Here is a 47750-nt window from a genome sequence, read left to right as displayed (position 1 = left end):
GGACTCCATACGTGTCTCACCCGGCCCTTCGTGGCTCGTCGCTAACGCTCCTCGCACCTCAGGGACCAGTTGGGTCTGTGCTTCTTTCGGATCAGGGAGCGGAGGGGTCAGGTCCCGAGGATCTTCGCCTTCTGTGCGGCGAACTCGGCCTCGGTGAGGATGCCCTGCTGGTACAGGGCTCCGAGCTCCTTCAGCGCCGAGATGGTGTCCGTCGGGGTCGATGCGGGCGCCTGCTGCTGAGGCGGCGGGGCGTACTGGGGTTGTGCGTACTGTTGTTGTGCCCGTGGGTCCTGGGCAGCGGCACCCTGCTGAGCCCATCGGCTCGCCTGGCGTCGGGACACCCGGTTGCTCACCGCCGTCGCGGTGCCGGAGATGACGGCGGTGCGGGCGACGCCGCGGAGAAGTCCTGGCATGGTCTGTCCTTTCGAGGTTTCAGGTCGGTGGTCGCAGTGCGCTACGCGGTCGGAGCGGCCGGCGCCGCCTCGTCGGCCGCATCGAGTTGGGCGAGCAGTGCGTTCACCGGTATCCGGCCCGAAGCGACGAGCTGTCCGCCGCCCTTTCGGACGGCGGTGGCGAACGGAGCAGCCCATGCGTTCTCCCAGACGAGGACGGCCGCGCTCGACCCCGGATCGATCACCGTGGCCGCCTCCGCGAGGTCGGAGTCGTCGAGCAGGGAGGTCGCCGCGCCGTCGAAGATCGCGAAATCAGCGCCGAGCGAGTTGATCTCGAGCCGGGCGACCGTACCGTCGGCGTCCTTGGTGATGAAGACGATGTCGATCAGTCGCACGATCCCGCGGTCGATCAGATCGATGAGATGTGGAAGTGCCTCACCGGTCGGCTGCTTGCCCGTCCACTCGACCACGATGTAGTCGATGGGTCCGAGTTCGCGGTCAGCCGTCTGGTCGACACCTGCTTGGTCGTCCAATTCCTTCTCCCTGTCTCGTGCCGTCGATGTGACCGTCTGGCAGCGGGCCCCGGTCACGGCCTCAGATCCACCACCGAACGTCCCGGTTGCGCCTCGTACAGTTCGCCGATCTCACTGGCGTACTTGGTCGCAATCGGCTTGCGGCGCAACTTCATCGTGGGGGTGAGCTCGTCGCCGCCGGGATCCCAGGCGGTCGGCACGATGGTAAATCGTTTGACCTGCTCCACGCGGGACAGTGACCGATTTCCGGCACGGATGGCCACCGCCACCTCGTCCACCACGTCGGGGTGCGAGGACAACTCGGTCAGGTCGGCACCGGACAGGTCGAGTCGCTTGGCCCGCGCGGCCGCCGCATCCGGGTCGAGAACCACGAGCGCGGACACATAGGGCCGGCCGTCGCCGATCGCCGCGACCTGACCGATCAGCGACGACGCCGCCTTCATCGCGTTCTCGATGTTGGTGGGCGACATGTTCTTCCCGGACTCGTTGATCATCAGTTCCTTCTTGCGGTCGACGATGGTCACGTTGCCGTCACCGTCGATCGTCGCGATATCACCGGTCGACAGCCAGCCGTCGGCATCGATCGTCTCGGCCGTCTTGTCGGGCTGTTTGCGGTAGCCGCGCATCACGACCGGTCCGCGGACGAGGAGCTCTCCGTCGTCGGCCAGTCTCACCTCCATGCCGCGGACCGGTTTGCCGACGGTTCCGATCCGGAGGTTGTCGCTGGTCGTCATCGTCGAGACGCCGGTGGTCTCCGACATCCCCCAGACCTCGAGAACCGGGATACCGAGTCCCAGGAAGAATTTCAGCACCTCCGGTGGGATCGCGGCCGCACCCGATCCGGCGAAGGAGACCTGGTCGAGGCCCAGCGCGGTACGGACCTTGTGCAGCACCAGGCGGTCGGCGAGACCGTGTGTGAGACCACCGGAGCCCTTGCCGTCGATCTGGGCCTGCGCCGCCGAGGCTCCGGCGCGGAACGCCCAGTCGGCGAGCGCCTTCTTGACCGGGCTGGACTCCTCGGCGAGCTTCGCCTCGATCCCCGCTCGGATCTTCTGCCACACCCGCGGCACCCCGAAGAAGAACGTCGGGTGCACGTCGGGAAGGGCCGCGGCGATCTCCCGGGGATCGGGCACCGTGGTGATCTGGATGCCGCGCATCATGTTCGCGGCGTGGGAGGAGACCCGGTCGGCGATGTGCGCTGCGGGTAGATACGAGATGGCCCGGTCGTCGAAGCCCGCCTGAACGATCTCGGCGAGCGCCGTCATCTCGGCGACGATGTTGCGATGGGTGATCTCGACGCCCTTCGGCGGGCCGGTGGTGCCCGAGGTGTAGATCAGGGTCGCGAGGTCCTCGGGTTCCACCGCCTGCCATGCCGCGGTGAAGTCGAATCCGGCCGGCGGCGGGGACTGTTCGAGATCGGCCAGCGACAGCGCGCCCGTCGCGACGCCGTCGACGACGATCGTGGTGGACACCCCGGTCGCCGCGGCGGTGATCGCGGGCAGGAACACCTGCTCGGTGACGACGACGGAGTTCTCCGCGTTGCCGAAGAGGTACTCGATCTGTTGGGGCGAACTCGTGTTGTAGATCGAGAACGGAACCGCGCCGAGGTGCAGCGCCGCGGCGTCGACGAGGTGGAACTCGGGGCGGTTCGTCAGCATGATCCCGACGGTGTCGCCGCGCTTGACCCCCAGGGCCGCGAGCCCGCCGGCGATGGCTTCGACGCGCGCGGCGTACTCCGCCCACGTGATCTCCTGCAGCCCACCGACCGTACGGATGGCGACGGCGTCGGGCCGTACGGTGACCGTCTGCTGGAACGCGGCGGGCAGCGTCGACACCGCGACACCGGTCTGATGGGGGAACGTGATGGTCTCTGCAGCGGTCATGACAGTCCTCGACTGGCCGAAGTGATGTGTTGCACGTCACATTAGCCAGTTCGGGCGTGCGTCGCGGCCGGTTCCGGTGAATGGTGAACTGTTGACAAAAACCCCAGATCAGGACCGTTTGTTGAGCGAAGGACGCTCGGTCAGCGACTCGAGATTCCAGGCGCCGCCACCGGTCAGTTCAAGCAGGTCGGTGTGATGCTGGTCGGTGGTGCTGCGGTGACTCACCGACACCAGGATCGTCTCCGGCAGCTCCGTGCGGACGAGCGAGTACAGCGAGTACTCCAGCCCCTCGTCCACAGCCGAGGTCGCCTCGTCCATGAACACGGCCTGCGGCCGGGTCAACAGGATGCGCGCGAAGGCGATGCGCTGCTGCTCGCCCGGGGAGAGCACCTTGACCCAGTCCTCCTCGTCGTGGAGCCGGTCTGCCAGATGCGGGAGGAAGACCTTCTCGAGCGCCGCCTTGATGGCCTCGTCACCGACGTCGTCGGGCAGTGCCGGGTAGGCGACCGCCGTGCGCAGATCCCCCAGCGGGATGTAGGGCATCTGCGACAGGAACAGCGTGTGCTCCCCCGGCGGCCGGGTGAACTCGCCGTCGATGAAGGGCCACAGTCCGGCGAGGCCGCGGAGCAGTGTCGTCTTGCCCGAGCCCGACCGCCCTTTGACGACGAGAGCGGCCCCGGGTGCCAGGGACAGGTTGAGCGCGCTGATGAGTTCGTCGCCGCTCGGGGTCTTCACGTCGACGTCCGACAGAGCGACTGCGCGTTCGCGATCCACGGTCGTGACCTGGGCCATGGTGCGCGACCGTGCATCGGCGTCGGCGAGACCGTCGAGACGGATGATCGACGCGCGCAGAGCGGTGAAATCGTCGTAGGCGTTCCGGAAGAACGAGAGTGCGTCGTGCATCTCGCCGAAGGCGCTGGCGGTCTGCGTCATGTCACCGAGCTTGATCTGACCGTCGAAGAACCGCGGTGCCTGCACGAGAAGTGGGAACACCACCGCGAGCTGCGACGCGCTGAAGTTCCAGCCGACGAACGCCAGCTGCACATGGATGATCTGCCAGAAGTTCTTGACGACCGCACGGAATCTGGTCATGAGGTTGTTGTGTTCGACGCGCTCGCCGCTGTAGAAGGCGACGTTCTCCGCGCTGTCACGGACGCGGACGAGTGCGTAGCGGAAGTTCGCGGTGAGGCGTTCGCGCCAGAAGTTCAGTCGAATCAGCGGGCGTCCGATGGCGAACGCGACCACGCTGGCGACGAGAACGTAGACCAGGACCAGCCACATCATCATGCGCGGGATCTCGACGCCGAACAGCGTGACCGGCCCGGACAGGTCCCAGAGCACGACCGAGAACGACACGATCGACGCACACGCCGGGAGCACACCGTTCGTCGAGACCCCACCGCCGCCCCAGAACAACGACGAGCCGACGGTGGCGATGTTGGTGATGTCGGCCTCGATACGCTGGTCCGGGTTGTCGACGCCGGGGTGGATGTCGACGGCCCGTCGCTGCGGATCCGACTTACCGCGCCCGAATCGTCTGCGCCGCAACAGTCCAGCGCTGAGGTCGACGAATCGGTTGCGGTAGAAGGCACGGCCGGACATCCAGTCGGCCGTCGCCCCTTCGGTCAGCCAGTAGCGGAGCCGGATCTCGAAAGCCGCACCGACATAGATCTCCACCATGGTGCGGACGACGTGAGTGGCGGCGAGGATGCCGAAGATCGTGATCGAATGCCAGAACGCGTCTTTGCCGATCTGGAGCATCTCCGCTCCCTGGGGCCCGCCCGTCGCGATGCCCTCGGCCGCGGTTTGCAGGGACGTGTACAGGTCGTTGCTCCAGTAGCTGAACAGGACGCTCAGCCGCACACCGAGCAACGACAGCAGGGTGAGGACGACGACCAGCGCCCACGCCCAGACCCGGGTTCTCGGGTCGGTGAAGAACCCGCCGATCACCCGCCACAGCGGGCCGCCCCACCGGCTGAACCGCGACAGCAGATATCCGATCACCAGGATGGCCACGGCCGAGATCGCAAACGCGATCGCCAACCACTTCAGACTGGCCCACACCTCGTTGCCCCAGTCGATGCTGTACTCCACGCACACTCCTCGCGTCGGATGGCCCGGCGGCGGGCATCACGGTCGACAAACCCCGGTCGATCGCAGCGAGGACCCCGTCGCCACAACGGGTCCGGGCCTCAACGATGATCCGGCGCAGTTTAACCCGGCGTTCACCCGGTGTCCGGGCAACCGCGTCGACGGAGCGCCGACCGGCCGCCGGGAGCGCGGAATGTCGGTTTTGCCGAGCGGTTCTGGTGACGTCAGCCCAGCGGGCGCAGCACCGCGCCCTGCTGGAGCGCCGCGGTCGAGACCGACTCCGAGAAGCGACGGTCGGCATCGCCGACGCTGACGAGATAGCCCGCGTCGGTGTAGTCCACGCCGTTCACCTCGAAGGTGAGTTGGCACCCGTCGTCGCCGCGGAGGAACACCGACAGCGTGGTGCGGGCGACCTCCCCGCCGGCCGCGTCGAAGAGGACGACCGGTGCGCCGCGGGCCAACGTGCCGCCGTCTGGGAGCGCGGCGTTCTCGGTCAGACAATCCGCAACGACCCCGCCCTTGGCGGTGAACGTGGGCGTGGTCAGCAGGCCGGCGACGACCGCGACACCCACGACGACCGCGAAGACGATCACCGCGACCGCGGTCGCGACGATGACCGGGACACGCGTACGCCGCTGCCATGTCCGGCGCGGCAGCGGTGGGCCGGGGTCCAACCACATCTCGTGTGCGGGGCCGTACCCCGGGGTCATCGACCCGCCCGTGCCGCGATCCATCAGCTCCCCCTGCAGACCCGTGCGGTCACTTCTTGGGCGGGAAGTACTTGATGAGCGCTTCTTGCACGACCGACGTCGCGAGAGTGCCGTCGCGCATCCAGAACCGGCCCGACCCCATCCCGCGTGACCCCGTCGCGACCGGGGACCGCGTGGCGTACAGCAGCCAGTCGTCGAACCGGAACTCGCGGTGGAACCACATCGAGTGATTGACGGTCGCGGCGAACAACCGGTCCATGCCCCAGGAGAGGCCGTGGGTGGTGATGATCGAGTCCAGCACCGTGGTGTCGGAGGCGTAACACATTGCGGCGACGTGCATCACGGGGTCGTCGGGCATCGTGCCGTCGGCCTTCATCCACACCCGGTTGTCGGTCAGCTTCGCCCCCGCCTCCTTCGCCTTCCAGCTCGGATCGTTCGCGAAACGGATGTCGATGGGGTGCAACGCATTCACGAAGGCCGCGATACGGTCCTCGTAGCCCTTGAAATGCTCACCGAGAGTGGGCAATTCCTCCGGATAGGGCACCTGGGGGATCTCCACCGCGTGCTCGAGCCCAGAAGTGTTGTCCTGGAACGCGACCAGCATCGTGAAGATCTCTTCGCCGTCCTGCTTGGCCGTCACCTGACGATTGGCGAACGACCTGCCGTCGCGGAACCGGTCGACGTGGTACTCCAACGGTTTGGTGACATCACCACCACGGATGAAGTGCGCGTGCAGGGCGTGGATGGGCGGATTTCCCCGACTCAGACTCCGGGCCGCCGCGACGACCCCCTGGCCGAGCAGCTGACCGCCGAACGTCCGGGCGGTGACCTGCTCGGGATGGTGCCCGATGAACAGGTCATCGCCCTGACGTTCGACGTCGAGCAATGCGAGTAGCTTGCCGAGATCCCCGGCCTGGTCCACGGTCATGCCTCACACCCTAGAACTCGGACGCGGCCGCGTGGTGCACCGGTCCGAGCAGGAGCGGACGCGGTCAGTGGTCCTGCTCGCCGATCCGGTGCACGTGGATCAGGTTGGTCGAACCCACCGTCCCGGGCGGGGCCCCGGCCACGATCACCACGACGTCACCCTCGCTGAGTCGGCCGATACGCAGCAGCTGATGGTCGACCTGGTCGATCATGTGGTCGGTCGTGTCGACGTGGTCGACGATGAACGTCTCGGTTCCCCAGCTCAGCGCGAGCTGGCTGCGGACAGCCTGGGTCGGCGTGAACGCCAGCAACGGGAGGCGCGAGTGCAGACGGGCCAGTCGACGCACGGTGTCCCCGGACTGGGTGAACGCGACCAGCGCCTTCACCTCGAGGCGCTCGCCGATGTCGCGCGCCGCGTAGGAGATGACACCGCGCTTGGTACGCGGCACGTGGGACAGCGGCGGCACGTCACGGGGGCCGGTCTCGACCGCCCGACAGATCCGGTCCATGGTCCGCACCGTCTCGAGCGGGTACTTGCCCACCGACGTCTCGCCGGACAGCATGACCGCGTCGGCACCGTCGAGGACCGCGTTGGCCACGTCGGAGGCCTCGGCCCGGGTCGGGCGCGAGTTCTCGATCATCGAGTCGAGCATCTGCGTCGCCACGATCACCGGCTTCGCGTTCTCACGGGCCATCTGGATGGCCCGCTTCTGCACCAGCGGCACTTCCTCGAGCGGCAGTTCGACGCCCAGGTCGCCACGGGCGACCATGATCGCGTCGAAGGCCAGCACGATGGCCTCGAGGTTCTCGATCGCCTCGGGCTTCTCGAGCTTCGCGATGACCGGCACCCGGCGGCCGACGCGGTCCATCACCTCGTGGACCAGTTCGATGTCGGAGGGGCTGCGCACGAAGGAGAGCGCCACCATGTCCACGCCCAGTTCGAGGGCGAATTCCAGGTCGGCGATGTCTTTCTCCGACATCGCCGGCACCGAGACACTCATCCCGGGCAGCGACAGCCCTTTGTTGTTGCTGACCGGGCCGCCCTCGGTCACGGTGCAGAGGACGTCGTTGCCCTCGACCGCGGACACGGCGAGGCCGACCTTGCCGTCGTCGACGAGCAGGCGGTCGCCGGGGCTGGCGTCCTCGGCGAGCTGCTTGTAGGTGGTCGAGACGCGGTCGTGGTCGCCCACGACGTCGTCGACGGTGATGCGCACCTGCTCGCCGGTCGCCCAGACGGTCGAGCCGTCACAACCGTCGAAACGGCCGAGCCGGATCTTGGGGCCCTGTAGGTCGGCGAGGACGCCGACGGCTTTCTCCGTGGTGTCCGAGGCCTTGCGGACGCGCGCATAGACGGCCGCATGGTCCTCATGCGTGCCGTGGCTGAAGTTCATCCGGGCCACGTCCATGCCGCTTTCGACGAGCTCTTTCAGTCGCTCGTCGCTCGCGGTGGCGGGGCCCAGGGTGCAGACGATTTTGGTTCGGCGTGTCACAAGAACACCTTAGTCCCGTCCATGGTCCATCTCCATGTCGCCGACGACATGTCACCGGCCCGCCACCGGCTGTTACCGCTGGTGGCGAGCCGCTACCGCCGAGTATGAAATTTACTTAACTTGTTGCGGCCGCGTGTGTTCGACCGAGCCCGTTGGGTGGCGGCGAGGGCCTGCTCAGCGCACCGACAGGGGCAGGGACGCCGGACGGACCGGAGACGGGAGGTCGGACTCGCCGACCAGGAACTCGTCGACCGCACGCGCGGTCGAGCGACCTTCCGCGATCGCCCACACCACGAGCGACGCGCCGCGGTGGGCGTCACCGCAGACGAACACGCCCGGGGCGTCGGTCTGCCAGTCGCTCCCGCAGGAGATGACGCCGCGCCGGTTCGGCTCGATCTCGAGATCGGCGAGCAGCGCCCCACCCCGTACCCCGGCGAACCCGATCGCGAACAGGGCCAGCTCGCAGGGGATCTCGAATTCCTCACTCACCGGCGTGATCTCGCGGCGCCCGTCGGCATCGCGCGTCACCTCCACCTCGGCGAGCACCATCGTCGTGACGTTGCCGTCCTCGTCACCCTCGAATCGCTGAACCGCAACCTGGTGCAGCCGTTCGCCGCCCTCGTCGTGTGCGCTCGAGGTCCGCATGATCAACGGCCATGTCGGCCACGGCGACCGTTCGTCGTCGCGCTGCCCGGGCAGTTCCGGGTTGTAGTCGAGTTGCACGACCGAGGCCGCGCCCTGACGGTGCGCCGTACCCAGGCAGTCGGCTCCCGTGTCACCACCGCCGATGATCACGACGTGCTTGCCCGCGGCGGTGATGGGTGACGGCCCGTCCCCCTCGCACTCCTTGTTGGCGGGCACGAGATGCTCCATGGCGAGGTGGATGCCGTTCAGCTCCCGCCCCGGCACCGGGTTGTCGCGCGCCTCCATCGCACCGATGGCCAGGACCACCGCGTCGTGGTTCGCGCGTAGATCGGCCACGGACAGGTCGGCCCCGACGTCGCAGTTGGTGACGAAGGTCGTTCCCTCCGCCCGCATCTGGGCGATACGGCGGTCGATGTCGGACTTCTGCAGCTTGTACTCCGGGATGCCGTAGCGGAGCAACCCGCCGAGACGGTCGTCGCGCTCGTAGACGGTGACGTCGTGACCGGCCCGGGTGAGCTGTTGTGCCGCAGCCAGTCCCGCGGGTCCGGAGCCGACGACCCCGACCGACTTGCCGGTCGTGGACTCGGGCGGCTCGGGCCCGATGATGCCTTCGGCCCACGACTCGTAGGCGATGGTCTTCTCGATGCGCTTGATCGTCACGCTGCCGCCGGTGGCCGGCTCGGAGATCGACAGCACGCAGGCGGACTCGCACGGCGCCGGGCACACCATCCCGGTGAACTCCGGGAAGTTGTTGGTCGCGTGCAGCCTGCTGCTCGCGGCATCCCACCGGCCGCGCCGGACGAGGTCGTTCCACTCCGGGATGAGATTGCCCAATGGGCAACCCGCGGTTCCGGAGTGACAGAACGGGATACCGCAGTCCATACACCGGCGGGCCTGTCCGCTGACCTCGTCGAGGACCTTGATCGGATTGTCGGCGTGCTCGTAGACGTCGTCCCAGTCCTGGACGCGTTCGGCGACCGGACGGTACTTCGCCTCTTTCTTCGGGACCTCCAGGAACCCGCGCGGGTCAGCCACGTGCCGCCTCCATGATCGCTGAATCGACGTCGCGCCCTTCGGCTTCGGCCATCCGGGCCGCGTCGAGGACACGCTTGTAATCGGTGGGCATCACCTTGGTGAACGCCAGGCAGCGTCGAGGCCAGTCGGCCAGTATCGACGCGCCGATCGCAGAACCGGTCAATTCCGTGTGCGTGGCGATGGTGTGCTTGAGCCAGGCGAGGTCCTCCGGGTCGGGACGCAGGAGTTCGACCATGGCCATGTTGACCTTCGCGGGATCGAGGTCGTGGACGAACGCGATACCACCCGACATGCCGGCCGCGAGATTGCGTCCCGTTGGTCCGAGGACGACCACCCGGCCACCGGTCATGTACTCGCAGGCGTGGTCGCCCACTCCTTCGACGACCGCCGTCGCACCCGAGTTGCGCACCGAAAAACGTTCGCCCACTCGGCCTCTGAGGTACACCTCGCCGGAGGTCGCCCCGTAGAGGATCGTGTTGCCGGCGATCACCTGGTCCTCGGCGACGAACAGCGCGTCGGGATTCGGCGTGACGACGATCTTGCCGCCGCACAGCCCCTTTCCGACGTAGTCGTTGGTGTCACCGGTCAACCGGATCGTCACGCCCGGCGGCAGGAAGGCTCCGAGCGACTGCCCGGCCGAACCCTCGAGCCTGACCGTGATCGTGTCCTCGGCGAGGCCGTCGGCCCCGTACCGCCGGGTCACCTCCGAACCGAGCAGGGTGCCGACCGTCCGGTTCACGTTGCGCACCGGCAACTCCAGGGTCACCGGGTGTGCGTCCTCGAGTGCACCCTCGGCGAGCTGGATCAGCGTCTGGTCCAGCGCGCGCTCGAGGCCGTGTTCCTGGCCCCGCACCCGACGACTCGGTCCCTTGTCCTCGACCTTGCGGAAGATCGGGCTGAGGTCGAGCCCCTTGGACTTCCAGTGCGCGACCGCCGCGTCGGTGTGCAGACGCTGCGACTGCCCGATGGCGTCGTCGAGCGTGCGATAACCCAACTGCGCCAGATACTTCCGGACGTCCTCGGCGATGAAGCGGAAGAAGTTGACCAGGTGGTCGACCTGACCGGTGAAGCGGGACCGCAACAGCGGATTCTGGGTGGCGACGCCGACCGGGCAGGTGTCGAGGTGACAAACGCGCATCATGATGCACCCGGCGACGATCAGCGGCGCGGTCGAGAACCCGTATTCCTCGGCGCCGAGCAAGGCCGCGGTGATGACATCGCGCCCGGTGCGCAGCGCCCCGTCGCACTGCACCGTGATGCGGTCGCGCAGGCCGTTCAGCATCAACGTCTGCTGGGCGTCGGCGAGGCCGATCTCCCACGGCGTGCCGGCATGTTTGAGCGAGGTGAGCGGCGACGCGCCGGTGCCGCCGTCGTGCCCGGAGATGAGGACGACGTCGGCGTGCGCCTTCGACACCCCGGTCGCGACCGTCCCCACGCCCACCGCACTGACCAGCTTCACGTGGATGCGTGCCTGCGAATTCGCGTTCTTCAGGTCGTGGATCAGCTGGGCGAGGTCCTCGATCGAGTAGATGTCGTGGTGCGGCGGCGGCGAGATCAGCGCGACACCCGGCGTCGAATGCCGGGTCTTCGCGATCCACGGATACACCTTGTAGGCCGGGAGCTGGCCGCCCTCACCGGGTTTGGCACCCTGCGCCATCTTGATCTGGATGTCGGTGGCGTTGATGAGGTAGTCGCTGGTCACGCCGAACCGGCCCGACGCGACCTGCTTGACCGCGCTGCGGCGTTCCGGATCGTACAGACGCTCCACGTCCTCGCCGCCCTCCCCCGAGTTCGAGCGGCCGCCGATCCGGTTCATGGCCATCGCGATGGTCTCGTGGGCCTCCGCGGAGATCGAGCCGTAACTCATCGCGCCGGTGTTGAAGCGCTTCATGATCTCCTCGACCGGCTCCACCTCGTCGAGCGGGATCGGTTCGCGCGCATCGAGATCGAAGTCGAACAGTCCGCGCAGGGTGCCACCCTCACGCGAGAGCCGGTCGACCTCGTCGGAGTACTTCTGGAAGATCTCGGCCCGGCCGGTCTTGGTGGCGTGCTGCAGCAGGAAGATGGTCTCAGGCGAGAACAGGTGCAGTTCGCCCTCGCGGCGGTACTGGTACTCGCCGCCGACCTCGAGTCGACGGTAGACCTGTTCGGTGGGGTTCTCCGGGAAGGCCCGGTGGTGGCGGATGCGCACCTCCTCGGCCAGTTCGTCGAGTCCGACGCCCTCGATCCGCGACACCGTACGGGTGAAGTACTCGCGCACCACCTCCGACGACAATCCCACGGCCTCGAAAGCCTGTGCCGCGGTGTAGGAGCTGATGGTCGAGATGCCCATCTTGCTCATCACCTTCAGCACGCCCTTGCCGAGCGCCTCCAGATAGTTGCCGATCGCCTTGGCCCGGGTCACCCCGGTCAGCTCACCTTCGGCGATCAGATCCTCGATGGTCTCGAGCGCCAGGTAGGGATTGACCGCGGCCGCGCCGAATCCGATCAGGGTCGCGATGTGGTGGACCTCGCGGGCATCGCCGGACTCCACGACGAGGGCGACCCGCGTCCGCTCCTTGGTGCGGACCAGGTGGTGGTGCACCGCCGAGGTGGCCAGCAGCGACGGGATGGGCGCGTGCTCGGCGTCGGTGAGCCGGTCGGAGATCACCAGCGTCGTGTGCCCCTCGGCGATCGCCTGACTGGCCCGCAGCCGGAGGTCCTCGAGCGCCGCGGCGAGACCCGCACCGCCCTCGGACACCTCGTAGAGCGCCCGCAGCACCTTCGCCGACAGACCAGGATTGTCACCGTCGTCGTTGATGTGGACGAGCTTGGCCAGCTCGGCATTGTCCAGCACCGGCCAGTGCACCATGATCTGGCGGCACGACGCCGCGGTCGGCCGCAGCAGGTTCTGCTCCGGACCCATCACGCGACTCATCGACGTGACGATCTCCTCGCGGATCGCATCCAGCGGCGGATTCGTGACCTGGGCGAACAGCTCGACGAAGTAGTCGTAGAGCAGCCGCGAACGCTGCGACAGCACGGCGACCGGGGTGTCGGTGCCCATCGATCCGAGGGGTTCGTAGCCCGACGCCGCCATCGGGGTCAGGAGTACGCGCAGATCCTCCTCGGTGTAACCGAAGGAGATCTGCCGGCGGACGACGGTGTCGTGGTTGGGCTGGAAGACCGGCCGGTCCGGGAGCGTGGCGATGTCGAGCAACCCGGCGTGGAGCCACTCGTCGTACGCCTCGGCGTTCATGAGCTCGCCCTTGAGTTCCTCGTCCGGGATGATCCGGCCCTGCTCGGTGTCGACGAGGAACATGCGGCCGGGTTCGAGCCGGCCCTTGCTGATCACGTCGTCGACCGGGACGTCGAGCACACCGGACTCGGAGGCGAGGATGACCCGGCCGTCGCGGGTCTGCCACCACCGGCCCGGACGCAGTCCGTTGCGGTCGAGGACCGCGCCGACGACCGTGCCGTCGGTGAACGTGACGCACGCGGGACCGTCCCAGGCCTCCATGAGCGAGGAGTTGAACTGCAGGAACGCCCGACGACGGGGATCCATGTCGGGCACGTTCTCCCACGCCTCGGGCACCATCATCATCACCGCGTGGTGGACGTCCCGACCGCCGAGGTGCAGGAGTTCGAGGACCTCGTCGAGCGACGCCGAGTCGGAGGCCTCGGGCGTGCAGATCGGGAATGCGCGCTTGAGATCGCCGGGGATGAGGTCGGTCTCGAGGAGCGCCTCGCGGGCACGCATCCGGTTCCGGTTGCCGCGCACGGTGTTGATCTCGCCGTTGTGCGCCACGAACCGGAAGGGGTGCGCGAGCGGCCACGACGGGAAGGTGTTGGTGGAGAACCGGGAGTGGACGATGGCGATCGCGCTGAGGCAGCGGTCATCTCGCAGATCCTCGTAGTACAGCGGGAGCTGCATCGTGGTGAGCATGCCCTTGTAGACCATCGTTCGACTCGACAGCGATGGGAAGTACAGCCCGGTGCCGGCTTCGTCGATCTCCGGTGTCACCCGTTCGGCCTGCTTGCGGAACGGGTAGATGAAGCGGTCGAGCGCGAGCCCGGCGATGCGGTCGGCGCCGGGCGCCGGGTCGACGGTGACGAACAGCTGCATCATGTACGGCATGCATGCGACGGCCGTCCCGCCGACGTCGGCGTGTTCGTGGTCGACGGGGAGGTCCCGCCAGCCGAGCACGGTGATGCCCTCGTCGGCGGCGAGGGCCTCGACCCGCTCGATCGCCGCGCGGCGCAGGTCGGGGTCCATGGGCAGGAAGCACGTTCCCGCGGCGTAGCTGTTCGACCCGTCCGCGGCGGGCTCGGGAAGGTCGAAGTCGACGGCGTCGCGCAGCAACTCATCGGGGAGCTGGATCAGGATTCCCGCGCCGTCACCGCTGTTGGTCTCCGCCCCGGCCGCACCTCGATGTTCGAGGTTCTCCAGCGCGAGCAACCCGTCGGCGACGATCGAATGCGAACGGCGACCGTGGATGTCGGTGACCATGGCCACACCACACGAATCGACCTCGGCCTCCGGGTCGTACAGACCCTGCTTGGCCGGCAGCGCAGAAAACAGCATCACTACCTCCACTCGAACCGAGAACCGGCTCGCTGCTGAGTGTCCAATGGGACAGCACTGGCCCGTGGAGCATTGCGCGGCGTACGAATGACCGTGCCGAGATCGGTACCGGGTTGAGTCAGAACCGTTGAGCGCTTGCGTGCTCTGGAACGGTCGGTACCGGGCGGAGGATCGCGCACCGTGAGATCCGATCCTATCCGAACACCCGGGGAGGCGTCGTCACCCGCGACCTGTGACCCTGCCGACGGATCAGCTCGTGGCAGGACCGAACGTCAGGACTTGTCTCCGTCGGAGGAACCGGCACCGGCACCCGGTGTGGTGTCGGTGGGGGTGTCCGTCGGGATGTCGGTATCCGACTCCTCGGCGGGATCGGCGGTGTCGGTGACCGCGTCGGCGTCGATGTCCGGATCGGCGTCGGCGACCGGATCGGCGTCGGCAACCGGATCGGCGTCGGCAACCGGGGCTGCGTCGGGGACCGAGCCGGTGGTCGAGTCGTCCTTGTCGGCCGCGTCCATGTCGTCGTCGGCCTCGGAGTCTGCGGAGTCCACGGTCTCGTCGGCAGCCGGTTCGTCCCCCGGCGACGTCGCCGTCTCCGGCTGAGCGGGCGTTCCGGCCTCGGTACCGGCCTCGGTCGCTGAGGTCGTCTCCTCGTCGGCCCCGAGGTCGACCGCTTCGTCTGTCGGAGTTTCGGGGTGCGAGGTGGTGTCCGACTCGGCCCCGTCGAGCGCTTCCTCGTCGAGCGCTTCGTCGACCGGCTCCTCGCCACCGGCCTCGACGGTGTCCTCGCCCGGCTCGACCGGACCGTCGGCAACCGGCTCCGGTTCGGCGCCCGGCTCCGCTTCGGTCGTCGAGTCCGTGTCCGGTTCGACGCCCGGCTCCGCATCGCTGCCCGCGGCCACGGGGTGTGCGGCCGCAACCGGGTCATCCGTGCCGGCGGTGTCGTCGGTGGACGGCTCCCCCACCGCGCCCGCCTTCCGACCCTGGTCGTCGGAATCGAACAGGGATGATCCCGCCGCACCCGTCGCCACCCCGGCGGCGGCCGCCGGACTCGGCTCCGGTTCGATGTCCTCGTCGTACCAGTCGTCGACGTACCCGGCGACACCCTGCTCCGCGAGCTCCGCGGCACGGTCGTCGTGATACATCTCCAGTCCCTGTTCGCGTCCCTTGGGCGCGACCACGAAATAGACGACGGCGGCGAGGAACACCAGCGCCGCGGTGAAGAGGTTCGGTCGGATGCCCGCGATGTCGTTGGCGACGGCCGCGCGGTCGTCGCGCAGCAATTCGATGAAGAACCGGCCCAGGCAGTAGCCCGCGACGTAGAGCGCGAACAACCGGCCGTGCCCGATGCGGAAGAACCGGTCGACGACCACCAGGAGCACGACGATGAGCACGTTCCACAGCAGCTCGTAGAGGAAGGTCGGATGGACCACCGCGACCACGACGCCGTTGGACACGCCGTCGATCAGTCCGGGGTCGGAGTACCCGGCGGCGTTCTCGCGTTCGTAGATCTCCAGGCCCCACGGGAGTGTGGTCTCGCGTCCGTAGAGCTCCTGGTTGAAGTAGTTGCCGAGGCGACCGATCGCCTGTGCCAACAGGATCGGCGGCGCGATGGCGTCGCCGAAGGCGGGCAGGCGGATGCCGCGCCGACGAGCGCCGATCCACGCGCCCACCGCACCGAGCGCGACCGCGCCCCAGATACCGAGTCCGCCGTCCCAGATCTTCAGTGCGTCGATCGGTTCCTTCAGCGCATCGGCACCGAAGTACGTCTTCCAATCGGTGATGAGATGGTAGAGCCGGCCACCGATGAGGCCGAACGGGACCGCCCAGATCGCGACGTCGAGAACTTCGCCGTCCTGGCCGCCGCGGGCCATCCATCGGCGGTTGCCCCACCAGACGGCGACGATGATGCCGACGATGATGCACAACGCATACGCGCGTAGCGGGAAGGGTCCGATCTCCCACACGCCCTGAGGCGGACTCGGGAGGTAGGCGAGCATCGTCGAGGTCGGCGCGATCACGCTGTCACCCTAGCCGACCGGATTGGACGTTCGACCTGTCGACCGGGACCCGCCGCGTCGATCACGAGAGCGTCCGGTTCAGACAGACGCCCGACGCGAGCGGACCCCTTCGGCCAGTTCGGAGACGAGCGAGGCCAACCGGTCCTGGCCCGCGTTCGCCGCGGTCACCAGCGCCGAACCCACGATGACTCCATCTGCGTACGAGGCGATCTGGGCCGCCTGCTCGCGGTTGCGAACGCCGAGACCGACGCCGATCGGGATGTCGGAGTACTCGCGAACCCGCGCGCACAGCTCAGGAGCCATGTCCGACACGGCATCTCGCGCACCGGTGACACCCATCGTGGAGGCCGCGTAGACGAAACCCCGGGACGCATCGACAGTGAGGGCGATCCGCTCGGTCGTCGATGACGGAGCGACGAGGTAGATGCGGTCGAGCCCGTGCCGGTCGGCCGCCTCGTGCCACTCCGCACCCTCTTCGGGGATCAGGTTCGGGGTGATGAGTCCGGCACCGCCGGCCGCCGAAAGATCACGCGCGAAATTCTCGACGCCGTACTTGAGGACCGGGTTCCAGTAGCTCATGACCACCGCGTTGCCGCCGGCGGAGGTGATGGCCTCGACGGCGGTGAACACGTCACGGACACGCACACCGTTGGTCAGTGCCTGGTCGGCGGCGTCCTGGATGGTCGGGCCGTCCATCACCGGGTCGGAGTAGGGCACGCCGACCTCGATGATGTCGCAACCGGCGTCGACCATCGTCCGGAACGAGGTCAGCGACTCGTCGACGGTCGGGAAACCGACCGGGAGGTAACCGATCAGCGCACTGCGACCCTCGTCCCGGCAGCGGGCGAACACGGGGCCGAGCTTCGACGGGATCGACTGTGTGCTCATGCCTGCTCTCCGGGCTTCTGGACGTCCGACGATTCCGACAGGGTGGCCTCGTCCTGGGACGGCGGGGCGTCGAACAGCCCGAACCAGCGTGCGGCGGTGTCCACGTCCTTGTCGCCGCGACCGGAGAGACTGACGACGATGATCGAACCCTCCCCCAGTTCCTGCCCGAGTTTCAGGGCGCCGGCGACCGCATGGGCCGACTCGACGGCGGGGATGATGCCCTCGCGGCGACTGAGCAGCGCGAGTGCATCCATGGCTTCGGTGTCGGTGATCGGCCGGTACTCAGCTCGGCCGGTGTCCTTGAGATAGGCGTGCTCGGGTCCGACCCCCGGATAATCCAGGCCCGCCGAGATCGAATGGGATTCGATGGTCTGACCGTCGTCGTCCTGCAGGAGATAGGAGTACGCGCCCTGGAATGCTCCGGGTGTCCCACCGGTGAAAGTCGCTGCGTGGCGGCCGGTCTCGACGCCGTCGCCGGCGGCCTCGAAGCCGACGAGCCGGACGCCCTCGTCGTCGATGAACGGGTGGAAGATGCCGATCGCGTTGGAACCACCGCCGACGCAGGCGGTCACCGCGTCGGGCAGGCGTCCGGCCTTCTCCAGGATCTGCACGCGCGCCTCGAGCCCGACGATGCGCTGCAGATCGCGGACCATGACCGGGAACGGGTGCGGCCCGGCAGCCGTGCCGAAGCAGTAATAGGTGTTGTGCGCGTTGGTGACCCAGTCGCGCATGGCCTCGTTGATCGCGTCCTTCAGTGTCGCCGAACCGTTGTCGACCGCGATCACCTCCGCACCGAGGAGTCGCATGCGGGCGACGTTGAGCGCCTGGCGATCCGTGTCGACCCGGCCCATGTAGATCACGCACTCGAGACCGAGGAGCGCGCACGCGGTCGCGGTGGCGACCCCGTGCTGTCCGGCGCCGGTCTCGGCGATGACGCGGTGCTTGCCCATCCGCTGGGCCAGGAGCGCCTGTCCGAGAACGTTGTTGATCTTGTGCGAGCCCGTGTGGTTGAGGTCCTCGCGCTTGAGGAAGATCCGCGCCCCGCCGGCGTGCTCGGACAGGCGCTTCGCCTCGTACAGCGGAGACGGGCGGCCGGCGTAGTCGCGCTGCAGGCGGTCCAGTTCGGCGAGGAAATCGTCGTCGGCGCGGACCTTCTGGAAGGTCGTGGTCACCTCGTCGATGACGGCCATCAGGGCCTCGGGTACATGGCGCCCGCCGTAGACACCGAAGTGCCCGTGCTCGTCGGGTTCGATCGAGGTACGAGTGGTGAGCCCGACGCTCGCGGTGGGCAGCGGAGTCGCCTCGACGGCGTCGGTGCGGACGGAATCAGGATGAGCGGTCACTTCAACTCACAGACGATCGGGCCGACAGCATCACGCGGACCGATACCGGCCCGGACGCGTTGTCAGCGAACAGGTTTCGGGCACGACGGGTGTGTGCCCGCGGTGACGAGCTCACGGACCGCGGCACGCGGGTCGCCACTCGTGACGAGACCTTCGCCGACGAGAACCGCATCGGCGCCGGCACCGGCGTAGGCCAGCAGATCGGCGGTGCCGCGCACACCCGACTCGGCGATCCGGATGGTCTCCGTGGGCAGACCGGGTGCGATGCGCGAGAAGGTGTCCCGCTCGACCTGCAGGGTCTTGAGGTTGCGTGCGTTCACGCCGACGACCGAGGCGCCGGCTTCGAGGGCGCGGCTGGCCTCCTCCTCGGTGTGCACCTCGACGAGCGCGGTCATGCCCAGGCTCTCGGTGCGGTCGAGGAGTGAGGCGAGCACGTTCTGCTCGAGGGCGGCGACGATCAACAGGATGACGTCGGCGCCATGGGCGCGGGCCTCATGGATCTGGTACGTGCCGACGATGAAGTCCTTGCGCAACACCGGGATGTCGACCGCGGCGCGGACGGCGTCGAGGTCGGCGAGCGAGCCGCGGAACCGGCGTTCCTCGGTGAGCACGCTGATGATGCGCGCGCCGCCGTCTTCGTATGCGCGGGCGAGTTCGGCGGGGTCCCCGATGCTGGCGAGTTCGCCTTTCGACGGACTGGCGCGCTTGACCTCGGCGATGACACCGATTCCGGGCTGACGCAGGGCGGCCAGCGCATCCTTGGGGGCGGGAGCCTTGGCGGAGGCCGCTTTGACCGAGGCGAAGTCGACGACGGCCTCACGTGCCGCGACGTCGGCTTTCACTCCCTCGATGATCGATTCGAGAACGTTGGGCACGCTCACAGCGACTTGCTCCCTTCTCCCTCGACATGTGTTCTCAGGGTAGACGGGCCGTTCGGGCCGGTTGCGTCCGGGTTGGCCGATCCGTGACCTCATCGCGCTGATGCGTCCATCGTCGGAGTCTGCGACCGGGCGTCGCCGTCCCCGACCCGTCATCGGCTTGCGGTTCAGCGACGGTCGGGGTCGTTCGGGTCGGTCGGGTCGATGCCGGTGTCGAGCGCGTCCCACATCATCCGCTCGTTCGCCCCGGGCGGCGTCGGCTCCGCTGCCGGGTCGGGGTCGTCCGCCCGACCGCTCGTTCCGGGCTTCGCGGAGCCGGATCGGGTCGCATCGGGCTCCGCGGCCGCGGAGTCCTCGTTCTGCTCGGCGGCCTTACGACGCTCGTAGTCGGCGAAGATCTCGGTCTCGATCTCCTCGCGGCGAGCGGCCGGAGTGGTGTATTTCGACGATCGGGTAGCGCCCTTCGCGACGCGCAGCAGCATGACCGCTGCACCCACCGCACACAGGGTGCCGGCGAGCACGACGACCGCGGCGAGGGGGTTGGTGTCGACGAAGAGCACGATGTAGCGATCGGGGATGCCGCCCGCCTCGGCGGCGTACTCCGAGTCGGTCCCCCCGGTGATCAGCGAGATCGCCGGGAACGCGGCCAGGACCCCGCCGACGGCGACCAGGATCGCCACGACGCGCAGCGCCCAGCCGCGCACCGACAACGCGGCGGCGATACCCGCCAGGTAGACCAATGCGAGCGGGGTCAGCCACGGACTCCAGTCCGCGCCGTTGACCTCGAACGCGCGCTGCGGGGACAACCCGTCCTCGGCGGAGACGGTGGCCCAGGTCAGCCGGCTCGCACCCCAGAACGCAGCCGCCGCGACCGCCATCAGCAGAGCCGCGACGACCTGGCGGCGCCGGACGGACTTGCGGTGGATGGCCTCAGCGTCAGGACTCGCCGCGGCTCCGGATTCGCCAGGGGTCATGAGTTCTCACCCACCCGTCGCATCGTCGACGCGGCCGCGACCGCGTTGAGCACCGCGGTGGCCTTGTTACGCGCCTCGTTGTACTCGTATTCGGGCTCGCTGTCGGCCACCACCCCACCGCCGGCCTGGACGAACGCCTTGCCGCGCGCGAGCAGCGCGGTGCGGATGGCGATGGCGGTGTCGGCGTTGCCGGCGAAGTCGAGGTAGCCGACGATCCCGCCGTAGAGCCCGCGACGGGTCATCTCGTGTTCGTCGATGAGTTCCATCGCCCGCACCTTCGGTGCGCCGGTCAGCGTTCCGGCCGGGAAGCACGCCGTCACGGCGTCGAGGGCATGCTTGTCGTCGCGGAGGGTCCCCGACACGGTCGAGACGAGATGCATGACATGGCTGTAGCGCTCGATGTGCCGATAGTCGCTGACCTTGACCGTGCCGGGTACGCAGACACGTCCGAGGTCGTTGCGCCCGAGGTCCACCAGCATCAGGTGCTCGGCGTTCTCCTTCTCGTCCTCGATCAGGCCCTTGCCGAGCAGTTGGTCTTCCTCCTCGGTCGCGCCGCGCCAGCGGGTGCCGGCGATCGGGTGCGTGGTCGCCACCCCGTCGGCCACGGTGACCAGTGCCTCGGGGCTGCTGCCGACGATGGTGAAGGGCTTGCGCGCGATCGCGTCGGGCGAGCCTTTGTCGCTGTGCTCCTCGGTGCCGGGCATCCGCAGGAGGTACATGTACGGACTCGGATTGGACGCGCGCAGCACGCGATAGACGTCGAGCGGGTCGGCGTCGGAGTCCATCTCGAAGCGCATCGACGGCACGACCTGGAAGGCCTCGCCGGCCTCGATCTCGCCGACGAGATCGGTGACGATCTCGCTGTACTCCGCGAGCGATCGCTGCGCGGCGAACTCGGGCCGCGGGCGGTCGAAGGTCGACACCGTCGACGGCGCGGGTGCGGCGAGGGCTTCGGTCATCCGGTCCAGCCGGTCGAGTGCGTCGGCGTAGGCGTCCTCGACCCGCTCGTCGGAGCCGTCCCAGTTGACCGCGTTGGCGATGAGCGTGATCGTGCCCTCGTGATGGTCGACCGCGGCGAGGTCGGTGGCCAGCACCATCATCATGTCCGGGAGGCCCAGATCGTCGACCGTGGTCTCGGGCAGACGCTCGAGCCGGCGGACCATGTCGTAGGCCATGAAGCCGACGAATCCGCCGGTCAACGGGGGCATCCCGGGGAGTGGGTCGGTCTGCAGGAGGCGCAATGACTCCGCGAGGACCTCGAGCGCGTCGCCGCCCTCGGGTGCGCCGACGGGCACCGACCCCCACCAGTGCGCCTGTCCGTCGACGACGGTCAGGGCCGACGGTGCGCCCGCGCCGATGAACGACCATCGGGACCAGGACCGCCCGTTCTCGGCGGACTCCAGCAGGAAGGTCCCCGGACGGTCGCCCGCGAGTTTGCGATAGGCCGACAGCGGCGTCTCGGAGTCGGCGAGGACCTTGCGCGTCACCGGTACGACGCGGTGATCGCGCGCGAGGTCGAGGAACTCGGCGAGAGTCGTGGTGTCGGCGGCCCCGCCGGTGGTGGCGGTCATCCGAGCGGCTCGCCGCCGACGCCCCACTGATTACGCGGAACCTCCGTGATCGTCACCCAGACCGAGTCGGGGTTCTTGCCGGTTGCCTTGGCATAGGCCTCGGTGACCGCGGCAATCGTCTCGCGCTTGACGCGATCCGACAGTCCCGGCGTCTGCGAGATCTGGATGAGGGGCATGGACGCACCGCCTTTCGAAGGTCTCGAGCTGTGGCGTGTCCCGGAGTTCGCACCCGGGACTCGTGTCTCGGGGGTCTATTCTGCTGGGTCCGTCGAGCCCGACCCGGATTCGGCCCCGGAACCCGGCGCCGCATCGATCCCGAACGTCAGCGACTCGGTGTCGAAACAGCTGTGGTTGCCGGTGTGGCAGGCCGCGCCCACCTGGTCGACGATCAGCAGCACGGTGTCGCCGTCGCAATCGATGCGGGCGTCGTGCACATACTGCGTGTGCCCGCTCGTCTCCCCCTTCACCCAGTACTCCTGGCGTGACCGCGAGTAGTAGGTCCCCTTCCGGGTGGCGAGCGTGCGCTCGAGCGCGACGTCGTCCATCCAGGCGACCATCAGCACCGTCCCGGTGCTGCGTTCCTGCGCCACCGCGGTGAACAGGCCGTCGGCGTTGCGTTTGAGGCGTGCGGCGAGATCGGGATCGAGTGCCATCAGCGACCTTCCGGGTCGGTGCGGGAGGGGACGCGGCGTGTCATCGGACGGTGATCCCGGCGTCGCGCATGGCCGTCTTCACCTGGGCCACGGTGAGTTCGCCGAAGTGGAAGACCGAGGCCGCGAGAACGGCGTCGGCGCCCGCCTGCACCGCCGGCGCGAAATCGTCGATGCGGCCGGCGCCGCCGCTGGCGATGACCGGCACCGACACCGCGGCGCGTACGGCCGTCAGCATGCGCAGGTCGAAGCCCTGCTTGGTGCCGTCGGCGTCCATCGAGTTGAGCAGGATCTCGCCGACACCGAGGTCCTGCCCGCGGACCGCCCACTCGACCGCGTCGATCCCGGTGCCCTTACGGCCGCCGTGTGTGGTGACCTCCCAGCCCGACGGCGTGGGTTCCGCACCTTCGGGAACGGTCCGGGCGTCGACGGACAGCACGATGCACTGCGAACCGAAGCGCCGACTCATCTCGGCGAGCACCTCCGGCCGGGCGATGGCCGCGGTGTTGACGCTGACCTTGTCGGCCCCGGCGCGCAGCATGGTGTCGACGTCGTCGACGGTCCGGATGCCGCCGCCGACGGTGAGCGGGATGAACACCTGATCGGCGGTGCGCTTCACCACGTCGATCATCGTCGAGCGCCCCGAACTCGACGCGGTCACGTCGAGGAAGGTCAGTTCGTCCGCGCCTTCGCGGTCGTAGCGCTCAGCCAGCTCGACCGGGTCGCCGGCGTCGCGCAGGTTGGCGAAGTTGACGCCCTTGACCACGCGGCCGTCGTCGACGTCGAGGCACGGGATGACCCGGGTCGCCAGCGTCATCGTCGGGTCTCCTTCGGGGTGGTGGATTCTGGGGTGATGACGTCTGCCGTCCATTCCGGGATCGTCTCGCCGATGACACGCATCAGACCGGCGTGCACGGTCGGGGTACCGGCGACCAGCGACGGCGACGCCACGGTCCACGGACGGCCGGCGATGTCGGTCGCCACACCGCCGGCGGCCCGGACCATCGCCGCTCCCGCCGCGTTGTCCCAGGGGTGCCGGCCGAAGGCGATCGCCCCGCCGAACACGCCGGCCGCGGTGAACGCCATGTCCACACCCGTCGACCCGGTCATCCGGATCCGGGCGGCACGCGTGCTGAGTTCGCGCAGGAGGTCGGCCCGGCGCGCGCCCGGGTAGCGGCCACCGCCGCGGGCATCGAACGGACCGAAGGCGATGGCTGCCTCGGCGAGTTCCATGTCGGGGGCCGGCGGGACGGCTACACCGTTCAGCAGCAGCGGACCGTCGGCGTGTGCGGCGTACCGGCGTCCCACGAGCGGCAGCCAGGTCATCCCGAGCGTGGCCTCGCCGTCGACCACCAGACCGAGGAGGATCCCGGTGAGCGGCATCCCCGCGGAGTAGTTGAAGGTGCCGTCGATCGGGTCGAGCACCCACACCGGACCGTCGACGACGTCGGCGCCGCCGAATTCCTCGCCGTGGACCGGGATCTGGGTCCGGTCGGCGAGCTCGGCCCCGATGTGGCGCTCGAGGTCGAGGTCCACCTGCGTGGCGAAGTCGGTGCCGCCCTTGTTGATCGCACTCGGCGCACCCTGACCGTCGACGAAGCGATCGACGGCGGCGTCGAGGATCGACCCGGCGGTGTCGAGCAGCCGGGGCAGGTCGAGGGTGGAGTCCGCCGCGCTCATCAGACCCCGGCGACCGCGGTCAACGCCTCCGGCAGCGTGAATCGACCCGCATAGAGTGCCTTGCCGACGATGGCGCCCTCCACACCCTGGCCGGTGAGGCCGGCGATCGCGACCAGATCGTCGATGGCCGAGACGCCGCCCGAGGCCACGAGGGGGGCGTCGGTGGCCGCGGCGACCTCGGCGAGGAGATCGAGGTTCGGGCCCTGCAGCGTGCCGTCCTTGGAGACGTCGGTGACCACATAGCGGGCGCATCCGTCGCGATTCAACCGCTCGAGGACCTCCCAGAGATCGCCTCCGTCGGTGACCCAGCCCCGCCCGCGCAACCGGTAGGAACTGCCGTCGCGGATCACGTCCAGACCGACCGCGATGCGGTCCCCGTGCTCGGCGATCGCGCGGGCACACCACTCCGGGTTCTCCAGGGCGGCGGTACCGAGGTTCACGCGCGTGCACCCGGTGGCGAGGGCGGCGGCCAACGAATCGTCGTCGCGGATACCGCCGGACAGTTCGACCTTCACGTCGAGTTCACCGACCACGCCGGCCAGCAGCTCGCGATTGTCGCCGCGGCCGAACGCGGCGTCGAGGTCGACGAGATGGATCCACTCCGCACCGTCCCGCTGCCACGCCAGCGCCGCGTCGCGCGGCGAACCATACGACGTCTCGGTGCCGGCCGCGCCCTGGACCAGGCGGACCGCCTGCCCGTCGGCGACGTCGACGGCGGGAAGGAGTTCGAGGGTGCTACCCATGGGTGAATCTGTCCTGTCTGTTCTGGATCGAGCGCGGTTCTTGATCGGGCGAGTCGGCGGTGGACGTGATCGGGGTCGGGTCAGGCGGTGTGGCGACCGTCGCGCGCCGCGATCAGGTCTGTCCGGGCGCGGTCGACCATGCGGTTGGCAACGGTACCGATCGCGGCGATCATCGCCGCCACCGCCACCAGCGCGGCGACCAGTCCGGCGATCGGCGACCAGTGCGCACACAGCGCGATGATCGGGACGGACACGATCAGGACCAGCACTCCCGCACCGAGAGCGTAGAAGGCGAGCTTGGCGATCGAGAAACCGGAGGACGCCGAGGACGCGCCCGCCGCGTCGGACCCGGACGGTCGCCCGACGGGTCCGTCGCCGTACCCGGCGTCGTCCGGGCGCGGCGTGCCGTCGGTCACGAGAGTCCCCGAACCCAGTTCTCCAGCAGGTGCGCACCGGCGTCGCCGGACTTCTCGGGATGGAACTGGGTCGCCGACAGCGGCCCGTTCTCCACCGCGGCGAGGAACGGTCCACCATGTTCGGCCCAGGTCAGCTTGGGCGCGGTCAGCGGCGAACCCTCGTTGTCCATCTCCCAGGTCTGCGCGGCGTAGGAGTGCACGAAGTAGAAACGGGTGTCGGCGTCGAGCCCGTCGAAGAGCACGGTGCCCTCGGGTGCGTCGACCGTGTTCCAGCCCATGTGCGGCAGAACGGGAGCGGGCAACTGGGTCACACTGCCCGGCCACTCCCCGCAGCCCTCCGCCTCGACGCCGAACTCGACGCCGCGCTCGAACAGGATCTGCATGCCCACGCAGATGCCCAGCACCGGTCGACCGCCGGCCAGTCGTCGCCCGACGATCCGGTCGCCCTTGACCGCGCGCAGACCCTCCATGCAGGCGGCGAACGCACCAACGCCGGGCACGACGAGGCCGGTGGCATTCAGGGCTGTGTCGAAGTCGGAGGTGACCGTCACCTGTGCCCCGGTCCGCTCGAGCGCACGCTGCGCGGACCGCAGGTTGCCCGAGCCGTAGTCGAGGATCGTGACGTCGGCGACGCTCACAGCGCGCCCTTCGTCGACGGCACACCGGTCACGCGGGCGTCGTACTCGGTCGCCGCGCGCAACGCGCGGGCCACGGCCTTGAACTCCGCCTCGGTGATGTGGTGCTGGTCACGGCCGTAGAGGACCCGCACGTGCAGCGCGATGCGCGCGTTGAGCGCGATCGATTCGAACACGTGCCGGTTGATGACGGTCGAGTACGGGACACCCGGGTAGCCACCGATCACGGCGGTCAGCATGTGCTCGGGCTCGCCGGTGTGGACGCAGTACGGGCGGCCCGACACGTCGACGACGGCCTGGGCGAGGGTCTCGTCCATCGGGATCCAGGAATCGCCGAAGCGACGGATGCCCTTCTTGTCGCCGAGCGCCTGGCCGAGAGCCTGGCCGAGCACGATCGCGGTGTCCTCGATGGTGTGGTGGCCCTCGACCTCGATGTCGCCCTTCGCCTCGACGGTGAGATCGAAGCTGCCGTGCTGACCGAAGGCGGTGAGCATGTGATCGAAGAACGCGATGCCGGTCGAGATGTTCGTCACGCCGGTGCCGTCGAGATTCAATTCGACGGAGATCGACGACTCCCTGGTGCTCCGTTCGACCTTCGCGACACGGGGCGCGGGGTTGGTCGCAGAGGGGGTGCTCACTGAGGGTTCTCCAGATCTGTGGTGGCGAGCGTGCGGCTGACGTCGAGGAAGGCGTCGTTCTCATGCGCGAGACCGATGGTCACCCGGAGGTGACCGGCGATGCCGACGTCCCGGATGAGGACGCCCTGGTCGAGGTAACGCTGCCACGACGCCGCAGCATCCCGGAACCGTCCGAACAGCACGAAGTTGGCGTCGGAGTCGATGACGCGGTACCCGAAGGCGGTCAGCGCCGCGACCACGCGCTCGCGTTCGGACCGGATCGCGGCGACGCCGGCGAGGGTGTCGTCGCTGTGGCGCAGCGCGGCTCGCGCGGCGGCCTGGGTCAGCACGGACAGGTGGTACGGGAGCCGCACCAGCTGGATCGCGTCGACGACGGCGGGCGCTGCGGCGAGGTAGCCGAGCCGGCCGCCGGCGAAGGCGAAGGCCTTGCTCATCGTGCGGCTGACGACGACCTTGGCCGGGAACTCGTCGATGAGCTCGACGGCGCTCGGAGCCGCCGAGAACTCGGCGTAGGCCTCGTCGACGATCACGATGCCCGGAGCCGCCTCGACGATGCGACGCAGGTCCGCGAGCGGGATCGAACCGCCGGTCGGGTTGTTGGGCGAGGTCACGAAGACGACGTCCGGTTCGCGGTTCGCGACTTCGGCGACCGCGTAGTCGGTGTCGAGTGAGAAGTCGCCCGCCCGCGCCGCGACCAGCCAGGTGGTGTCGGTGCCGTCGGAGATGATCGGATGCATCGAATACGACGGCACGAACCCGAGCGCACTGCGGCCGGGACCGCCGAAGGCCTGCAGCAGTTGCTGCAGAACCTCGTTGGAACCGTTTGCCGCCCACAGGTTCTCGACGCCGAGCTGCACACCGGTGGCCCGGGTCAGGTAGGCGGCGAGGTCGGCACGGAGGGCGACGGCATCGCGATCGGGATAGCGGTGCAACTCAGCGGCGGCCTCGCGCACCGACGCGGCGACATCGCCGATCAGGGCCGGCGACGGCGCGTGCGGGTTCTCGTTGGTGTTGAGGATCACCGGAACCCTGAGTTGCGGTGCGCCATAAGCGCTCTTGCCACGGAGGTTCTCACGTAGCGGCAGGTCGTCGACGGTGATCGAGCTGCCCGGGGTTGCCGTCACCGGATCGGCGGTCGTCACCGGCCCGCGCTCCCGACGAAGCGCTGCTTCACCGCATCACCGTGACCGGGCAGGTCCTCGGCGTCGGCGAGGGTCACCACCTTGTCGGCGACCTCGCGCAGCGCGGCCTCGTCGTAGTCGATGACATGAACGCCCTTGAGGAACGTCTGTACTGACAGACCGGACGCGAAACGGGCCGAACCCGAGGTCGGCAGAACGTGATTGGAGCCCGCGCAGTAGTCACCGAGGCTGACGGGAGCATAGGGCCCGACGAAGATCGCGCCCGCGTTGTGCACCCGGTCGGCGACCGCGGCCGCATCGCGAGTCTGGATCTCGAGGTGTTCGGCCGCATAGGCATCGACGACGGCGAGCCCCGCGTCGAGATCGTCGACGAGAACGACGCCCGACTGCTCGCCCGACAGGGCGGTGGTCACGCGTTCGCGGTGCTTGGTGGCCGCGACCTGCTGCTCGAGAGCTTCGTCGACGGCGTCGGCGAGTTCGGCGCTGTCGGTCACGAGCACCGACGCCGCGAGGACGTCGTGCTCGGCCTGGCTGATGAGGTCGGAGGCGAGGATGCCCGCGTCCGCCGAGTCGTCGGCGAGGATCGCGATCTCGGTGGGTCCGGCCTCGGAGTCGATGCCGACCACGCTGCGGCACTGACGCTTGGCCGCTGTGACGTAGATGTTGCCCGGGCCGGTGATGAGGTCGACGGGGTCGAGAACGGCATTCGGCTCGTCCGCGGAATCCGTGTCGGCGCCACCGTAGGCGAGCAGGGCCACTCCCTGGGCACCGCCGACCGCCCACACCTCGTCGACGCCGAGGAGCGCGCAGGCGGCGAGGATGGTCGGGTGCGGCCACCCGCCGAAGTCCTTCTGCGGAGGCGAGGCGACGACCAGCGAGCCGACGCCGGCCTCCTGGGCGGGGACGACGTTCATGATGACCGACGACGGATAGACGGCGTTTCCGCCCGGGACGTACAGGCCGACGCGGCGCACCGGAATCCACTTCTCGCTGACGACGCCGCCGTCGACGACCTGGGTGCGGGTGGTCTCCCGGCGCTGGTCGGCGTGCACCTTGCGGGCGCGGGTGATCGACTCGCGCAGCGCCTCGGCAACCTGCGGGTCGAGCCCGGCCAGAGCATCGGCGATGACCTGGGCGGGCACCCGCACCGACGCGGGGCGGACACCGTCGAACTTCTCGCCATAGTCGAGCGCAGAGCTGCTCCCGTTCTCCGCCACCGAATGCACGACCGGTGTCACCGTGTCGAGGACGGCATTGACATCGGTACCCCCGCGGGGCAGCGCGCGACGCAACTCGGCGAGTGTCGGCGTGCTACCGCGCAGGTCAATTCGGGCGAGCATGATCTCTCCTGGTGGCTGCTGATGTACCCGACAAGGATACGTGTCGGGTGCCAGCGGGTTTCTGGTGCGGGTTGTCACCGAGAACGTCGGGGCAGTTCGATCCGGTATGCGGAAGAATCTGCCCCCGTCCTTCACGCGGCCGGTGGCCAGAACCGAGTTGTCCGACGCCGACGTCCGCACCGACAGCGGGTAGCCGAGCGACCTAGGGGGCCGGGATGTCCAGACCGAGGTCCAGGACGGTGACGGAGTGCGTCAGGGCGCCCACGGCCAGGTAGTCGACGCCGGTGCGGGCATAGTCGGCCGCGACGTCGAGCGACAGGCCTCCTGAGCTCTCCAGCTTGGTGCCCGGCGACCGTGTGTTGCGGCGCTGGACGGCCATCTGGGTCTCCCACGGCTCGAAGTTGTCCAGCAGGACCAACTGCGGTTCGAGTCCGAGGACCTCGTCGAGCTGGGTCAGCGAGTCGACCTCGACCTCGACCGGTAGGCCCGGCGCCGCCGCCCGGACCGCCTCCAGCGCCGCGGCGACCGAACCCGCGGCAACGACGTGGTTGTCCTTGATGAGGGCGGCGTCGCCGAGCCCCATCCGATGGTTGACTCCCCCGCCGGCACGAACCGCGTACTTCTGCAGATGCCGAAGACCCGGAAGTGTCTTGCGCGAGTCGCGGATTCGGGCGTCCGTACCCTCCACCGCCGCCACCCAGGCCGCGGTGGTCGTGGCGATCCCCGACAGGTGCGAGATCAGGTTGAGCGCCGTGCGTTCCGCGGTCAGCAGCGCTCGCGTCGGAGCGTGGACGGCGAGTACGACGGTGCCGGGTTCGACGCGGGTTCCGTCGTCGACGCGCGACGTGATCGTGTACTCGCCCGCCCCGATCACCTCGTCGAAGACCGCCTCGACCACCGGCACGCCGGCGATCACACCAAGCGCGCGGCTGATGATCGCCGCGTCGACGACCGCGTCGGCGGGGACCGTGGACGTGCTCGTGACGTCGGGGCCGTATCGCAGATCCTCGTCGAGCGCGGTGCGGATCAACGCGCGGACCTCGTCGGTGACCGCGGCGCCGAGTTCACCGCCCGCGGCCTGGCCGACGAAGCCGCCGGCCGGGGCCGTCGTCGAGGGGGTGGAGCTGCTCACTCGCCCGATCCGGGATTGCCGATCGCGATCATGCGCTCGACGCTCTTGCGCGCCTTCTCGGCGACATCGGCGTCGACGAACACCTCGTCGCGACCCTCCCGCAGGCACCGGAGCATGGCCGCCGGGGTGATCATCTTCATGTAGGGGCACGATGCCCGGTCGTTGACCGCCTGGAAGTCGACGCCCGGTGCGGCCTTGCGCAACTGGTGCAGCATCCCGACCTCGGTGGCGACGAGCACCTGCTTCGCGCCGGTCTCGCGCGCGGCGTCGAGCATGCCGCCCGTCGACAGGATCTTCACCTTCTCCTCGGGAACGAAACCCTCGCCGGCCAGATACAGCGCCGAGGTCGCGCAACCGCATTCGGGGTGGATGAACAGGTCGGCGTCCGGGTGCGAGTTCGCCTGCGCGGTCAACTCGTCACCGTTGATGCCGGCGTGCACGTGGCATTCGCCCGCCCAGATGTGGATGTTGTCGCGGCCGGTCTCGCGCTTGACGTGCGCGCCGAGGAACTGGTCCGGCAGGAACAGGACGTCGCGGTCGGGATCGATCGACGCGACCACGTCGACCGCGTTCGACGACGTGCAGCAGATGTCGGTGAGGCCCTTCACCTCGGCGGTGGTGTTCACGTAGGACACCACCAGCGCATCGGGGAACTCGGCCTTCCAGGCCCGGAGTTCGTCCGCGGTGATCGAGTCGGCGAGCGAGCATCCGGCGCGCTCGTCGGGGATCAGGACCCGCTTCTCGGGGCTCAGGATCTTGGCGGTCTCGGCCATGAAGTGGACGCCGCAGAAGATGATCTCGTCGGAGTCGACCTCGGCGGCGATCCGCGAGAGGGCAAGAGAGTCGCCGACATGGTCGGCAACATCCTGGATGGCTGGGAGCTGGTAGTTGTGCGCGAGCAGCGTCGCGTTGCGCGCCTTGGCGAGGCGGCGGACCTCGTCCGCCCACTCCTGCGTCGGCTCCACGCCGGTGTAACCGCCCGGCGCGTCGTACCACGTCGCATCGACGAGCGCCGAGTCCTCGACTGCGGGCGCGGTCATCGACGTGAGGCGATCACTGGTGATGCTCATGTGCCACTCCTCTGGCTACCCGGCGACGAGTTCCGTCCCCGGGACGCTGGTTCCCCAGATCACGGGCCGTGTGTCCGAGGCAGGTTTTCGACTCATGGTCGAAAACGCTATGCATCGTAACATTCGCCACACTCACGGCATTCCCATGACCTCGTCGCCGGCGTTCTCGGCCCGCGATCCAGGCGGACGACGAGTTCAGCCACACATCAGAGCGTCGAGGTAGCGCTCGGTGAATCGCGACTGCGCAACCCGCCCGATCGGCCCGCCCAGACGCGTGAACCAACGCCCCGGACGCGAGAACGCGACGACATGCCCGATCACGGTGCCGTCGTCGAGCCATTCCACCCAGAAGCGCTCTTCGCCGATCTCGGGATGGCCGGGCAGCGTGCCGTACGCGAAGCCGCGCTCGCGCGGGGCGTCGATCACCTCGACGACCCGGCACCGTGCGGTGATCGCGAGGGGGCCGAGACCGGCGCGCAGGTCGACGTCGGTGCCGACAGTGGCCGCGGGGGTCGATTCGTCGACACCGAAGCCGGCATGACGATGCATGTCCCAGTTCATGATTCGCCGGCCGGCCGTGGCGAAGCAGGCAGATCCCGAGCCGATGACCCGTGACCGGCGCAGATGGTGGTAACCGGGCGGGAGCGTCCCGGCCGTCGCGCCGACCTCGGGATAGGTGAGATCCGATCGGTTCGCGGTCACCCGACTCGTGCCACCTCGGCGTCGAGCACGAGCGCCAGATCGTCGAGTGAGGTACCCAGCGCGCGAGCAAGCGCCGCGATCGTGGCGAAAGCGGGCGTCGGCATGCGTCCGGTCTCGATCTTGCGCAGGGTCTCCGGCGAGATACCCGCGCCCGACGCCACATCGCCCAGCGGACGGTCGCCGCGCAACTCGCGGAGACGGGCGCCGAGCCGGCGGCCGGCCGCGATCTGTTCCGGGGTCAGGGGGTTACGCACCATGTGGCGATCCTAGCGGGTCCGGTATACAAATACCGAGACGCGGTGGTATTTGTATACCGACCAGCGATCCGAAAGAACGCAATGACCACGAGAGGACGGGAATGGTCGAACTGAAGTCGCCTGCCGAGGTGGCCGCCATGGGAGTGACGGGGGCGTTCATCGCAGATCTCCTCGACGACCTCGCCGGACGCGCCGACGTCGGGGTCAACCTCCTCGAGCTCGAGGAACGCGCGCGGAAGCTCGTCAACGACCGCGGTGCTCAGTCCTGCTACTGGGACTACTCGCCGTCCTTTGGCCGCGGCCCGTTCCGCAATGTGATCTGCCTGTCGGTGAACGACGCTGTCCTGCACGGACTCCCGCACGATTACGTCCTCGCCGACGGAGACCTGCTCTCGATGGACATCGCCGTCGCCATCGACGGCTGGGTGGCCGACTCCGCGCGCAGCGTCATCGTCGGCACCCCACAGCCCGACGATCAGCGCCTCGTCGCGGCCACGGAAGAAGCACTGGCCGCAGCCATCGACGCCGCTCGTCCGGGCGGTCGGCTCGGCGACATCTCGGCCGCGATCGGAGCGGTCGCCGCCGCACACGGGTATCGGGTCAACACCGAGTTCGGCGGACACGGACTCGGCCGCACCATGCACGAGGATCCCCACGTCGCCAACGTGGGCCGGGCCGGACGCGGCATGAAACTACGCCCCGGCCTGACCCTCGCGCTCGAACCGTGGTTCACGCTCGGTTCCGAGCGCATCAAGTTCGACGCCGACGGGTGGACCATCCGGTCGTTCGACGGCTCCCGCGGCGCGCACAGCGAACACACGATCGCCGTCACCGATGGCGAGGCGCTGGTCCTCACCTCGCACGGGGGCGGGTAGTCGAGGTCACCAGGTGGCTTCGACACGGCGCCTCGACCTCGACGCGCTCCTTCGTCGCTTACTCGGCCCGGCGGCTTCGCTCGGAGCCGGCTCAACCAGCAGGGGGTCGCCGACTCCTCCAGCGGAGGCACCAGCACAACCAGCCGGGGGTCACCAGCACAACCAGCCGGGGGTCACCAGCACAACCAGCCGGGGGTCACCAGCACAACCAGCGGGGGGCACCGGCTCAATTAGCAGGTGGGGCACTGGCTCAATTAGCAGGGAGGCGTCGACTCAACCAGCAGGGGCGCCAGCCGGGGGCTCCAACTCAACCAGCGGGGGTCAGCAGCAGGGCGCACCCTACAATCGGGCGCATGCCATCCGCCGGGTCCGAGCCACCCATCGCCGACGGTGCGACCCTCCGGGTGGAAGTCCTGAGCGTCGTCTTCCAGATCCGCGTACCCCAGACCCGGAACACGTCGGACACCGACGACCCGTCGCTGTGTGTCCTGCTGTCGCGGTCCGCCGACGGCGTGTGGACACTTCCCGGCGGCGGGGTCGGCGCCGAGGAGACGTTGTCGGCGAGCGCACGCCGGCTCGTCGCGGACGCGCTCGACGTCCGTGAGATCGCGCACCTGGAACAACTGTCGGTCTTCTCCGACCCGCACCGGGTGCCCACGGTCCGCACCATCGCGTCGACCTACATGGGCCTCGTGCCCTCCGACGCCGACGCGACACCCCCCGACGCCGCGGGCTGGTTCGCCGTCGACGGATTACCGCCCCTGGCCTTCGATCACGCCGGGATCGTCGAGACCGCCCGGCATCGACTTGCGGCCAAACTCTCCTACACCAACATCGCGTTCGCGCTGGCCCCCGCCCGGTTCCCGATGTCGGCATTGTCGGAGATCTACTGCGCCGCACTGGGTTATCCCGTGGACACGACCAACCTGCTCCGCATCCTGAGCCGGCGCGCGGTGGTGGTCGCCACCGGGACCGTCGGCAAGACCGGCCGTAACGGGGGTCGCCCGCCGGCGCTCTACGCCTTCGCGGAGAAGGAGCTACGCGTCACGGATGAGTTCGCGACGCTGCGCCCACCGATGTGACCACGTCCGCCGGCGGCTCGTCGGACTCGAGATCTCCGACGCCCAGATCGGCTGTCCGCGAGGACAACACGCAGACGAGGTACACCACGGCGAACGCGAACGGGGCACAGATGAGCAGCGTCCACGGCTCGCTCGAGCCGGACCGCGTCGCGCCGTCGAGCCACAGCTCCGGCGCGACCCGGTAGACGGCGTCGACCGGCAGTGCGGTCGGATCGTCGTCGAACCGCAGGCCCGCGACCCACATCCCGACCGACGCCGCAAGCGCCGAACCTGCCACCGTCGCGAGGGCGGGCCACACGAATCCGGCGACCCCGCGCCACGTCCGGGCCGCAAACCACACGACGATGGCCGTGACCGCGCCGTAGGCGAACATCGTCAGGGCGAAGGCGCCCACGCCGGCGAAGTCGGCGGGGATGTCCTCGCGACGGAGACCCTCGAACACGACGCCGGTGGTCGGCGGGGTGAGGAGCGCCCAGACCGCCCCGGCGACGACGCCGATGAGGGCCACGCCGACGGTGACCGCGGCCAGTCGCGAGACCGTGCGGACCGGCGGTTTCACCGGCGACCCAGCTCCGACGAGTCGACCGTCCCGTGCCTCGAGCAGCGGGCATCCCATCCGTCGGGCCGCACCTGGACCACCATCCGGCGCCCGCACTGGCCACAGAAGCGAGGGGGTTCGAGACCCAACCGGGCAGCCGGCGGCACGGCGTCGGGAGCCTGCAGTTCCAGTTCGAGTCCGGTGAACACACCGAACCGGCACGGCTCGGCGAGAGGACCCGGGACGGTGTCGATCATGAGAACACGCTACCCATCACTGCGACGAACCCGTCAGATCGTGTCGTTCAACGACTTGATCGGCATGGACAGATCACTGAGGAGATCGAGATCGTCCTCGGCGGGCCGGCCGAGGGTCGTCAGGTAGTTGCCGACGATGACGGCGTTGATGCCGCCGAGGATGCCCTGCTTGGCCCCCAGGTCGCCGAGTGTGATCTCACGACCGCCGGCGAAGCGCAGGATGGTGCGCGGCAGCGCCAGACGGAAGGCAGCCACCGACTTGAGGGCCTCCGCGGCCGGCAGCACGTCGAGATCGCCGAACGGGGTGCCGGGGCGCGGGTTCAGGAAGTTCAGCGGCACCTCGTCGGGCTCGAGCGTCGCCAGTTCGGCGGCGAACTCGGCCCGTTGCTCCAGGGACTCGCCCATACCGAGGATGCCGCCGCAGCAGACCTCCATGCCCGCCTCCCGGACCATGCGCAGGGTGTCCCAGCGCTCCTCCCACGTGTGGGTCGTCACCACGTTCGGGAAGTGGCTGCGCGCGGTCTCGAGATTGTGGTTGTAACGGTGCACGCCCATGTCGCGGAGCTGGTCGACCTGATCCTGGGTGAGCATGCCCAGGCTGCACGCGATCTGGATGTCGACCTCGTTGCGGATGGCCTCGATTCCCGCCGCGACCTGACTGAGCAGCCGCTTGTCGGGACCGCGGACCGCCGCGACGATGCAGAACTCGGTCGCACCGGTCTTCGCGGTCTGCTTGGCCGCCTCGACCAGGGAGGGGATGTCGATCCATGCACTGCGCACCGGCGAGGCGAAAAGTCCGGACTGGGAACAGAAGTGGCAGTCTTCCGGGCACCCGCCGGTCTTCAGCGAGATGATGCCCTCGACCTCGACCTCGGGCCCGCACCAGCGCATCCGCACATCGTGGGCGAGCTGGAGCAGTTCGGTCAGCCGGTCGTCGGGCAACCGCAGAACCCGGAGAACCTGCTCCTGATCGAGCGGCTCGCCGCGGTCGAGCACCTGGTCACGGGCGATGGCGAGGATGTCGTCCGACGCCGGTGCCGAGGTGGCGGCGTCGACTGTTGCCTGGGTCACTGGTGATAGTCCTTGGATGATTGTTCCGCTGCGGGAACGTGTTACGGCGTCCGGACGAGCTGTTCCGGATGGCTGGGAGAAAGGGTCGCGAGCCACTCGTCGTCGAACCACGACGCTGCGTGGCGGCGGAACTCGTCGGCTTCGAGGTGCGCGGCGCCGGCGGGCAGGACCCCGACGACCGGCACGCCGGTCACCCGCGGCAGGTCTGTGCGGTTGCACCGCATCGCGAGGTCGGGATCGTCCGGCCACCAACCGATCACGAGTCCGGCGGGACGCAGACCGCGCGCCCGCACCGCGTTCACGGTGAGCTCGGCGTGATTGAGCGCGCCCAGCCCCGGCGCCACCACGACCACCACACCGTCGACGGTGTCGGGAACGAGGGTCGCCGCGGCGATGTCGAGGATCGTGGCCGACTCCCCCAGCCGCACCAGCACTCCGCCGGCACCCTCGACGAGGGTCAGGTCGTGTGACGCGGCCAGATCGTCCACAGCGCGGACGATCACCGCCGGATCGGCCAATCGCATCCCGGCACGGCGCGCGGCGGTGTCGGGCGCGAGGGGTTCCGGGTAGCGGAAGAGCTCGACCGCGGTGACGTCGCCAACCAGGCGTTGCACCTCGGCGAGGTCGCCGGGTTCGTCGGGACCGACGCCGGTCTGGACGGGTTTGCATACGGCGACGCGCCCTTCGTGGCTCGTCGCCAGGGCTCCTCGCACCTCAGGGAGCAGAGGGTGGGCAGACGCTAACGCTCCTCGCACCTCAGGGAGCAGAGGATGGGCAGACGCTTGCGCTCCTCGCACCTCAGGGAGCAGGGGGTCGGCCACCTCAGGGAGCAGAGGGTCGGCCACCTCGTGGAGCAGGCAGGCGGCGGCGAGTGCCGCGGTGGCGACGGTCTTCCCGACGTCGGTCGAGGTCCCGGTGACGGCGAGGACCCTGCCGCGGCGTGCGGCGGTCACCGTGCACCGACTTCGCGCAGAGCGGCGTCGACGACGGCGGCCACGTGGTCGAGGGCAGCGGCATCGAGGTCGGCGCGCACCGTGATCCGCAGCCTCGAAGTCCCGACCGGGACCGAGGGCGGACGGAAACACCCGACGAGGACGCCACGGTCCCGGCACGCGGCAGCAGCCGCCACCGCGCGTTGCGGATCCCCGACGACGATCGCGATGACCGCCGCGGCGGGCTCTTCGACGCCACACGCGAGCGCCAGGCGACGGGCGTTGTCGCGCAGTCGGTCCGGCAACCCGGGTTGCGCCCGCAGGATCGTCAGGGCGGCATGCGCGGCGCCGACCGCGGCCGGGTTCAGGCCGGTGTCGAAGATGAAGGTGCGGGCGCAGTCGACGAGGTGCGAGCGCAGCAGCTCCGACCCGAGGACCACACCGCCCTGCGCGCCGAGCGATTTCGACAGCACGGTCGTGACGACGAGATCGGGAGCACCCGAAAGTCCCTGTTCGGCGACGAGTCCGCGACCACCCGGACCACGTACCCCGAGAGCGTGGGCCTCGTCCACGAGCAGGACGGCCCCGTGCGCGCGTGCCGCGGCATACAGATCCGCGACCGGCGCCGGTTGACCGTCGATGCTGTACACCGAATCGGTGACGACGAGCGCCCGGGCCTCGGTACGTTCGGCGAGGGCCCGCCGGACCGCCTCGTGATCGCCGCGGTCGACGACCACCACCCGGGCACGCGACAACCGGCAGCCGTCGATCAGCGACGCATGGGTGCCGGTGTCGCTGACGATCAGGTCGCCGCGTGTCGCCAGCGCGGTGATCGCACCGACATTCGCCAGGTAACCGGACGAGAAGACCAGTGCCGCATCGAATCCGAGGAAGTCGGCGAGATCGTGCTCGAGATCGACGTGTGCCTGGGTGGTGCCGACGACGAGGCGCGACGCCGTCGAGCCACCTCCCCACCGTTCCGCGGCGGCCCGCGCACCCGCGATCACTGCGGGGTGGGTCGACAACCCGAGGTAGTCGTTGGAACCGAGGTTGATCTCGTCTCCGGCCGCCCTGCGGACGTGTGGGCTGCGATGCAGGCCGGCCTCGGCGCGCGCACGGGCGGCGCCGGCCAGCCACGCCAGACCGATCTCTCCCCCGCCGCTGACCCGCGCATCGCCGTCGACCCTCGAATCCGGCTGCACCTGAATCGAAGTCATGACCGCACCACTGCCGGCTCGCGATCGCCGACCGTGGCATGCACGGCAGCGGACACTCCGCGCACGATCACCCCGATGTCCTCGGGTGTGCAGATGAACGGCGGCATCGTGTAGACGAGATTGCGGAACGGCCGCAGCCATGCCCCGGCCTCGACGGCCGCGTCGGTGGCCGCCACCATGTCGACCGGGCGATCGAGTTCGACGACGCCGATAGCGCCGAGGACCCGCACATCGACGACGCCGTGGCGATCACGCAGCGGTTCGAGTCCGTCGCGGAGCCCTCGCTCGATCGCCGAGACCCGCTCGGCCCAGGGCGTTTCCAGCAGCAGTTCGATCGCTGCGACGGCCACCGCGCAGGCCAGCGGGTTGGCCATGAAGGTCGGGCCGTGCGCGAGTCCGCCCGCCTCCCCCGCACTGATCACCTGAGCGATCTCGGACGTGCACAGGGTCGCGGCGAGCGTGAGGTAGCCACCGGTGAGCGCCTTGCCGACACACATGATGTCGGGCGCGACGCCGGCGCCCGGCGCCGCCTCGGCCCCCGGGGCGGCGTCGGCCGCGAACAACGTTCCGGTACGGCCGAATCCGGTCGCGATCTCGTCGAAGATCAGCAGGACGTCGTGGCGGTCACAGATCTCCCGGAGCGCACGCAGATATGCCGCGTCGTGGAATCGCATGCCGCCCGCGCCCTGGACCACGGGTTCGACGATGACCGCGGCGAGCTCGTCGCGATGCGCGCGCACGGTGCGCTCGAACTCGGCGACGTACTCGGGCCGGAACTCGGCCGGCGGGGCGTCGACGAAGATCTGTTGTGCGAGGACACCCTTCCACATCGCGTGCATGCCGCCGTCGGGATCGCAGACGCTCATCGGGGTGAAGGTGTCGCCGTGGTAGCCGCCACGCCAGGTGAGCAGACGCGTGCGGCCGGACCGACCGCGGCTGCGCCAATACTGCAGCGCCATCTTGACCGCCACCTCGACCGACACCGACCCCGAGTCGCAGAAGAACACCTTCTCCAGGCCGGCCGGGGTGATCTCGACGAGGAGCTGCGCCAGCCGGGCGGCCGGTTCGTGGGTCAGACCGCCGAACATGACGTGCGACATCCGACCGAGCTGAGCCGCCGCGGCGGCGTCGAGTCGGGGGTGTCCATAACCGTGGATCGCCGCCCACCAGGAGCTCATCCCGTCGACCACCGATCGGCCGTCCGCGAGTTCGAAGCGGACACCCGAGGCCGAGGCCACGACCAACGGCCGGGTGGCCGCCGGCAGCGCACCGTAGGGGTGCCAGATGTGGTCGGCATCGATGCGACTGATCGCGTCGTGATCCATGAGGCACCTCCCGGCCTGTCGTTAGGCAGTCCTGAACACCGTCCAGGGCCCTGAACACCGTACAGGGAATCCTGAACGCTGTACAGGCCCGGGGTTCGATGCCCACTGCCGGGTCATTACGCTGACGCGGGTGAGCAACAGTCGCACCGACGTTCTGCGCGCCGCCCGCGACATCCTGGGCGAGCACAGCCTGGCCGACCTGTCGATGCGACGCCTCGCCACCGAACTCGGCGTCCGTCCCAACGCGCTGTACTGGCACTTTCCCAACAAGCAGACCTTGCTGGCCGCACTCGCCGACGACATCCTCGGCGCGGTCGCCATCCCCGACACCTCGCTGGCCTGGGACGAGCGCCTCGATCTGCTCGCGACCGACATGCGCAGCGCGCTCCTCGGAGTTCCCGACAGTGCCGAGGTCGTGTCGTCGAGCTGGGCCAGCGGCCTGTCGTCGAAGGCCATCACCGCCGACATCATCGCCGCCGGCACGGCCGGCGGTTTGTCCGTCCGCGACGCCGAGGCGGTCAGCACCGCACTGTGTCAGCTGGTCATCGGGCTCACCATCGAGGAACAGACGCGCGCGCAGATGGAGCGTCTGGGTGTCACCGGGCCGTCGGGTCGCGACTTCGCGGGCGAGTTCCGCGACGGGCTGGCCATCATCCTCGACGGAGCCCGGACGCGCCGCTCGCGGTGAACCCCGCGCGGCCCCGCAGACCGGTGCGCGAGTGTCGCGGTCGTCCGAATCGGTGTTTCACAGCTTCGGCGAGTACATTGCTAGCCGGTCATCCCGGCCCCGAGACCGATCTGTCCCCCACCGGAAAGAACACGCCCTGTGGCATCGACGACGCGAGTAGTGGCGCCGGAGTCGTCCCCCTCGACGCCGACGACGCCCGCATACCGCACCGACCTCGACGGCCTGCGCGGTATCGCCATCGCCCTCGTCGCCTGCTTCCACGTGTGGTTCGGCAAGGTCTCCGGCGGCGTCGACGTCTTCCTCACCCTCTCGGGATATTTCTTCGTCGGGTCGCTGCTGCGGCACGCGATCACGAGCCAGGCTCCGCACGTCTCCTTCCGCGACACGCTCAACCCGTGGCCACGGCTCAAACGTCTCCTCAAACGGCTGCTGCCGGCGCTGCTCACCGTCCTGATCGCGGTCACGGTGCTGACCCTGCTGATCCTCCCGCAGACCCGGTGGGCCAATGTCGGCCGCGAGGTCATCGCGAGCGCGCTGTACTACCAGAACTGGTATCTCGCGCAGAACTCCCAGGACTACCTCGCCGCGAGTTCGGCGAACAGCCCCCTGCAGCACATCTGGTCGATGTCGGTGCAGGGCCAGTTCTTCGTCCTGACCCTGCTCGTCGCCCTCGCGTTCGCGGCGTTGCTCAAGGTCGGTGCCCGCGTCGCCCGGCCGTTCGCCGACCCGCGGGTCATCAGGTTCCTCGTCGGCGGCGCGGTGTTGGTCGTCGCGCTCGCCTCGTTCTACTGGGCGCACCGCGGCCTGGCGATCAACCAGCCGTACAACTACTACGACACGATCTCCCGTCTGTGGGAACCGCTGGCCGGCGGCCTGCTCGCGATCTGGTTGCCGTCCCTGCGAATCCCGAACTGGCTGCGCAACATCGCGACCGTCTTCGCGCTCGCGCTGATCGTCAGCTGCGGGTTCTGGATCGAGGGTGTCAACGCCTACCCCGGTCCGATGGCGCTGGTGCCGGTCGGCGCGACGCTGCTGATCATCTGGGCGGGCGCGACGGCGTTGCAGAAGCCACCTCGGGGGTCCCATGCCGCGGCCACCGAGATGCCCGTCACGAACCGCTGGCTCGCGAGCAGGTGGCCGGTCTGGCTCGGGACCATCGCGTATTCGCTGTACCTGTGGCACTGGCCGCTGCTGATCTTCTACCTGACCTGGCGCGACAAGAACCATGCCAACTTCGTCGAGGGCGTGCTCATCCTCGCGGCGTCGGTCGGGCTCGCGTGGCTCACCAAGCGCTACATCGAGGACCCGCTGCGCGGCGGCGATCGTTCGGCGCTGAGCCGCGGCCGCCGCGACGGACGGTCGCGGTGGCTGTCGTACACGTCGGTCGTCACCTCGATCCTCGTGGTGGCGACGCTCGTCACCGGCGTCGGCATCACCGTGTGGGAGCGGCACGTCGCGAACATCGTCGTCGACACCAAGAACCTCGACCCGAGGTCGTACCCGGGGGCCCGAGCACTGCTCGACGGCTGGCCGGTGCCCGCCCTCGACCCACAACCGTCGGCGCTGGAGGTCATCAAGGACTTCCCCGAGACCTCCACCGACGGGTACATGAGCGACTTCACCGACAACGAGATCCACGTCGGCACCTACGGCGATCCGACCGCGACGCGCACAATCGCGCTCGCCGGCGGATCGCATGCCGAGATGTGGATCTCGGCGCTGGACACCCTCGGCAAGCGCAACGGTTTCAAGGTGAAGACCTACCTCAAGATGGGGTGCCCGCTGTCGACGAACCGGGTACCCAAACAGCGCGGCGTGCCCTACCCGGAGTGCTACGACTGGGGACAGCGCGTCATCGACCGCGTCATCGCGGACAAGCCGGACGCGGTGCTGACGAATTCGACGCGACCGCGGGACTACGAACCCGGCGACTGGGTGCCACCGGATTACGTGCCGATCTTCGACCGTTTCCTCGACGCCGGGGTGCCGGTGTTCGGCATGCGGGACACCCCGTGGCCGAAGAACGCGAAGGGCACCATCGACACCCCGATCTGCCTCGCCGACGGCGGCGACGCCGAGAGCTGCGGGTCGCGCCGCAGTGCTGTCCTCTCACCCGAGGACCCGGCGGCGGAGTTGGCCGCCACGCGACCCGACTTCCACCGCCTCGACATGTCCGACGGCATCTGCGACGCCGAGCGGTGCCCGGCGATCGTCGGCAACATCACCGTCTACAAAGACCCGCACCACTTGAGTGCGACCTATGTCCGCAGCCTCACCGACGAGCTGGGGCGCCAGATGGAGGCGCAACTGCCGTGGGCCGGTCCCACGGTGCCGTAACTGCCCACGGCGAGCTGCGGGCTTCCTCCGGGAGCGGTGGGTGGGGCAGCCCACATCTGACCCGACCGGCCGCGTCCTGAGATGACCGTCCGCGGCAACGCGACTAGGGTCGACCCATGACGTCGTCGAAGGCGGGTAAGACCGGACCGCCGGCCCCCGGTGAACAGCCGGGTGATCCCGACTCCACTCCCGATTCAGATTCCACCGCCGATCCCGGCTCCCCCTCGGAGCCCCGCGCACCGGAGTCCGACACCACCTCGACGACGGCAGCACCCCCGAGCGGCGGCAAGACGATCGCCGACCCCGTACCGATGCCGTCCGACCCGATCCAGGCCGAGGCGCTGGTCCAACCGGAACCGGCCCCGATCCCGGTGTGGCCGGGTACTCCATACCCCCTCGGCGCGACCTATGACGGTGTGGGAACGAATTTCTCGCTGTTCTCCGAGGTGGCCGAAGCCGTCGAGCTGTGCCTGATCGACCGCGAGGGCCACGAGCGTCGGATCCGGCTCGAAGAGGTCGACGGTTACTGCTGGCACTGCTACCTGCCCAACGTCGGTCCCGGCCAGTTCTACGGCTTCCGCGTCTACGGGCCGTACGACCCGTCGCGGGGATTGCGTTGCGACCCGAGCAAACTCCTGCTCGATCCGTACGGCAAGGCCTTCCACGGCGACTTCGACGGCGACGCATCGCTGTTCTCCTACCCGCTCCCGACGCCGCCCGAGGACACCGACGAATCGGCGGTCGACGACGACGCATCCGCAACCCCCGAGACCGGGGCCGCCGACACCGGGACCGGCGGTGGCGGGACCGACGAGGGCGCGGTCGACGATGCCGACGAGCCGACCGCCGAGGCGGGCGATGCGGCCGATCCCGCCGAGGAGGCAGGCGAGTCCGACGGCGATGCCGCGCCCGCGGAGCACGAGGACATCCCCGATCCCGAGCCGGTCAATCCGATGCCGCAGTTGGACTCACTCGGGCACACCATGGTCTCGGTGGTGATCAACCCCTACTTCGACTGGCAGAACGACCGGTCGCCCAATCGTCCGTACCACCAGACGGTCATCTACGAGGCGCACGTCAAGGGCATGACCGCGACCCATCCCGACATCCCCGAGTACCTGCGCGGCACGTACGCGGGGCTGTGCCATCCGGTGATCATCGACCACCTCAAGGAGTTGGGCATCACCGCCATCGAACTGATGCCCGTGCACCAGTTCATGCAGGACTTCGTCCTGCGCGATCAGGGTCTCCGAAACTACTGGGGCTACAACACCTTCGGATTCCTGGCACCGCACATCGAGTACTCGTCGAACCCCGACCAGCCGGCCAGCGCGGTGACCGAGTTCAAGGCGATGGTGCGTGAGTTCCACAACGCCGGCATCGAGGTCATCCTCGACGTCGTCTACAACCACACCGCCGAGGGCAACCACCTCGGACCCACCGTGTCGTTCCGGGGCATCGACAACGCCGCCTACTACCGGCTCGTCGACGGCGATCCCGAGATGTACATGGACTACACCGGAACCGGCAACAGCCTCAACGGTCGTCATCCGCACACGCTGCAGCTCATCATGGATTCGCTGCGGTACTGGATCCTCGAGATGCACGTGGACGGCTTCCGTTTCGACCTCGCGTCCACGCTGGCCCGCGAACTGCACGACGTCGATCGGCTGTCCGCGTTCTTCGATCTGGTGCAGCAGGACCCGGTGGTCAGTCAGGTGAAGCTGATCGCCGAGCCCTGGGACATCGGCGAGGGTGGTTACCAAGTGGGCAACTTCCCGCCGCTCTGGACCGAATGGAACGGCAAGTACCGCGACACCGTCCGCGACTACTGGCGCGGCGAGCCGTCCACCCTGGGCGAGTTCGCCTCCCGGCTCACCGGATCGTCGGATCTGTACGAGGCGACCGGCCGACGGCCGCTCGCGAGCATCAACTTCGTCATCGCGCACGACGGTTTCACGCTGCGGGACCTGGTGTCCTACAACGAGAAGCACAACATGGCCAACGGTGAGGACAACCGGGACGGCGAGAGCCACAACCGGTCGTGGAACTGCGGAGTCGAGGGACCCACCGACGATCCCGAGATCAACGCCCTCCGCGCGCGGCAGCAGCGGAACATCCTGGCGACGCTGTTCCTGTCGCAGGGGACGCCGATGCTGGCGCACGGCGACGAGATCGGGCGTACCCAACAGGGCAACAACAACGTCTACTGCCAGGACTCCGAGTTGTCCTGGATGGATTGGACTCTCGCCGAGGAGAACGCCGACCTGCTGGAGTTCACCCGCAAGGCCATCGCGCTGCGCACCCGGCATCCGGTGTTCCGGCGCCGAAAGTTCTTCGGCGGGAAGCCGATCAGGTGGGGCGACCAGGCACTCGACATCGCCTGGCTCACGCCGGCCGGCCAGGAGATGACCTCCGAGGACTGGGACAGTGGGTTCGGCAAGAGCCTTGCCGTGTTCCTCAACGGAAACGGACTTGGCGAGAAGGACGAACGCGGCGAGCTGGTCGTCGACGACTCCTTCTTCATCTGCTTCAACGCCCACTACGAGGACCTGGACTTCACGCTCCCGCCGACGTGGTACGGCAACGAGTGGGTCGGCGAACTGGACACGACGCATCCCGTCGGTGAGACCGAACTGACGGCCTCCGCCGGCGAGTCGGTGACCGTCGGTGCCCGCTCCGTCCTGGTCCTGCGAAAGACCTCGTGACTCCTATGGGCAATCGTCCGACCCCGCGCGCAACGTACCGGCTCCAACTACACGGCGACTTCGGATTCGCCGATGCCGCAGCACATCTCGACCACCTCGCCGAGTTGGGGATCAGCCACGTCTACCTCTCCCCGATCGGCACGGCGTCGGCCGGGTCGACGCACGGCTACGACTGGTTGCCGCCGCCGGCGGTCTCCGCCGTGCTGGGTGGGATCGACGGGTTGCGGACACTGCGTTCCGCCGCCGCCGAACGCGGTCTGGGTCTGATCATCGACATCGTCCCGAACCACACCGGAGTCGCCGATGCGCTCGCCAACCCGTGGTTCGCCGACCTGCTCCGCCACGGGCCCACATCGGACTACGCACACTATTTCGACGCCGACTTCAGCGACGACAACGGTGCCGACGGGAAGCTGGCCCTGCCGATCGTCGCCGCCGATGGGGACCTGAGCCCACTCGAGATCGACGAGCACGGGAATCTGCGGTACTACGATCACGCGTTCCCGATCGCCCCCGGCACCGCGGGAGACATTCGGCCCGCTCGCTCCGCTCCCGGCGCCGGGGACACTCGGCCCGCTCGCTCCGCTCCCGGCGCCGGCGGCACACCGCAAGAGGTCCACTCCCGCCAGCACTATCGGCTCGTGCCGTGGGACAGCGGCCTCATCGGCTACCGGCGCTTCTTCACGGTCAACGAACTCGCCGGTCTGCGCCAGGAGGACCCGGAGGTCTACGACGCGACGCACCAGTGGCTGCGTGAGCTACTCGACGCCGACCTCATCGATGGTGTGCGCGTGGATCATCCGGACGGTCTGTGGGACCCCCAGGATTATCTGCGCCGGCTGCGCGCGGACGTCGGGGACGATCGTCTCCTGTACATCGAGAAGATCCTGGCGCCGGACGAGCCCCTCGAACCGACCCTGCCGGTCGAGGGCACCACCGGGTACGACCACATGCGCGTGATCGATGCCGTGTTCGTGGCGCCGGCCGGCGTCGCCCAGCTCACCGAGCTACACGAACGGATCACCGGCGAGAGCGGTGACGCGCGGTGGGTGGAGGCCGCCGAGCACGATCGCAAACTCCGCACCGTGCGGGAGTCGTTCCCGGCGGAGCTCAGACGTCTCGTACGCGCCGTCACCGCGCGCGTCGAGGGATCACCGGCCTCGGATCCGGACGTGATCGCCACCGCCTGCGCCGAACTGATCGCCGCGCTCGGGGTCTACCGGGCGGACTACCCGTCGTTGCGTCCACGTCTGCTCGCCGTCGCCACCGGGATCGCCGAGGCGAAGCCCGAACTGCGTGCCGCGATCGACCTCATCGTGCGGGAGACGGCGGTGCCCGGCGAGGCGACATCGAGGCTGGCGCAGACCTGCGGGGCGGTGACCGCGAAGAGCGTCGAGGACAGTTTGTTCTACCGGACGGCCCGGCTCGTCTCCGCCCAGGAGGTCGGTGGCGATCCCGCGAATCCCGTCATGTCGCTGGCCGATTTCCACGAGCACAACGCCGAGCGCGCCGCGCGGTGGCCGCTGGCCATGACGGCCACGTCGACGCACGACACCAAACGCGGTGAGGACGTGCGCGCGCGGATCGCGGTGCTCGCCCAGATTCCCGACCGCTGGTCCCAGCTCGTCGACAAGGTCTGGCGCGAGACCGACGTGCCGGATGACCTGACCGGCTATTTCCTCCTGCAGAACATCGTCGGGGTCTGGCCCACCGGCGCCCCGGTCACCGACGAGTTGCGGGGCCGGTTGATCGAGTACGCCCGTAAGGCGACTCGCGAGGCCGGTCTGCGCACCACGTGGACCGAGGTGAACGAGGAGTTCGAGACCGCAGTCGAGACCTGGATCGGCCAGGTCACCAGCGGGGACGTCGCATCCTCGGTCGCCGAACTCGTCGACCGCATCGGACCGGCGTGGGAGCAGGAAGCGCTGGCGCGCAAGGCGATCGCGATCCTCGGGCCCGGGGTCCCCGACATCTATCAGGGCACCGAGTGGTGGGAGGACTCCCTCGTCGATCCCGACAATCGACGACCGGTCGACTTCGGCCGGTCGACCGAGCACCCGAAGACCCGACTCGTCCAGGCAGCTCTCCGTGTCCGAACCGCGCATCCCGATGCGTTCGGCGTTGCGGGCACCTATCAGCGACTGACCGCCGACGGTCCGGCCGCCGACCACACCGTGGCGTTCGTGCGCGGCACCGGCGAGGCCCCCTCGGTCGTCGTGGTGACCGCCCGGTTCACCCACAGCCTCGACCACGATGCCGCGGCCGCGACGTCGATCACCCTGCCGCCGGGCGTCCGGTGGCGCGACGACCGAACGGGATCGGTGTACGAGGGAAAGGTCGACCTCGCCTCGGCCCGTGCCGAACACCCCGTGG

General features: G+C 69.0%; 41 protein-coding genes. 6 read left to right on the top strand and 35 right to left on the bottom strand.

The genetic code is table 11. The features are described 5' to 3' along the window. Positions 1-107: 107 nt before the first annotated feature. The 29 genes from M4D77_RS10770 to M4D77_RS10630 all read right to left on the bottom strand — a co-directional run bounded on the left by M4D77_RS10770 (position 108) and on the right by M4D77_RS10630 (position 32347). Entirely contained in the window at positions 108-413 is a 306-nt protein-coding gene (locus tag M4D77_RS10770) for an SHOCT domain-containing protein (protein WP_065632358.1), read from the bottom strand. A 41-nt stretch (positions 414-454) separates the two neighbouring features. Next, on the bottom strand, positions 455-925 hold the full coding sequence (locus M4D77_RS10765) for a DUF6325 family protein (protein ID WP_065632357.1): 471 nt from the start codon (positions 923-925) through the stop codon (positions 455-457). A 53-nt stretch (positions 926-978) separates the two neighbouring features. Further along, positions 979-2808 carry a long-chain fatty acid--CoA ligase gene (locus tag M4D77_RS10760; RefSeq protein ID WP_259936192.1) on the bottom strand — a complete coding sequence of 610 codons (1830 nt, stop codon included), beginning with the start codon at positions 2806-2808 and terminating at the stop codon, positions 979-981. A 108-nt stretch (positions 2809-2916) separates the two neighbouring features. Beyond that, entirely contained in the window at positions 2917-4902 is a 1986-nt protein-coding gene (locus M4D77_RS10755; RefSeq protein ID WP_259936191.1) for an ABC transporter ATP-binding protein/permease, read from the bottom strand. Between the two features lie 221 nt (positions 4903-5123). Continuing rightward, positions 5124-5633, bottom strand: a complete 510-nt coding sequence (locus M4D77_RS10750; RefSeq protein WP_226513515.1) for a hypothetical protein — start codon at positions 5631-5633, stop codon at positions 5124-5126. Positions 5634-5658: 25 nt separating this feature from the next. Further along, a complete protein-coding gene (locus tag M4D77_RS10745) occupies positions 5659-6537 on the bottom strand; it encodes an acyl-CoA thioesterase II (protein ID WP_205332994.1) in 879 nt (292 codons plus the stop codon). A 64-nt stretch (positions 6538-6601) separates the two neighbouring features. Further along, positions 6602-8026: a pyruvate kinase gene (pyk, locus tag M4D77_RS10740; RefSeq protein WP_137808511.1), complete on the bottom strand. Its 1425-nt coding sequence runs from the start codon at positions 8024-8026 to the stop codon at positions 6602-6604. A 174-nt stretch (positions 8027-8200) separates the two neighbouring features. Next, positions 8201-9706, bottom strand: a complete 1506-nt coding sequence (locus M4D77_RS10735; protein WP_137808510.1) for a glutamate synthase subunit beta — start codon at positions 9704-9706, stop codon at positions 8201-8203. Further along, complete coding sequence (gene gltB / locus M4D77_RS10730; protein ID WP_259936190.1) at positions 9699-14270, bottom strand: glutamate synthase large subunit; 4572 nt, start codon at positions 14268-14270, stop codon at positions 9699-9701. Before gltB ends, M4D77_RS10735 begins: the two co-directional genes overlap by 8 nt. A 272-nt stretch (positions 14271-14542) precedes the next feature. Next, positions 14543-16288: a prolipoprotein diacylglyceryl transferase gene (lgt, locus tag M4D77_RS10725; RefSeq protein WP_068970348.1), complete on the bottom strand. Its 1746-nt coding sequence runs from the start codon at positions 16286-16288 to the stop codon at positions 14543-14545. A 78-nt stretch (positions 16289-16366) separates the two neighbouring features. Continuing rightward, entirely contained in the window at positions 16367-17176 is an 810-nt protein-coding gene (trpA, locus tag M4D77_RS10720) for a tryptophan synthase subunit alpha (RefSeq protein WP_068970347.1), read from the bottom strand. Beyond that, complete coding sequence (gene trpB, locus M4D77_RS10715; protein WP_065632348.1) at positions 17173-18519, bottom strand: tryptophan synthase subunit beta; 1347 nt, start codon at positions 18517-18519, stop codon at positions 17173-17175. The genes trpA and trpB overlap by 4 nt, the downstream gene beginning before the upstream one ends. Positions 18520-18581: 62 nt before the next feature. Next, positions 18582-19400 carry an indole-3-glycerol phosphate synthase TrpC gene (trpC, locus tag M4D77_RS10710; protein ID WP_065632347.1) on the bottom strand — a complete coding sequence of 273 codons (819 nt, stop codon included), beginning with the start codon at positions 19398-19400 and terminating at the stop codon, positions 18582-18584. A gap of 164 nt (positions 19401-19564) precedes the next feature. Beyond that, positions 19565-20371: a TIGR02234 family membrane protein gene (locus M4D77_RS10705; RefSeq protein ID WP_259936189.1), complete on the bottom strand. Its 807-nt coding sequence runs from the start codon at positions 20369-20371 to the stop codon at positions 19565-19567. Continuing rightward, on the bottom strand, positions 20368-21942 hold the full coding sequence (locus M4D77_RS10700; protein WP_065632345.1) for an anthranilate synthase component I: 1575 nt from the start codon (positions 21940-21942) through the stop codon (positions 20368-20370). The genes M4D77_RS10705 and M4D77_RS10700 overlap by 4 nt, the downstream gene beginning before the upstream one ends. After that, the gene (locus M4D77_RS10695; protein ID WP_004021167.1) at positions 21939-22118 is read right to left on the bottom strand and encodes a tautomerase family protein; all 180 of its coding nucleotides are present in this window, start codon (positions 22116-22118) and stop codon (positions 21939-21941) included. Before M4D77_RS10695 ends, M4D77_RS10700 begins: the two co-directional genes overlap by 4 nt. A 75-nt stretch (positions 22119-22193) precedes the next feature. Further along, positions 22194-22595, bottom strand: coding sequence for a phosphoribosyl-AMP cyclohydrolase (gene hisI / locus M4D77_RS10690; protein WP_058251762.1), 402 nt, complete (start codon positions 22593-22595; stop codon positions 22194-22196). Between the two features lie 40 nt (positions 22596-22635). Beyond that, positions 22636-23409, bottom strand: a complete 774-nt coding sequence (gene hisF / locus M4D77_RS10685; protein WP_058251761.1) for an imidazole glycerol phosphate synthase subunit HisF — start codon at positions 23407-23409, stop codon at positions 22636-22638. Next, positions 23406-24272 carry an inositol monophosphatase family protein gene (locus M4D77_RS10680; RefSeq protein WP_259936188.1) on the bottom strand — a complete coding sequence of 289 codons (867 nt, stop codon included), beginning with the start codon at positions 24270-24272 and terminating at the stop codon, positions 23406-23408. Before M4D77_RS10680 ends, hisF begins: the two co-directional genes overlap by 4 nt. Continuing rightward, on the bottom strand, positions 24272-25015 hold the full coding sequence (gene priA / locus M4D77_RS10675) for a bifunctional 1-(5-phosphoribosyl)-5-((5-phosphoribosylamino)methylideneamino)imidazole-4-carboxamide isomerase/phosphoribosylanthranilate isomerase PriA (protein ID WP_058251759.1): 744 nt from the start codon (positions 25013-25015) through the stop codon (positions 24272-24274). Before priA ends, M4D77_RS10680 begins: the two co-directional genes overlap by 1 nt. A gap of 80 nt (positions 25016-25095) precedes the next feature. Beyond that, positions 25096-25431 carry a hypothetical protein gene (locus M4D77_RS10670; protein WP_068970343.1) on the bottom strand — a complete coding sequence of 112 codons (336 nt, stop codon included), beginning with the start codon at positions 25429-25431 and terminating at the stop codon, positions 25096-25098. Further along, positions 25428-26069: an imidazole glycerol phosphate synthase subunit HisH gene (gene hisH, locus M4D77_RS10665; protein ID WP_068970342.1), complete on the bottom strand. Its 642-nt coding sequence runs from the start codon at positions 26067-26069 to the stop codon at positions 25428-25430. The genes M4D77_RS10670 and hisH overlap by 4 nt, the downstream gene beginning before the upstream one ends. Then, on the bottom strand, positions 26066-26704 hold the full coding sequence (hisB, locus tag M4D77_RS10660) for an imidazoleglycerol-phosphate dehydratase HisB (protein ID WP_055476578.1): 639 nt from the start codon (positions 26702-26704) through the stop codon (positions 26066-26068). Before hisB ends, hisH begins: the two co-directional genes overlap by 4 nt. Further along, on the bottom strand, positions 26701-27846 hold the full coding sequence (locus M4D77_RS10655) for a histidinol-phosphate transaminase (protein WP_259936187.1): 1146 nt from the start codon (positions 27844-27846) through the stop codon (positions 26701-26703). Before M4D77_RS10655 ends, hisB begins: the two co-directional genes overlap by 4 nt. After that, the gene (gene hisD, locus M4D77_RS10650) at positions 27843-29186 is read right to left on the bottom strand and encodes a histidinol dehydrogenase (protein ID WP_259936186.1); all 1344 of its coding nucleotides are present in this window, start codon (positions 29184-29186) and stop codon (positions 27843-27845) included. The genes M4D77_RS10655 and hisD overlap by 4 nt, the downstream gene beginning before the upstream one ends. A gap of 202 nt (positions 29187-29388) precedes the next feature. Beyond that, positions 29389-30318: a carboxylating nicotinate-nucleotide diphosphorylase gene (gene nadC, locus M4D77_RS10645; protein ID WP_259936185.1), complete on the bottom strand. Its 930-nt coding sequence runs from the start codon at positions 30316-30318 to the stop codon at positions 29389-29391. Continuing rightward, entirely contained in the window at positions 30315-31388 is a 1074-nt protein-coding gene (gene nadA / locus M4D77_RS10640; protein ID WP_055476574.1) for a quinolinate synthase NadA, read from the bottom strand. Before nadA ends, nadC begins: the two co-directional genes overlap by 4 nt. Before the next feature lie 195 nt (positions 31389-31583). Beyond that, on the bottom strand, positions 31584-32090 hold the full coding sequence (locus M4D77_RS10635; RefSeq protein WP_159371014.1) for a DUF1990 family protein: 507 nt from the start codon (positions 32088-32090) through the stop codon (positions 31584-31586). Continuing rightward, positions 32087-32347, bottom strand: coding sequence for a helix-turn-helix domain-containing protein (locus tag M4D77_RS10630; protein WP_055476572.1), 261 nt, complete (start codon positions 32345-32347; stop codon positions 32087-32089). Before M4D77_RS10630 ends, M4D77_RS10635 begins: the two co-directional genes overlap by 4 nt. A 101-nt stretch (positions 32348-32448) precedes the next feature. Here M4D77_RS10630 and map point away from each other — a divergent pair, with 101 nt between their 5' ends. Beyond that, a complete protein-coding gene (gene map / locus M4D77_RS10625; RefSeq protein ID WP_165629925.1) occupies positions 32449-33222 on the top strand; it encodes a type I methionyl aminopeptidase in 774 nt (257 codons plus the stop codon). 353 nt (positions 33223-33575) lie between these two features. Then, positions 33576-34304 (top strand): NrtR DNA-binding winged helix domain-containing protein, encoded by a 729-nt coding sequence (locus tag M4D77_RS10620; protein WP_259936184.1) that lies wholly within the window; start codon positions 33576-33578, stop codon positions 34302-34304. On the opposite strand, the gene M4D77_RS10615 is transcribed toward M4D77_RS10620, so the two are convergent. The 6 genes from M4D77_RS10615 to M4D77_RS10590 are packed head-to-tail and all read right to left on the bottom strand — an operon-like array spanning position 34267 to position 39644. Continuing rightward, a complete protein-coding gene (locus M4D77_RS10615) occupies positions 34267-34863 on the bottom strand; it encodes a DUF2567 domain-containing protein (RefSeq protein ID WP_259936183.1) in 597 nt (198 codons plus the stop codon). The genes M4D77_RS10620 and M4D77_RS10615 overlap by 38 nt on opposite strands. After that, positions 34860-35099 (bottom strand): hypothetical protein, encoded by a 240-nt coding sequence (locus M4D77_RS10610; protein WP_055476568.1) that lies wholly within the window; start codon positions 35097-35099, stop codon positions 34860-34862. Before M4D77_RS10610 ends, M4D77_RS10615 begins: the two co-directional genes overlap by 4 nt. Positions 35100-35132: 33 nt before the next feature. Continuing rightward, positions 35133-36170 carry a biotin synthase BioB gene (bioB, locus tag M4D77_RS10605; protein ID WP_226513525.1) on the bottom strand — a complete coding sequence of 346 codons (1038 nt, stop codon included), beginning with the start codon at positions 36168-36170 and terminating at the stop codon, positions 35133-35135. A 41-nt stretch (positions 36171-36211) separates the two neighbouring features. Next, positions 36212-37123 (bottom strand): ATP-dependent dethiobiotin synthetase BioD, encoded by a 912-nt coding sequence (bioD, locus tag M4D77_RS10600; protein WP_259936182.1) that lies wholly within the window; start codon positions 37121-37123, stop codon positions 36212-36214. Beyond that, positions 37120-38319 (bottom strand): 8-amino-7-oxononanoate synthase, encoded by a 1200-nt coding sequence (locus M4D77_RS10595; RefSeq protein WP_226513526.1) that lies wholly within the window; start codon positions 38317-38319, stop codon positions 37120-37122. Before M4D77_RS10595 ends, bioD begins: the two co-directional genes overlap by 4 nt. Then, on the bottom strand, positions 38316-39644 hold the full coding sequence (locus M4D77_RS10590; protein ID WP_247449494.1) for an adenosylmethionine--8-amino-7-oxononanoate transaminase: 1329 nt from the start codon (positions 39642-39644) through the stop codon (positions 38316-38318). Before M4D77_RS10590 ends, M4D77_RS10595 begins: the two co-directional genes overlap by 4 nt. Positions 39645-39774: 130 nt before the next feature. Between M4D77_RS10590 and M4D77_RS10585 the strand changes: the two genes are divergently transcribed. The 4 genes from M4D77_RS10585 to treY form a co-directional block, all read left to right on the top strand. Further along, on the top strand, positions 39775-40332 hold the full coding sequence (locus M4D77_RS10585; protein WP_055476563.1) for a TetR family transcriptional regulator: 558 nt from the start codon (positions 39775-39777) through the stop codon (positions 40330-40332). A 159-nt stretch (positions 40333-40491) separates the two neighbouring features. Beyond that, positions 40492-42669 (top strand): acyltransferase family protein, encoded by a 2178-nt coding sequence (locus M4D77_RS10580; RefSeq protein ID WP_259936181.1) that lies wholly within the window; start codon positions 40492-40494, stop codon positions 42667-42669. 116 nt (positions 42670-42785) lie between these two features. Next, positions 42786-45377 (top strand): glycogen debranching protein GlgX, encoded by a 2592-nt coding sequence (glgX, locus tag M4D77_RS10575; protein WP_396266574.1) that lies wholly within the window; start codon positions 42786-42788, stop codon positions 45375-45377. 5 nt (positions 45378-45382) lie between these two features. Further along, a partial coding sequence (treY, locus tag M4D77_RS10570) for a malto-oligosyltrehalose synthase (protein ID WP_259936180.1) occupies positions 45383-47750 on the top strand: 2368 nt, incomplete at its 3' end.

Source organism: Gordonia sp. p3-SID1431 (assembly GCF_025143765.1).
GTDB lineage: Bacteria > Actinomycetota > Actinomycetes > Mycobacteriales > Mycobacteriaceae > Gordonia > Gordonia hongkongensis.
The sequence above is the reverse complement of the archived record's forward strand: the minus strand, read 5'-3'. Positions and strand labels throughout refer to the sequence as shown.

What these genes read in the sequence shown, in the direction of transcription:
- gltB (WP_259936190.1), bottom strand. Translation starts at nt 14,270, where the DNA reads ATGCTGTTTTCTGCGCTGCCGGCCAAGCAGGGTCTGTACGACCCGGAG.
- M4D77_RS10695 (WP_004021167.1), bottom strand. Translation starts at nt 22,118, where the DNA reads ATGCCCCTCATCCAGATCTCGCAGACGCCGGGACTGTCGGATCGCGTC.
- M4D77_RS10770 (WP_065632358.1), bottom strand. Translation starts at nt 413, where the DNA reads ATGCCAGGACTTCTCCGCGGCGTCGCCCGCACCGCCGTCATCTCCGGC.
- M4D77_RS10620 (WP_259936184.1), top strand. Translation starts at nt 33,576, where the DNA reads ATGCCATCCGCCGGGTCCGAGCCACCCATCGCCGACGGTGCGACCCTC.
- M4D77_RS10590 (WP_247449494.1), bottom strand. Translation starts at nt 39,644, where the DNA reads ATGGATCACGACGCGATCAGTCGCATCGATGCCGACCACATCTGGCAC.
- M4D77_RS10750 (WP_226513515.1), bottom strand. Translation starts at nt 5,633, where the DNA reads ATGGATCGCGGCACGGGCGGGTCGATGACCCCGGGGTACGGCCCCGCA.
- hisF (WP_058251761.1), bottom strand. Translation starts at nt 23,409, where the DNA reads ATGACGCTGGCGACCCGGGTCATCCCGTGCCTCGACGTCGACGACGGC.
- hisI (WP_058251762.1), bottom strand. Translation starts at nt 22,595, where the DNA reads ATGGCACTCGATCCCGATCTCGCCGCACGCCTCAAACGCAACGCCGAC.
- M4D77_RS10745 (WP_205332994.1), bottom strand. Translation starts at nt 6,537, where the DNA reads ATGACCGTGGACCAGGCCGGGGATCTCGGCAAGCTACTCGCATTGCTC.
- hisD (WP_259936186.1), bottom strand. Translation starts at nt 29,186, where the DNA reads ATGCTCGCCCGAATTGACCTGCGCGGTAGCACGCCGACACTCGCCGAG.
- M4D77_RS10680 (WP_259936188.1), bottom strand. Translation starts at nt 24,272, where the DNA reads ATGAGCGCGGCGGACTCCACCCTCGACCTGCCCCGGCTGCTCGACACC.
- M4D77_RS10700 (WP_065632345.1), bottom strand. Translation starts at nt 21,942, where the DNA reads ATGACCGCCACCACCGGCGGGGCCGCCGACACCACGACTCTCGCCGAG.
- trpA (WP_068970347.1), bottom strand. Translation starts at nt 17,176, where the DNA reads ATGAGCACACAGTCGATCCCGTCGAAGCTCGGCCCCGTGTTCGCCCGC.
- M4D77_RS10630 (WP_055476572.1), bottom strand. Translation starts at nt 32,347, where the DNA reads ATGGTGCGTAACCCCCTGACCCCGGAACAGATCGCGGCCGGCCGCCGG.
- priA (WP_058251759.1), bottom strand. Translation starts at nt 25,015, where the DNA reads ATGGGTAGCACCCTCGAACTCCTTCCCGCCGTCGACGTCGCCGACGGG.
- M4D77_RS10760 (WP_259936192.1), bottom strand. Translation starts at nt 2,808, where the DNA reads ATGACCGCTGCAGAGACCATCACGTTCCCCCATCAGACCGGTGTCGCG.
- M4D77_RS10595 (WP_226513526.1), bottom strand. Translation starts at nt 38,319, where the DNA reads ATGACTTCGATTCAGGTGCAGCCGGATTCGAGGGTCGACGGCGATGCG.
- glgX (WP_396266574.1), top strand. Translation starts at nt 42,786, where the DNA reads ATGACGTCGTCGAAGGCGGGTAAGACCGGACCGCCGGCCCCCGGTGAA.
- nadA (WP_055476574.1), bottom strand. Translation starts at nt 31,388, where the DNA reads ATGAGCATCACCAGTGATCGCCTCACGTCGATGACCGCGCCCGCAGTC.
- M4D77_RS10705 (WP_259936189.1), bottom strand. Translation starts at nt 20,371, where the DNA reads ATGACCCCTGGCGAATCCGGAGCCGCGGCGAGTCCTGACGCTGAGGCC.
- map (WP_165629925.1), top strand. Translation starts at nt 32,449, where the DNA reads ATGGTCGAACTGAAGTCGCCTGCCGAGGTGGCCGCCATGGGAGTGACG.
- M4D77_RS10610 (WP_055476568.1), bottom strand. Translation starts at nt 35,099, where the DNA reads ATGATCGACACCGTCCCGGGTCCTCTCGCCGAGCCGTGCCGGTTCGGT.